Here is a 56,353-nt window from a genome sequence, read left to right as displayed (position 1 = left end):
GACCAGTACCGGATTTGTGCTGGGCTGGATCTTCTACCTGCCGATGGCCGTGCTTGGCGTGCCGCTGCTGGTATTCGTCAGCGTCGCGGCGATGAATCTGCTGTATCAGTTCTGGGTTCACACCCGGCACATTCCCAAGCTCGGCTGGTTCGAGTGGTTCTTCGTCACGCCATCCAATCATCGGGCCCACCATGCACAGAACGCTCTCTACATGGATCGCAACTACGGCGGGGTGTTCATTCTTTGGGATCGGTTGTTCGGTACGTTTCAGGAAGAGGACGACAACGAGCCGGTGATTTTCGGTGTGACCACGCCGCTGGCGAGCTGGAATCCGCTGTGGGCCAATGTGCAGTTCTATGTGCAGTTGTGGGACGACGCACGCCGCACCGAAAGCCTTTGGGACAAGCTGCGGATCTGGTTCATGCGCACTGGCTGGCGTCCGGCGGATGTGGCGGCGAAGTACCCGCTGACCAAACCCGACTTGAGCCGCTTCCGCAAGTACGAGGTGCCGCTCGACAGCCGTCGCCAGTGGTATGTGGCGCTGCAGTTCTGCGTCTATATCGCGCTGGGCAGTGACCTGATGGGGCGGGCGCAACATCTGTCGACCGCCGCGCTGCTACTGGGGTGGGGTGTAGTAGCGTGGGGTTTGTTCGTGCTGGGGGTGATGCTGGAGAATCGCCCGTGGGCGTTGCGGGTCGAGCTGCTGCGGCTGGGGTCGAATGTGCCGCTGGTGTGGCTGGCGCCGCTGCTCGGGCTATGGCCGGCCAGCCCGTTGGCCTGGGCTGGTCTGCTCGGTTACAGCCTGCTCAGTGGCATCGGGCTGTATGGCTGTCGCCAGCGTGTTACTCGGCTGGCGTCTTAGGCTCGGCGGGTTTTGACTGTTCTGCCTGAAGCAGTGCGGCTTTTGCGGCTTGTTCATCGGCGTAAACCTGCTTGGCCAGGCGCGCATTCTTGAAGCGGCGACGCAGCCACAGGCCGACACCCAACACCAGCAGCGCGCCGAGTACCCACAACTCGTACTTTTTGATGCTGCCGAGCATGCCTTCGAGCACCGCGCCGAAATGGTAAGCGGCGGCTGCCAGGGCAGTGGCCCAGATCGCTGCGCCGATGCCGTTGAGCAGCAGGTAGCGTCCCGGCGGATAACCCGACAGGCCGATCGCCACCGGCATCACCGTGCGCAGGCCGTAAACGAAGCGGAAGCTCAGAACCCAGATGTCCGGATGCTTGCGGATATGTTCCAGCGCGCGGTCGCCCATCATCTGCCAGCGCGGCTTGCGCGCGAGCAATTTACGCCCGTGCTTGCGCCCCAGGAAGTACCACAGCTGATCGCCGGCATAGCTGCCGAAGAACGCCACGACCACCACCAGGTTGATGTCCATGTATCCACGGAACGCGAGGAAGCCTGCGAGCACCAGAATGGTTTCGCCTTCGAAGAACGTGCCGAGAAACAGGGCAAAGTAGCCGAAGTCATGCAGAAATTGTTGGAGCATTGTCTGGGTGCTGGCGAAATGAACGCGCAGCCTAACCCTTCGGACACATTCAGGAAAGTGTCGAAATGTGTCTCGACGTGAACAATTCCTACGCTAACAATGGAATGCGGCTACATGTCACGGGGTACGCACAACTGTAATCTGTTCGTCATAATGGCCGTCTATAACTGTCACGCTCGCCCGTATGCGCGGGCTCAGGAGTCTGCCGTGAGCTTTACCCCTGCCAACCGTTTGTTCCCCGCTACCCGTTTGCGCCGCAACCGTCGCGATGATTTTTCGCGTCGGCTGGTACGGGAAAACGTGCTGACGGTCGATGACCTGATCCTGCCGGTGTTCGTGCTTGACGGTGAGAACCGTCGCGAAGCCGTGGCCTCGATGCCCGGTGTCGAGCGCCTGACCATCGATCTGCTGCTGGAAGAAGCGGCGAAATGGGTCGAACTGGGCATTCCGGCGCTGGCGCTGTTCCCGGTCACGCCTGTCGAACTGAAATCCCTCGATGCCGCCGAAGCCTGGAACCCTCAGGGCATTGCCCAGCGCGCCACTCGTGCGTTGCGTGAACGGTTTCCCGAGCTGGGAGTGATCACTGACGTCGCCCTCGATCCGTTCACCACCCATGGGCAGGACGGCATTCTCGACGAAGATGGCTACGTGCAGAACGACATCACGGTCGACGCACTGGTCAAGCAGGCGCTGTCCCACGCCGAAGCCGGCGCTCAGGTCGTGGCACCGTCAGACATGATGGACGGTCGGATTCAGGCGATCCGTGAAGCGCTGGAGATCGCCGGCCACGTCAATGTGCGGATCATGGCCTACTCGGCCAAGTACGCCAGCGCCTATTACGGGCCGTTCCGCGATGCCGTGGGTTCGGCAGCGAATCTGGGCAAGGCCAACAAAGCCTCGTATCAGATGGACCCGGCCAACAGCGATGAAGCGTTGCACGAAGTCGGCGCCGACTTGTCTGAAGGCGCGGACATGGTCATGGTCAAACCCGGCATGCCGTACCTGGACATTCTTTTCCGGGTAAAAGATGCCTTCAAAGTGCCGACCTTCGTCTATCAGGTTAGCGGCGAATACGCCATGCATATGGCGGCGATCCAGAATGGCTGGTTGAGCGAGGCGGTGATTCTCGAGTCACTGACCGCCTTTAAACGTGCCGGCGCTGATGGCATCCTGACTTACTTTGCTGTCCGCGCCGCTCAATTGTTACGAGAGCAGAAATAGCCCTCCCAGGAACATTCGATGAATACCGAAGGACTCACTGAAGTTGCCGTAAAAGAAGCTCAACCGGTGGTGGAGCAAATCACCGAAACCCCGCCGGAACTCGAGCCTGCGCCACCCGCGCCGGTCACCGAAGCCGTCGCGGCGGCGCCAGTGATTGCGATCCCGGGGCTGGATGACAGCAGCCTGTACATCCACCGCGAGCTTTCGCAACTGCAGTTCAACATCCGCGTGCTGGAGCAGGCGCTGGATGAGTCCTATCCGTTGCTGGAGCGGCTGAAGTTCCTGCTGATCTTCTCCAGCAACCTCGACGAATTTTTCGAAATCCGCGTCGCCGGCCTGAAAAAGCAGATCACCTTCGCCCGGGAACAGGCTGGTGCCGATGGTCTGCAACCGCACCAGGCGCTGGCGCGGATCAGCGAGCTGGTGCACGGTCACGTTGATCGCCAGTACGCGATCCTCAACGACATCCTCCTGCCGGAGCTGGAAAAGCATCAGGTGCGCTTCATCCGTCGCCGTCACTGGACGACCAAGATCAAGACTTGGGTGCGCCGCTACTTCCGCGACGAGATCGCGCCGATCATCACCCCGATCGGCCTCGACCCGACGCATCCATTCCCGTTGCTGGTAAACAAGAGCCTGAACTTCATCGTCGAACTGGAAGGTATCGACGCCTTCGGTCGCGATTCCGGTCTGGCGATCATTCCGGCACCGCGCCTGCTGCCTCGGATCATCAAGGTTCCGGAAGAAGTCGGCGGCCCGGGCGACAACTATGTGTTCCTGTCGTCGATGATCCACGCCCACGCCGATGACCTGTTCCAGGGCATGAAGGTCAAGGGCTGCTACCAGTTCCGCCTGACCCGAAACGCCGATCTGGCGCTCGACTCCGAAGACGTCGAAGACCTTGCGCGCGCCCTGCGTGGCGAGCTGTTCTCGCGGCGCTACGGCGATGCGGTGCGTCTGGAAGTCGCCGACACCTGCCCGAAACACCTCTCGGACTACTTGCTCAAGCAGTTCAACCTGAGCGAGACCGAGCTGTATCAGGTCAACGGCCCGGTCAACCTGACCCGACTGTTCAGCATCACCGGTCTGGACAGTCACCCGGAGCTGCAATACACGCCGTTCACCCCGCAGATCCCGAAACTGCTGCAGAACAGCGAGAACATTTTCAGTGTCGTCAGCAAGCAGGACATCCTGTTGCTGCACCCGTTCGAGTCGTTCACCCCGGTGGTCGACCTGCTGCGCCAGGCGGCGAAAGACCCGCATGTCTTGGCCGTGCGCCAGACCCTGTACCGCTCCGGCGCCAACTCGGAAATCGTCGATGCGCTGGTGGACGCCGCGCGCAACGGCAAGGAAGTGACGGCGGTCATCGAACTGCGCGCACGCTTCGACGAAGAGTCCAACCTGCAACTGGCCAGCCGTCTGCAAGCGGCCGGTGCGGTAGTGATTTACGGCGTGGTCGGCTTCAAGACCCACGCCAAGATGATGCTGATCCTGCGTCGCGAGGCCGGCGAGATCGTGCGTTACGCGCACCTCGGCACCGGTAACTACCACGCCGGCAACGCCCGTCTGTACACCGACTACAGCCTGCTGACCTCCGACGACGCCTTGTGCGAAGACGTTGGCAAGCTGTTCAGCCAGTTGATCGGCATGGGCAAGACGCTGCGCATGAAGAAGCTGCTGCATGCGCCGTTCACTTTGAAGAAGGGCATGCTCGACATGATTGCCCGGGAAACCCAGTTCGCCGTCGAAGGCAAACCGGCGCACATCATCGCCAAGTTCAACTCGCTGACCGATCCGAAGATCATCCGCGCGCTGTACAAGGCCAGCCAGTCCGGCGTGCGCATCGATCTGGTGGTGCGCGGGATGTGCTGCCTGCGTCCGGGCATTGCCGGGGTTTCGCACAATATCCATGTGCGCTCGATCATCGGTCGCTTCCTTGAACACACTCGAGTGTTCTACTTCCTCAACGGCGGCGAGGAGCAGATGTTCCTCTCCAGTGCCGACTGGATGGAGCGCAACCTCGACAAGCGCGTCGAGACTTGCTTCCCGGTGGAAGGCAAGAAGCTGCTGACCCGCGTGAAGAAAGAGCTGGAGCTGTACCTGACCGACAACACCCACAGCTGGAGCCTGCAGTCGGATGGTCGATACATCCGCAACACGCCAACCGGCAACCAGAACCCGCGCAGCGCGCAGGCGACGTTGCTGGAGCGGCTGGGCAGCCCGATTCTGCCGGTGAGCAGCTAAGCCTCGGTTTCAGGTGAAATAAAAAGGCGATCCCTCGGGATCGCCTTTTTTGTATGCCAAACACCGACCTGTGTAGGAGCTGCCGCAGGCTGCGATCTTTTGATCTTGCCGTTTAAAGAGCAAAAGATCGCAGCCTGCGGCAGCTCCTACAGGGGTTATCAGTGGACTGTCAGCACGATGCCCACCCGGGTCAGCCAGTCGGCTTCGAGACCAAAGTCAGCCTGAGTCAGCTGATTCTCATCCAGCCAGTGCTCCGGGAATTCCACGTCGAGCGTGTTGCCCTTGGCGTGCAGCGCCACTTGCGGCATCGCCTGGGTACCACGGATGTGGTGGAACAGGATCGCGAAGCGCAGCAGCACGCACAGGCGGATCAGCTTGTCGCCGTCGTCACCGAACTCGGCGAACTTGTCCTTGGGAATGTTGCGGCGGTGGCCACGCACCAGCAGGGCGAGCATTTGCTGGTCTTCGCGGGAGAATCCGGCGAGGTCCGAGTGCTCGATCAGGTAGGCGCCGTGCTTGTGATAGTGGTAGTGCGCGATGTCGAGGCCGACTTCGTGGACTTTCGCCGCCCAGCCGAGCAGTTCGCGCCAGATGCCGTCATCCAGCTCCCAGTCTGCAGCGACCTGATCAAAGGCGTGCAGCGCTTTGCGTTCAACCCGCGCCGCTTGTTCCAGGTCGACGTGATAGCGCTCCATCAACGAAGTCAGGGTGCGCTCGCGCACGTCTTCGTGGTGATGGCGGCCAAGCAGGTCGTAGAGCACGCCTTCACGCAGCGCGCCTTCGCAGTGATCCATGCGTTGCAGTTCGAGGGCGTCGAAGATCGCTTCGAGAATCGCCAGACCCGCGGGGAAGATCGCCCGGCGGTCAGGTTTGATGCCTTCGAAATCGATCTTGTCGACGTCACCCAGTTTGAACAGGCGACGCTTGAGCCAGGCCAGGCCTTCGGCATTCACTTCGCCGGTGCCATGCCCGCCGGCCTTCAGCGCCAGGCCGATGGCGCGGATGGTGCCCGAGGAGCCGATGGCTTCATCCCAGGTCAGGCGGTGCAGGGCGTGTTCGATGCTCATGATCTCCAGCCGCGCCGCCGTGTACGCCTGAGCGTAACGAGCCGGGGTGATCTTGCCGTCCTTGAAGTAGCGCTGGGTGAAGCTGACGCAGCCCATTTGCAGGCTTTCGCGCAGCAGCGGTTCAAACCGCTGCCCGATGATGAATTCGGTACTGCCACCGCCGATGTCGGCCACCAGGCGCTTGCCCGGGGTGTCGGCGAGGGTGTGTGACACGCCCAGATAAATCAGCCGCGCTTCTTCACGGCCGGAGATGACTTCCACCGGGTGACCGAGGATTTCTTCGGCGCGGTGGATGAATTCCAGGCGATTGCGTGCTTCGCGCAGGGCGTTGGTGCCGACGATCCGCACAGCGCCCAGCGGCATGCCGTTGATCAGTTGGGCAAAACGCTTGAGGCAATCGAGCCCGCGCTGCATCGATTCTTCATTGAGATGGCGCTCGTCGTCGATGCCGGCGGCAAGCTGCACTTTCTCTCCGAGGCGCTCCAGAATGCGGATTTCACCGTTCTGGGCCTTGGCCACGACCATGTGGAAGCTGTTGGAGCCCAGGTCGATTGCGGCGATCAGGGACAGATTCTTGGCTTTGGATTGCGGCATGGTCAGGGGGTCTCGGTCGATAACCCCGCCATCGTGCCACGATCAAACGCTGGCGCCAACGCGCATGGTTCAAACCGTTGATCCTGCGCATAAAAAGCTTGAGACCGCGGCGCGGCCATTCGCGAGCAGGCTCGCTCCCACAGGTTTTGCAGCGAACTCACCATAGTGGTCCGACAGAGTTCCCTGTGGGAGCGAGCCTGCTCGCGAAGGCGTCCGCCCCCTCACTACGGCTATTTCAGGCTGTCGCTTCCACCGTGCCAATGAAATTCGCCAGCTCCGCCGTCTGCGGGTTGGCAAACAACACCTTCGGATCCCCCACTTCATGCACCTTGCCATGGTGCATGAACACCAGTTTGTCGCCGACTTCCCGGGCGAAACGCATTTCGTGGGTGACCATGATCAGCGTCATGCCTTCTTTCGCCAGTTGGCGCACCACGGCCAGCACTTCATTGACCAGTTCCGGGTCCAGCGCCGAAGTGATTTCATCGCACAGCAACACTTTCGGCGACATCGCCAGTGCCCGGGCAATCGCCACGCGCTGTTGCTGCCCGCCAGACAACCGATCCGGAAACGCATCGAACTTCTCTCCCAGGCCGACGCGTTCGAGCATCTTGCGCGCCAGTTCGGCCGCCCTGGTCTTCGGTACTTTCTGCACCACTTGCGGCGCGAGCATCACGTTTTCGCCCACGGTCAGGTGCGGGAACAGGTTGAACTGCTGGAACACCATGCCGACTTTCTGCCGCAGGCTGCGCAGGTCGGCGCGGGCGGCGTCGAGGTACTCGCCGTCGACTTCGATTACCCCGTCATTGATCGACTCCAGGCCATTGAGGGTGCGCAGCAGGGTCGATTTGCCCGAGCCGCTGCGGCCGATGATCGCCACCACCTGGCCTTCCTCGACGCTCAGGTCGATGCCTTTGAGCACGTGGTGATCGCCGTAGTATTTATGCAGGGCGGAAATTCTAAGCAGAGGCATGCAGTCTCCTTTCCAGGTAGCGCGCACTGAGCGACAAGGGGTAGCAGAGCAGGAAGTAGCCGAGGGCGACGAGGCCGTAGACCATGAACGGTTCGAACGTGGCGTTGGCGAGCATGCCGCCGGTCTTGGTCAGCTCGGTGAAGCCGATGATCGAGGTCACCGCCGTGCCTTTGACCACTTGCACCGAGAAGCCCACGGTCGGCGCGACCGCGATGCGCAGCGCCTGCGGCAGGATCACGTAGCGCAGTTGCTCCAGCGGATTCAGCGCCAGGCTCGATGACGCTTCCCACTGACCGTGGGGGATCGCTTCGACGCAACCGCGCCAGATCTCCGCCAGATAGGCACTGGTAAACAGCGTCAGGGCAATCGCCGCGGCCATCCACGGAGAGATTTCGATCCCGGCCAGCGCCACGCCGAAGAACACCAGAAACAGCTGCATCAGCAGCGGTGTGCCCTGGAACAGTTCGATCCAGGTGCGGGCAATGTTGCTCGGCAACGGGTTTTTCGAGATGCGCATGACCAGAATCAGCAACCCGACGATCCCGCCACCAATGAACGCCACCAGCGACAGCGCCAGCGTCCACTGCAGGCCGGTGAGCAGGTTGCGCAGGATGTCCCAGAAGGTGAAGTCGCTCATCGGCTGCTCCTCGCGATATAGCGGCGGCCGACCCAGTTCAGCAACTGGCGGATCAGCAGCGCCATGCACAGGTAGATCAGCGTGGTCAGCGCGTAGGTTTCAAAGGCGCGGAAGTTGCGCGACTGAATGAAGTTGGCAGCGAAGCTCAGCTCCTCGGTGGCGATCTGCGAACACACCGCCGAGCCGAGCATGACGATGATGATCTGGCTGCTCAGTGCCGGCCAGACCTTGCCCAGCGCCGGCAGCAGGATCACATGGCGGAACGCTTCGAAACGGCTCATCGCCAGTGCGGCAGCGGCTTCCAGCTGCCCGCGCGGAATCGCCTGGATGCCCGCGCGGATGATCTCGGTCGAGTACGCGCCGAGGTTGATCACCATTGCCAGCACCGCCGCCTGCCACTCGGAAATCTGCACCCCGAGCGACGGCAGGCCGAAAAAGATGAAAAACAGCTGCACCAGAAATGGCGTGTTGCGGATCAACTCGACGTAGACGCCGAAGAGTGCCGAGAACGGGCGAATGTTCCACGCCCGTACCAACGCGCCAACGATGCCCACTCCGACTCCGAACAGCGCGCCAATCGCCGTCAGTTCCAGGGTGAACAGAGCGCCGCGCAGCAGCAGGTCGGTGTTTTGCACCACCGGCATGAAATCGAACTGATAAGCCATCAATTGTCTCCCGCGCGATCGATCAGAGATCGGCCGGCAGCGGCTCTTTGAGCCAGGTCTGCGAGTTTTTCTCCAGCGCGCCGTCGGCCTTGGCGGTGGCGAGAATCTCGTTGACCTTGCCCAGCAGCGCCGGCTCGTTCTTGTTCACGCCGACGTAGACCGGCGAATCCTTGAGCTTCACTTTCAGCGCCGGCACGCGTTTCGGGTTCTTCTCGCTGATCGCCACCATCACCACGTTGCCGCTGGCGATCAGATCGACCTGACCTGCCAGATAGGCGGCAATGGTCGAGTTGTTGTCTTCGAAGCGCTTGATGGTCACGCCTTCGGGAGCGACCTTGGTCAACTCGATGTCTTCGATGGCGCCACGGGTGACGCTGATGGTCTTGCCCTTGAGGTCGTCGAGGCTGCTGATCGCTGCGTCAGGCGGACCAAACACCGCGAGGTAGAACGGCGCATAGGCGTGGGAGAAGTCGATGACCTTTTCGCGCTCCGGGTTCTTGCCGAGGCTGGAAATCACCAGATCGACCTTGCCGGTGGTCAGGAACGGGATGCGGTTGGTGCTGTTGACCGGGGTCAGTTCGAGTTTGACCTTGAGCTGCTCGGCCAGCAGTTTGGCCGTGTCGATGTCCAGGCCACGGGGTTTCATGTCCGGGCCGACCGAGCCGAACGGCGGGAAGTCCTGAGGCACGGCGACTTTCAGTGTGCCGCGTTTGACCACGTCTTCCAGACCGTCGGCGTGGGCGGGCACCTGGCTCAGCATCAGGCTGGCAAACAGGGCGGTGAGGAGGGCGCTGTAACGCAGGCTCATGGCAAATCTCCGGATCGGCGGGAAGTGTTTTCTGCGATCGGACAGAGCATGCGCCGTGCCAACACCGCGCCAGATGCCGCGCAGGCCGCGGATTTGGCGTGTTCTTTCGGTCTTACTGGTCTGAACAGTCAGGATGTTTTTCGCACCTCGATAGCGCATTGCGTCAAGGCGTCGAACCCCGCTGGGGCACGACTTGCCGGATCCGGCGAATAGCTTTACAACTAGCCGCACCTTGGCCTGACTCATCTTAAAAACCATGAACTCGATCTCCCGCGCCGTACCCGAAGTGGCGCTGCAAGCGATCCGCAAACTGATCACCGAACAGGGGTTCGGTGCGGGCGATGCGTTGCCGTCGCAACGGGATCTGGCGGTGCAACTGGGGGTCAGTCGGGCGTCGTTGCGCGAGGCGCTGTCGTCGCTCAGTGCGCTGGGCGTGGTCAGCATCCAGCCGGGCAAAGGCGTGTTCGTGCTGGCACCGGTGGACATTGCGCAGGGTGACCATGCGCCGGGCTGGCCGTTTGCGGCGCAGGCCTCGCCGCTGGACATCTTTCAGTTGCGCTATGCGCTGGAGGGGTTTGCCGCCGGGCTGGCGGCGGTGACCTTGAGCACGATCGATCTGGATGCGCTGGAGGACAACGTTGCGGCAATGCGCGAGCAATTGAAGGCTGGGGACTTCGAGGCCGCAGCGAAACTCGACTTCGAATTCCACCGGCGCATCCTGTTGGCCAGCGGCAATCAGGCGATGCTGAGCATCCTCACCGCCAGCGCCGAGATCTTTCTGGAGAGCCAGAAGCTACCGTTCATCCGCGCCGAACGGGCGATGGAGACCTGGCAGGAACACCGCAAGATCCTTCGTGCCCTCGCGCGCCGGGCTTCCGCCGCCGCCCAGAAGGCCATGCAAGAGCACGTGCGCAACGCGGCGCTGCGCACCGGGATCGCCTTCATCGCCCCCGCCGCCGCGTGACTTGGGCTATACCCAGACTCATGGGGCGCCATAGCAAGACTCAATCAACTGCGGCTTCCTGAACAAGGGAAGGGCGGATATGATGGGCCACGTTTTTTTGCTTACAACCTGGAGAATTCCATGAGCAGCGATCTGATCAAACACGTTAGCGACGCCAGCTTCGAAGCCGACGTACTCAAGGCCGAAGGCGCTGTACTGGTCGACTACTGGGCTGAATGGTGCGGCCCTTGCAAAATGATCGCTCCGGTTCTGGACGAGATTGCCGAGACCTACAAAGGCAAACTGACCGTTGCCAAACTGAACATCGACGAAAACCAGGAAACCCCGGCCAAGCACGGCGTGCGTGGTATCCCGACGCTGATGCTGTTCAAGAACGGCAACGTTGAAGCGACCAAAGTCGGCGCCCTGTCGAAGTCGCAACTGGCTGCTTTCCTCGACGCCAACATCTAAGCGTCGCTGTAAATCGCCGAAAAAAAGCCTCGCAATTTGCGGGGCTTTTTGCCTATTCAGGGCTAGACGCTCCGAAACTCAGGTGGTACATTCGGCCCCGCACTGGTTTCTCCACTGCCCCCTGCTAGCCGTCGCCGACGCACTCCTTTTCGAACAAGTTCGCGATCCTGTCGCCTTCTCCGCGGCGCGGCCTCATTAAGCCAAAAGCTTAATTTCCCCCCTCCATAAATGATTACGTCATTCCTATATGAATCTGACTGAACTCAAGCAAAAGCCGATTACCGAACTGCTCGAATTGGCCGAACAGATGGGCATAGAAAATATGGCCCGTTCGCGCAAGCAGGACGTGATTTTCTCCCTGCTGAAAAAGCACGCGAAAAGCGGCGAGGAAATCTCCGGTGATGGCGTGCTGGAGATTCTCCAGGACGGCTTCGGCTTCCTGCGCTCCGCTGACGCTTCCTACCTCGCCGGCCCGGACGATATCTACGTCTCGCCGAGCCAGATCCGTCGTTTCAACTTGCGTACCGGTGACACCATCGTTGGCAAGATCCGCCCTCCAAAGGAAGGCGAGCGTTACTTCGCGCTGCTCAAGGTCGACACGATCAACTTCGATCGTCCCGAGAACGCGAAGAACAAGATTCTCTTCGAGAACCTGACCCCGCTGTTCCCGACCGTGCGCATGAAGATGGAAGCCGGTAACGGTTCCACCGAAGACTTGACCGGTCGTGTGATCGACCTGTGCGCCCCGATCGGCAAAGGCCAGCGTGGTCTGATCGTTGCACCGCCGAAGGCCGGTAAAACGATCATGCTGCAGAACATTGCCGCGAACATCGCGCGTAACAACCCTGAAGTTCACCTGATCGTGCTGTTGATCGACGAACGTCCGGAAGAAGTGACCGAAATGCAGCGTACCGTGCGCGGCGAAGTGGTTGCCTCGACCTTCGACGAACCGCCGACCCGTCACGTGCAGGTTGCCGAAATGGTGATCGAGAAGGCCAAGCGCCTGGTCGAACACAAGAAGGACGTGGTGATCCTGCTCGACTCCATCACCCGTCTGGCCCGTGCCTACAACACCGTGATCCCGAGCTCCGGCAAGGTGCTGACCGGTGGTGTCGATGCTCACGCCCTGGAGAAACCGAAACGTTTCTTCGGTGCTGCGCGCAACATCGAAGAAGGCGGCTCGCTGACCATTATCGCCACCGCGCTGGTTGAAACCGGCTCGAAGATGGACGAAGTGATCTACGAAGAGTTCAAGGGTACCGGCAACATGGAACTGCCTCTGGATCGCAAGATCGCCGAGAAGCGTGTGTTCCCGGCCATCAACATCAACCGCTCCGGCACCCGCCGCGAAGAGTTGCTGACTGCCGATGACGAACTGCAGCGCATGTGGATTCTGCGCAAGCTGCTGCACCCGATGGACGAAGTGGCTGCCATCGAGTTCCTGGTCGACAAGCTGAAAACGACCAAGACCAACGACGAGTTCTTCCTGTCGATGAAACGCAAGTAACATCGCCGCTGAACCGATAAAAATGGCGTCCCGCGCGGGGCGCCATTTTTTTGCCTGAATTTTGCCCGGATTATGGGAGGTTCCCGATCTGGTAAGGTCTGTGATCGGGCACTACAACCAGCAGCGCTCGCGAGCCTCTCGACTCGGGCTCGCGCTGTATAAAAACCACCACCTGATTGGCATTAAAGATTTTATGAGCACACTCGCTTATCGAAGGGATATCGACGGCCTGCGCGCAGTCGCAGTGATCGCCGTGGTGCTGTTCCACTTTGGCGTTCCGGGGTTTACCGGCGGTTTTGTCGGCGTGGACGTGTTCTTCGTGATTTCCGGCTACCTCATCACCTCGATCATCTGGAACCAGCGTCAAGCCGGGCGTTTCAGTTTCGTCGAGTTCTGGGCACGGCGTGCGCGGCGGATTCTGCCGGCGCTGTTCGCGATGATCATTGCGGTGCTGGCGGTGGGCTGGTTCCTGCTGGCGCCCAAGGACTACGAAGAGCTGGGGCGCTCGGTGCGCTATCAGGTGACGTTCGTCTCGAACATTCTGTTCATGCGCCAGGACGGTTACTTCGACGTCGCCTCTGACTTGAAACCGCTGCTCCATACCTGGTCACTGGCGGTGGAAGAGCAGTTCTACATCTTCTTCCCGCTGCTGCTGACGTTGCTCTCGAGCCGGTTGAAACACTGGCGGCTGGCGCTGTTCGCTGTGCTGCTGGTGTCGTTCGGGCTGAGTGTGTGGGCGATCAATCATCATCCGGAGAAAGCTTTCTTCCTGCTGCCGATGCGTGCCTGGGAGTTGCTGGCCGGGGCGATGCTGGCGATTGCGCCGAAACACGCCTGGCGTTTGAAACCGCTGGCCGCCCAGGCCTTGAGCCTGCTGGGCATGGGGTTGATCCTGCTGGCGGTGTTCGTCTACGACAAGTCGACGCCGTTCCCGGGTGCCACAGCGTTATTGCCGGTACTGGGCGTGGTGCTGCTGATTCTGGCCAACGGTCATCGCGAAACGCTGGTTGGTCAATTGTTGAGCAGTCGGGTGATGGTCGGCCTCGGCCTGATTTCCTATTCCTGGTACTTGTGGCACTGGCCGGTGTTCGTGTTTTCCAGCTACGCCAGCGTCGATGAGCCGGGCGCGCTCGACACGGCCGGGTTGATCCTGCTGACCCTGGTGCTGGGTTATCTGTCATGGAAGTTCGTCGAAACGCCGTTCCGTGAACGGCGTTTGCTCGCCGGCCGTCGGCAGATTCTGTTGGCCGGTTTCTGCGGCATCCTGGTGCTCGGTCTGGCCGGGCAATCGCTGCGCTGGACCGATGGCCTGCCATGGCGCCTGTCCGAGCAGGCCCTGCAATACGCCAAGGGCCGCGAGTGGCGGCCTGAGCTGATGGCGTGTCTGGCGGATGACAAGACCCCGGACGACAAGCTGTTCTGCCATTACGGCATGACGGACCTGCCGAGCCGCGCCATGGTCTGGGGCGACAGTCACGCCACGGCGCTGATCCCGGTGTTCGATGACGGCGCCAAGGCCTACGGCGTGAGCGTGATCCTGGCCAGTTCTCCCGGCTGCATTCCGGTCGATGGGCTGGAACATGACGGTGTCTGTACGCGTTTCAACCAGCGTGTCGAGCAGGGGCTGAAGGCGCAATCGGTCAGCGATGTGGTGCTGGTTGCGCGTTGGAGCCTGTACCTGTACGGCGATGCCAAAGGTGATCTGGGCCATGTGCTGAGAACCACCGATGGCCGCTATGATCGTGCCGACGCCGAGCGGCGCCTGGCCGAAGGTCTGCGGGCCCGAGTGGCGCAATTGCGTGCCGGCGGGCATCGCGTATGGCTGGTGAAAGAGGCGCCGCTGCAGGCGTTCAGTCCGCCCTATCGGCTGACACGTCTGGCGATGCTTGATCGTCCGGTCGATGACGTCGGGCTGGACGTCGAAGCGCACCACAAACGCCAGGTGTTCATCAGTCAGCTGTTTGCGCAACTTGCGCAGGAGGATCCGGCCGTGCGCGTGGTCGATCCGGCGCCACGGCTGTGCGATGACAAAGGCTTGTGCCACGCTGAACTCGGCGGCTATTCGCTGTACACCGACGACAATCACTTGTCCGAAGTCGGCGCACGCTTCGTTGCGCCGATCCTCGAGCCGCTGTTTATGAGCCTGCAAGCCCGGGAAAACCGGGGGAAAGCGCAGACCAATGCAGCCAAGTAAGCAGCGACAGGCTGCCACAGGGCTGCATAGCAGGTAGGATGTACGCCTATTTTGAGGGTGCCATCGTCAATGAAATTCAAGGATCTTCGGGATTTCGTGCAGCAGCTTGAGCAGCGCGGAGAGTTGAAACGCATCCAGATTCCCGTCTCGCCGGTGCTGGAAATGACCGAGGTGTGCGATCGCACGCTGCGGGCCAAGGGCCCGGCGCTGCTGTTCGAGAAGCCGACCGGCTATGACATTCCGGTGCTCGGCAACCTGTTCGGCACCCCCGAGCGGGTGGCCATGGGCATGGGCGCCGAGTCGGTCAGCGAGTTGCGCGAGATCGGCAAGCTGCTGGCCTTCCTCAAGGAGCCGGAGCCGCCGAAGGGCTTGAAAGACGCGTGGTCGAAACTGCCGATCTTCCGCAAGATCATTTCGATGGCACCGAAAGTCGTCAAAGACGCGGTGTGCCAGGAAGTGGTTATCGAAGGTGACGACGTCGACCTGGCGATGCTGCCGGTGCAGACCTGCTGGCCCGGCGACGTCGGTCCGCTGATCACTTGGGGCCTGACTGTCACTAAAGGCCCGAACAAGGAGCGCCAGAACCTCGGTATTTACCGTCAGCAAGTGATCGGCCGCAACAAGGTGATCATGCGCTGGCTCAGCCACCGTGGCGGTGCGCTGGACTTCCGCGAGTGGTGCGAAAAGCATCCGGGCCAGCCGTTCCCGGTGTCGGTCGCGCTGGGCGCCGACCCGGCGACCATCCTCGGCGCCGTGACGCCGGTGCCGGACAGCCTTTCCGAATACGCTTTCGCCGGCCTGCTGCGCGGTAACCGCACCGAGCTGGTCAAGTGCCGCGGCAACGACCTGCAAGTGCCGGCCACTGCCGAAATCATCCTCGAAGGCGTGATCCATCCGGGCGAAATGGCCGATGAAGGCCCGTACGGCGACCACACCGGTTACTACAACGAAGTCGACAGCTTCCCGGTGTTCACGGTCGAGCGCATCACCCACCGGATCAAACCGATCTACCACAGCACCTACACCGGCCGTCCGCCGGATGAACCGGCGATCCTTGGCGTGGCGCTGAATGAAGTATTCGTGCCGATCCTGCAGAAGCAGTTCCCGGAAATCACCGACTTCTACCTGCCGCCGGAAGGCTGCTCGTACCGCATGGCCGTGGTGACGATGAAGAAGTCGTATCCGGGGCATGCCAAGCGCGTGATGCTCGGTGTCTGGTCGTTTTTGCGACAGTTCATGTACACCAAGTTCGTTATCGTCACTGACGACGATATCAATGCCCGCGACTGGAACGACGTGATCTGGGCCATCACCACGCGCATGGACCCCAAGCGCGACACGGTGATGATCGACAACACGCCGATCGACTACCTCGACTTCGCCTCGCCGGTCTCGGGCTTGGGCTCGAAAATGGGCCTGGATGCCACCCACAAGTGGCCGGGCGAAACCACTCGCGAGTGGGGCCGTGTGATCGTCAAGGACGACGCCGTCACCCAGCGGATCGATGCCATCTGGAATCAGTTAGGAATAGATTGATGCGTGTAACCCTGCAGCCCTCCGGAGCGGTGCTTGAGATACGGCCCGGCGAGCGGATTCTCGATGGTGCGCGGCGCCTGGGCTACGACTGCCCGCAAAGCTGCCGCAACGGCAATTGCCACGTGTGTGCGGCGCTGCTGGTGGAAGGCCGGGTCGAGCAGGCCGGCAAGGTGCAGGACCACGGCGAGTTCTACACTTGCATAGCCGAGCCGCTGGAAGACTGCGTCCTGCTGTGGGATGGCGTGCTCGCGCTGGGAGAACTGCCGGTGCGCAGCCTGTCGTGTCAGGTCATCGAATGCCGGGACGTCGGCGGCGACACCTGGCGCGTGCGCCTGCGTGCGCCGGCCGGCAAGCCACCGCGTTATCACGCCGGGCAGTACCTGATGATCGAGCGCGAGAACGGTGAAAAGTCAGCGTTCTCCATGGCCTCGGCACCGCACGGCGGACGGGATCTGGAAATCCACGTGCTGGCCCGTGAGGCCAGTGCGCTGAGCCTGATCGAGCAACTGCAGCGCAACCCGCTGGTGCGCGTCGAACTGCCGTTCGGCGACACCCACCTCGCCGAATTGCCTGACGGGCCGCTGGTGCTGATCGCCGCCGGCACCGGCATGGGCCAGATTCACAGCCTGATCGAACACTGCCGCGCCAACGGCTTCAAACACCCGGTGCATCTGTACTGGGGCGTGCGTCGCCCGGACGATTTCTACGACATCGAGCATTGGGACGAATGGCTGAAGCTGCCCAATCTGTTCCTGCACAAAGTGGTCAGCGACCAGTGCGGTTGGGAAGGGCGCTGCGGGATGTTGCACCAGGCCGTGTGCGAGGACTTCGCCGATCTGAAGGCCCTGCACGTCTACGCCAGCGGCTCGCCGGCGATGGTCTACGGCACGCTGGATGCACTGGTGGAAGCCGGGATGGATGCGCACCAGATGCGCGCCGACGTATTTGCCTACGCGCCGCGATCTTGAGCCCCGTCCCTAGAAACGTACGCCGCTAGTCACCATCGCCGCATTGGCGCCGAGAAACACCAGCTCGGCGGCCAATGGGCCGTAGTGAGTCCCGACGGACGGAATGATCACTGGCGCAACGCCATAGCGGTTCAACGGGATCTTGTCCTTGTAGTCACCGCGATAACCCTGCAACAGCCCACCGGTGACTTTCAGATACACCGGATACTCACTGCTGTCATAGCGCTTGCCGGCATAGGCGTAGTTCGAGCGCTGGCGGAACGAGTTACGGAAAGTTGCCCCGCCAAAGACCCAGCCTGAAGCCTGATTGCGTTCGATGCCGATCAAGTCCTGATGATTATTGTGTTCGGGGTCAGGCGAATAATGTCGGGTGTAGACGCTGGTCTGGGCATACCAGAAACCCTTGTCCTGCCCATCGTCCGCGGCCAATGCATGGCCGGTCTGAGTCATCAGCAATACGGTCAGAAGTCTTCGGATGTTCATTGTGCAGCCTCGGTTAAACGGGATGGCTTGCGCCAGAGGAAGGCCGTTATACGTAGGCGTTCAGCGACGGAGAAGAAAGAAAGTCCGACATTTTAGTAGGTAGTTTCCCGCGCCTTCATGAACGAAACCTGAACAAGTGAAGGCTTATGCATATTTCATTCGGGTATTTAAGATATCGCCGCAAGGGTATTAGGCTATATAAAACCGGATAACCGGGCAGATGATCCCGCATTATCGTTGTCAGGCGGGTCATACATCCTTTAGCACTTTTCGTTTTACAGTTACTGCTATATGTTCTATCAAGCGAATTGTGCTTACATCTTGTAATACTTGCGGGGCCGAACACTTCCGTCATGACAGCCATTGAATCTGCTTTTGTGAATCTGGCTTACCCTCCGCGGCTCGATCTGGGGCCGCAGCTGACCCACGAACAACTTCTCGTCTCGATGCAATCGACCATGGCGCGCCACAAGGGTGGACCGGTGTGGCTGTTCGCTTACGGCTCGCTGATCTGGCGCCCGGAGTGCACGGCGGTGGAGCGGGTGCGCGGGCGAGTCCACGGTTACCATCGCGGCTTGTACCTGTGGTCGCATGAGCATCGTGGAACGCCGGAAATGCCCGGGCTGGTGTTCGGTCTGGATCGTGGCGGTTCGTGCAGCGGCTTCGCCTATCGGCTGCCGGAAGAGAATCTCGACGCTGCGCTGTACGCGCTGTGGAAACGCGAGATGCCGTTCCCGTCCTATCGCCCGCACTGGCTGAACTGCCGGCTCGAAGATGGCAGTCAGGTTCAGGCGTTGGGGTTTGTTCTGGAGCGACACCTGCCCAGCTATGCCGGCAACTTGCCGGATCATGTGCTGAGTCAGGTGTTCGAAAGCGCTTGCGGGCGCTACGGCACCACTCGCGATTATGTCGAGCAGACCGCCCACGCCCTGCGCAGCCACGCCATGCCGGATCGAAATCTGGAGGCGCGGCTCAAGCGCTGTCAGGCAAAAGCCGATCAGGCGACGGCTTCGCGGCTCTGACTGGCGACTTGCTTGTGCCATAGCGTCGGGGCCAGGAAGGCCATCGACAGCAGGCAAGCGCCCACCAGCAGGACAAAACCACCGTCCCAGCCGAAGTGGTCAACGGTATAGCCCATCGCCGCACTCGCCGCGACCGAACCGCCCAGATAGCCGAACAGACCGGTGAAGCCTGCTGCCGTCCCGGCGGCTTTCTTCGGTGCCAGCTCCAGCGCCTGCAGACCGATCAGCATCACCGGGCCGTAGATCAGAAAACCGATCGAGAACAGCGCGATCATGTCCACGGTCGGGTTGCCGGCCGGGTTCAGCCAGTACACCAGCGTCGCGACGGTCACGAGTGCCATGAACACCATGCCGGTGAGGCCACGGTTGCCACGGAAGATCTTGTCCGACATCCAGCCGCACAGCAGCGTGCCCGGAATGCCCGCCCACTCGTAGAAGAAATAAGCCCACGAAGTCTTGTCGACGTCGAAGTGCTTGGCTTCTTTGAGGTAGGTCGGCGCCCAGTCCAGTACGCCGTAGCGCAGCAGGTAGACGAAGACGTTGGCCATGGCGATGTACCAGAGCATTTTGTTGCGCAGCACGTATTTGACGAAGATTTCCTTGGCGCTGAATTCGTCTTCGTGGCTGGCGTCATAGCCTTCCGGGTAATCGTTCTTGTACTTCTCGATCGGCGGCAGGCCGACCGATTGCGGGGTGTCGCGCATGGTGATGAAGGCAAACACCGCCACGCCCAGCGCTACCGCTGCCGGGACGTAGAACGCCGCGTGCCAGTCATTGAACAGGCCCATGCCGATCAGGAACAGCGGGCCGATCAGACCGCCGCCGACGTTATGCGCCACGTTCCACACCGAGACCACGCCGCCCCGTTCCTTCTGCGACCACCAGTGCACCATGGTGCGCCCGCTCGGCGGCCAGCCCATGCCCTGGGCCCAGCCGTTGATGAACAGCAGGATGAACATCATGGTCACGCTGGACGTCGCCCACGGCGCGAAACCGAAAATGAACATCACTCCAGCCGACACCAGCAAGCCGAACGGCAGGAAGTAGCGCGGATTGGAACGGTCGGACACCAGGCCCATCAGGAACTTGGATAGACCGTAGGCGATGGCAATGGCCGACATCGCCAGACCCAGATCGCCACGGCTGTAGCCTTCGTCGATCAGGTACGGCATGGCCAGGGAGAAGTTTTTGCGCAGCAGGTAGTAACCCGCGTAGCCAAAGAAGATACCGGCGAAGATCTGCCAGCGCAGGCGTCGGTAAGTGCTGTCTATTTTTTCTTCAGGCAATGGAGCCTGATGTGCGGCAGGACGAAAGAAAGCAAACATTCAAGAGCTCCAGATTTCTTGTTTTGACTGCGGATGCGAATGTTACAGTTTCGTTACCGAAAATAGCACCGGTTCGCATCGGCAAAACAGCGGAAAATGTTGGAAGTCGCATGTTCTTTTACGAACCTGTCGCTCAGCTGTAAAAACAGGACGTTTTCACCACTTATCAACAGGGTGTGGCATAGACTCGCGGCCCGTTCAGCCAATTGATCAGCAGAGATAGGAAATGGCCCTGAAGGTTCGCATGTTGGTGCCGAGGTTCTTGGTGGCGGCGGGGCTCGCCGTTGTGCTGCTGACATTGATCGTCACCGATCATCCTTCCCATTCCGGCCTGCGCAACGCTACAGTGCTGATCATCCGGCATGCGGAAAAACCGGATACAGGATCGGTGCTCAATGCCCGAGGCGAGCAACGCGCGGCCGCCTACGTCGACTATTTCAATCCGCTGAAACTCGACGGCCAGACACTCACGCCCCAGCGTTTGATCGCTGCCGGCGACACCCCGGAGAGTTCGCGCTCGCGCCTGACCCTGACCCCGCTGGCCCAACGTCTGAACCTCGCGATCGAGCAGCCCTACGTCAATGGCGATCTGCATCAATTGGTCAAACTGTTGCGCAAGAGCAATCAGGCGCAAACGGTGCTGATCGCCTGGCACCACGGCCACATCAATAAACTGCTCAAGGCCTTTGGTGGCGATCCCACAGCGCTGATGGGGCAGGAAAGATGGCCGGATGAAGTCTTCGACTGGCTGATCGTTTTGCGCTTCGATGACAAGGGACGGCTGATTCCGTCCCGCAGCCTGAAGGTGCAGGAACATCTGTTGCCGGGCGACGCGGCAGCGACCAGCGGCGGCTAAACATCCGTCAGAAAATGTACCTGAAGCCCGTTGCGCAGGGCGTTCGCCTGTTTTCTTGTCAGGATCAGGAAATATCCTGCATTCAATAGCGAAGCTGCGCCATTCAGTTAACAGGCAGTGCTCCGTAACCTTTCTGTTGTTGCCGGACAGGCATCTCAATCGGGAAGGGGCGAGATCATGCGGTGGTTCTTTGCTGGGCTTTTATTGACGATCTTCAGTCTTGCGCTGGCAGCGGAAGGGTTACTCATACCGGAAAACATTCCCAAGCCGATTTACCCGAAGCTGTTGCGCAGGGCCGGGGTCGAAGGCGAGGTCAGGGTCAGTTTTGTCGTCAAGGCGGATGGTTCGGTCAGCGCGATCAACATTGTGCAAAGTGATCACCCTGATCTGGCTGAGGCAGTCAAAGACGCAATAACACAGTGGCGCTTCAAGCCCTGGACGACTGAAGACGGGCGCCCTGCAGAACAGCCCGTGGTGGCACCGATGCTCTTTCGACTGGGCCGGGACGAGCCGATCCACCTCAATCAGTGGCTGAAGTCAGTGAAGTGTCATGTCATCAATGGCAGTTTCAGAAACATGCCTGAGTACGCCTGGGTCGACGCGGACGTGTTTCATTACACCCGCGCTTACCTTTCGAACGCGATCCAGAAGAGTCAGTTGGCCGATGATCAACGTCTGGCAATCATCGCCAGGATGAATCGGCGCGTACCGATGATCGTCAGAGGCTGCCGCGAGGCTCCCATGCGTAGATACATGAGCTTTCTGCCGGGAGAGGTTCGTGAGTTGCTTTGATAACCAGCGCCGCTGAGATTGAAGCTGTGTTGCTGCCTGGCGCGAATCGGGCCGGCTCCAAGGGGCGCCGGCCGGGAAAAACTCAGCGCACCTGCACCACCACCTTGCCCACCGCCTTGCGCTGCCCCAGATCGTTGATTGCCTGCGCCGCGTTGCTCAGCGGGTACACCTGCGACACCAGCGGTTTCAGCTTGCCTTCGGCGAACCAGCCGAACAGTTGCTGGAAGTTCGCTGCGTTGTCCTGTGGCTGGCGCTGGGCGAAGGAGCCCCAGAACACGCCGAGCACGGCTGCACCTTTGAGCAGCGCGAGGTTGACCGGCAGTTCGGGGATGCGTCCGCTGGCGAAGCCGACCACCAGCAGGCGGCCGTTCCAGGCGATGGCGCGAATGGCCTGGTCAAACAGGTCGCCGCCGACCGGGTCGTAGATCACGTCGGCGCCCTGGCCGTCGGTGAGGCGTTTGATTTCGTCCTTGAGGCTGGTTGCGCTGTAGTTGATCAGTTCATCGGCACCGGCGGCCTTGGCCACGGCGAGTTTTTCCGCGCTGCTGGCGGCGGCAATGACCCGGGCGCCCATGGCTTTGCCGATCTCCACTGCCGCCAGGCCGACGCCACCGGAAGCGCCGAGCACCAGCAGGGTCTCGCCCGGTTGCAGGTTCGCCCGTTGCTTGAGGGCGTGCATCGAAGTCCCGTAGGTCATGCTGAATGCGGCGGCGGTGTTGAAATCCATCGACGGCGGGATTGGCAACACGTTGTAGCCCGGCACCGCGACCTGTTCGGCGAAACTGCCCCAGCCGGTCAGGGCCATGACCCGGTCGCCGACGTTCAGATGGCTGACCTTTTCACCGACGGCGCTGACCACGCCGGCCGCTTCGCCCCCGGGGGAAAACGGGAAGGGCGGCTTGAATTGATACTTGCCCTCGATGATCAGTGTGTCCGGGAAGTTGACCCCGGCGGCGTGCACCTCCAGCAGGATTTCGTTCTTCTTCGCGACAGGACTGGCGACGTCTTCCAGCACCAGCGATTCGGCAGGGCCGAAGGCTTTGCACAGCACGGCTTTCATCAGGGCTATTCCTTTGGGAGTGATGGCCGATAAGTGTAGGTATGTCAGTCAACGGGTCAACGAGCATGCCCGGCCCTGATAGTCAGCCATAAGCTTGTGCTTGCGCGGCGGGTCGTTATGCTAGGCCGCAAACCGGATAAGGAGCGAATTGTGAAAGCGTGGATCATGTTGTTGCTGGCCCTGTCTCTGCCTGTGGCAGCGCTGGCCGAAGAAGCCAAAGAAGGCGAGGCGCCGAAAGTCAACTACATCACCCTGAGCCCGCCGTTTGTGGGCAATTACGGGCTGGACGGCACGCCGAAGCTGAAAGTCTACAAGGCCGACGTGGCGCTGCGTGTGACCGGTGAAGAGGCGACCAAACTGGTCAAGGCCAATGAACCGCTGATTCGCAATCAACTGGTGGCGCTGTTCACTCAGCAGACCACCGAGGCGATGGGCAGCATCGAAGGCAAGGAAAAGCTGCGTCAGGAAGCCCTGAAGCAGACCCAGCAGGTGATGAATGACGAGACCGGCAAGCCGGTGGTTGAAGATCTGTTGTTCAACAACCTGATCATTCAGTAACCACACTGACCGCTGTTCAGGACGCCAGGCTTTTGCGAAAGCGTGCCAGCGCAATGAGGAAGAACAGCAGGCCGATGGCCGTCAGCGCCAGCAAGTCCGGCCAGACCACGCTCAGCCCGGCGTCGCGAAACAGAATCGCGGCGCTGAGGCTGACAAAGTGCGTGGACGGCGAGCCCTGCATCACCCACTGCAACCATTGCGGCATGCTGTCCAGCGGTGTGCTGCCGCCCGACAGCAGCAACATCGGGATGATCACTGGAATCGCCAGCAGGCCGAACTGCGGCGTCGAACGCGCCAGCGTCGCCAGAAAGATGCCCAGCGCGGTGCTGGCAAACAGATAAACCGCCGTCACCAGTAAAAACAGGCTCATCGAACCGGCCAATGGCACGCCCAGCAGGCCTTTGACCACCACTTCCAGCGACAACCAGGTGCACAGCACCACCACCAGCAGGTTGCTCCAGATTTTCGCCAGCATGATTTCCAGCGCCGTCAGCGGCAGCACCAGCAAGTGGTCGAGCGTGCCGTGTTCGCGTTCGCGCAGCAGCGCCGTGCCGGTGAGGATGATCGCCAGAATGGTGATGTTGTTGACGATCTGAATCACCGCCAGAAACCAGCCACCTTCCAGATTGGTGTTGAACAGGGCGCGAGTAGTCAGTAGCACCGGCGCCTTGGTCGCTGCTTCACCCTGATCTGCATAGTCGAGTAACTCGCGTTGAAAGATCCGGCCAATGTAGCCAGCGCCCATGAACGCCTGGCTCATGGCCGTGGCGTCGACATTGACCTGAATCGCCGGTTGCCGCGCCGCCAGCAGATCGGTTTGAAAGCCCGCCGGGATGTTGATGACGAAGGTGTATTGACCGCTGTCCATCACCTGGTCCAGCTGAGGGTAAGGCAACAGCAGCGGCGTCTGGAACTCTGGCGGCTGCAGGGCTTGGGCCAACTGGCGCGAGAGGGCGCTGTGGTCTTCGTCGACGATGGCCACGCTGGCGTTGTGTACGCCAATCACCGAACCCGCAGCGGGCATGTAGATCGCCACGGTAAAGGCGTAGAACAAAAACAGCAGCAACACGCTGTCATGCCGCAGGCTGGTCAGTTCCTTGAGGCCCAGGCGCAGGATATGTGCGAGCTTGTGCATCAGGCCTCCTGCTTTTTCAGCATGATCAGGCTCAGCCCGGTGAATCCGACAAAGAACCCGAACAGCGCCAGGCACTGCGGCCATAGCTGACGCACGTCCAGCGCTTTGGTGAAAGTGCCCACCGCGATGTCGAGGAAGTGCCCCGCGGGAAACAGCATGCCCATCACCGCAGCCGCACCCTCCAGTGACGAGCGCGGCACGATCAACCCGGAGAACTGGATGGTCGGCAAGCTGGTGATGATCATGGTGCCGAGGATCGCGGCGATTTGTGTGCGGGTGAACGCCGAAATCAGCAGGCCCATGCTGGTAGTCGCCAGCACGTACAGCAGGCCGCCGAATGCCAGCGTCAGCAGGCTGCCCTTGAACGGCACGCCGAACAGCCAGCGATTCATCGCCACCAGCAGCGCGAGGTTGACCAGACTGACCAGCAGGTACGGCGCCTGCTTGCCCAGCAGAAACTCCAAGCGGGTCAGGGGCGTGGCGTAGAAATTGGTGATCGAGCCCAATTCCTTTTCGCGCACGATGCCCAACGCCGTCAGCATCGCTGGAATGAAGGCGAGGATCAGCGCCATGACCCCGGGGCCGATGGCGTTGACGCTGACCACGTCCTGGTTGTAGCGAAAACGGGTTTCCAGACTGGCCGCTGTCGGGCGGGCCAGCGCAGGGCTGCTTTGCTCGGCCAGTTGTTGAAGATTGGCCAGGTGCACGGCTTCAACATAGTTGCGGCTGGTTTCGGCGCGAAACGGCATGCCGCCATCCAGCCACGCCGCCACAGCGGGTTGGCGCCCGGCGTACAAATCGCGGCCGAATCCGGGCGGGATCTCCAGTGCCAGTTTGATTTCCGAGCGTTGCAGGCGCCGGTGCAGCTCCTGTGGGTCATGAATGGCCGGCTGCTCGTCGAAGTAGCGGGAGCCGCGAAATGCCTCAAGATAAGCCCGGCTCTGCGGCGTCTGGTCCTGGTCGTACACGGCGAACGCGAGGTTTTCCACGTCCAGGGAAATCCCGTAGCCGAAAATCACCATCATGAAAATCGCCCCCGCCAGTGCGAACGCCATGCGCACCTTGTCGCGCAGCAGTTCCTTGCCTTCGCGACGGGCCACCGCCAGCAGGCGACCGAGGCTGAAACCGTGACGCGGCACCGGGGTTGTCGCTGCGCTCGGCGGCGCCATTTGTGGCTCGGTTACAGGCGCCGATGCCTGAGCGCCCTGAGCCTGTTCCAGGCAAGTGACGAAGGCCGCTTCCAGCGTCTCTCCAGCGAACTGGCGTTGCAGTGCCGCCGGGGTATCGCACGCGAGAACCTTGCCGGCGTGCATCAGTGAGATGCGGTCGCAGCGCTGAGCTTCGTTCATGAAATGCGTGGAGAGGAAGATCGTCACGCCTTGTTCACGGGACAACTCGATCAACAGTCGCCAGAAGTCATCGCGGGCTGCGGGATCGACACCGGAGGTCGGCTCATCGAGGATCAGCACTTCCGGGCGGTGCAGAACTGCCACCGCCAGCGACAGACGCTGACGCAGCCCCAATGGCAACGCCCCGGAAGGCTGGTCGGCGACCGCGAGCAGATTGAAGCGCTGAATCAATGCCTCGATGCGCTGTGCGCCCTCGGTTTTGGGCAGGTCGAACAGCCGCGCGTGCAGTTCGAGGTTTTGTCGCACACTGAGTTCGCCATACAGCGAAAAGCTCTGCGACATGAACCCGACCCGCTTGCGCGTGGCCAGATCCTTGGCGTTCACCGGGTTGCCGAGCAGCGTTGCACTGCCTTCACTGGCCGGCATCAGCCCGGTCAGGACTTTCATGGTGGTGGTCTTGCCGCAGCCGTTGGAGCCAAGAAAACCGAAAATCTCGCCACGGCCAATGGCAAAACTGACGTGATCCACAGCGGTGAAATCGCCGAAGCGCAGCGTCAGGTCGTGGGCTTGGATGGCGATGTCATTGCTGTTGCCGGTGCGCGGTGGAATCACCAACGGTTGAGCGTCGTGCTGGCTGTCACCCTGGAAATGGGTAAAGGCGTCATCGAGTTTGCCGCTGGGGGTGACGGCCGCCAGCTCGCGGCTCAAGCCGGTGGCGATCAACTGGCCGGCGTCGAGCATCAGGCAATGCTCGAACTGCTCGGCTTCTTCCATATACGCCGTGGCGACCAGCAGCGTCAGTTGCGGGCGCTGGCTGCGCACGTCGTCGACCAGCTCCCAGAAACGCCGGCGCGAGAGCGGGTCGACGCCAGTGGTCGGCTCATCGAGGATCAACAGGTCGGGCTCATGGATCAGCGCGCAGCACAGCCCGAGTTTCTGCTTCATGCCGCCGGACAACTTGCCGGCGGGGCGCTCGGCGAATTTCAGCAGATCCGTGGCGAGCAACAGGCTGTGCATGCGCTGCTCGCTTTCAACCCTGGACAGGCCGAACAGCGTCGAGAAGAACTGGATGTTCTCGCGGATCGACAGTTCGGGGTACAAGTTGCCGCCCAGCCCCTGCGGCATGAAGGCGATGCGTGCATAGAGTGTGTCCCGATGCCGGCGATCCTGGATCGCGCCTCCGAGCACTTCCAGTTGTCCTTGTTGCAGGGTTTTCACGCCGGCGATCAACCCCAACAGGCTGGACTTGCCCGCGCCATCGGGGCCGATCAACCCGCAGCGGGTTCCGGCGGGCAGGCTGAAGGCGATCTCGTTCAGCGCTTGCTGTTTGCCGTAGCGGTGGGCGATACCGTTCGCTTGAACCGCAAGGCTGCTCATTGCAGATTGGCCGGCCATTCGACGGGTGCGATCCGCACATAGCCGGCGCCGGGCATGCCGGGCTTGGCCTGTGGCACGGCGCTGGGCTGGGTCAGGCGCAACTTGACGCGGAACACCAGTTTTTGTCGCTCGTCGCGGGTCTCGACTTCTTTGGGGGTGAATTGCGATTTGGCCGCGACGAAACTGATTTTTGCCGGCAGCGGTTTATCGGGCAAGGCATCGAGCAGCACGCGCGCCTCATCGCCCACGGCCAGGCGCCCGGACACCGCGGCTGACAGATAGAGGTTCATGTACTGGTCGTTGGGATCGATCAGCAACAAGACCCGGCCGCCGGCACCCAGCACTTCGCCGGGTTCGGCCATGCGCAGCTGGATCACGCCATCAATCGGCGCGCGCAGAAGGCTGTCGTCGATTTCGCTGGTCAGCTGCGCCACCTGCGCCTGCGCTGCGCCGATTGTTGCGCTGACGGCAGATACCTGGGCGCGGGCTGCGGTCACCGCAGCGTTGCCGGTGCCAATGCGCGACTGCAATTGATCGATGATCTGCGCGCTGACGTAACCGTGCTTGAACAGTGACTGCGAGCGGCCGAGCTCTTGCTGGGCCAGCAGTAGCTCACTCTGACGCAACTGCACATTGGCCTGAGCGGCGTTGAGATTCTCCCGGGCGCGCAGGACTTCGGCTTCGGCCTGATTGCGCTGGGCTTCGAGGGTGCGGGTGTCCATGCGCGCCAGCAGTTGTCCTTTGCTGACCTTGTCGCCTTCATCCACCAGCACCTCGGCCAGGCGCCCGGGAGTCTTGCTGGCGATCTGCACCTCGGTGGCTTCCAGGCGCCCGTTGCCCATCGACAGCCCCTCGACCAGCCGGCTGCTGATCGACATCCAGTAACCGATACCGCCGGCGGCGGCAAGCAGTACCAAAAGCGAACCGGCGTATAGAAGTGAAGAACGGCTGTGCGTCGACATGGGGGCATCCTGCGGCTGTGGCGTCCAGTCTGACTGTTCAAGCGTTCCGCGCGCTTGATGTCAGTCAAATGAGCGCCAAGCCTAGCCCTTTTTTCGGGTAAAAAACCGTGACCGGAGAGTTCTCAACGCAATCCGAGCACGACGGCCCACTGTTCGGCGGTCACCGGCATGACCGAAAGACGGCTGCCTTTTTGCACCAGCGGCATCTCGGCCAGTGCGGTCTGCTGCTTCAGATAATCCAGTTTCAGCACCCGGGCAAAGGTCTCGACGTGTGCAACATCGATGGCACTCCAGGCGTTTTTCTCGGGCGTGGCTTTCGGGTCGAAGTAATGGCTTTCGGGGTCCAGTGCGGTGGGATCCGGGTACGCTGCCTGAATAATCCTGCCGATTCCGGCAATCCCCGGTTCCGGGCAACTGGAGTGGTAGAAAAAGAACTCATCCCCGACCGCCATCGCCCGCAGGAAATTGCGCGCCTGATAGTTGCGAACCCCGTCCCAGCGCGCTTTTCCGAGTGTCTCCAGGCCTTTGATCGAGAGTTCGTCCGGCTCGGATTTCATCAGCCAATAGGCCATGTCTTTTGCTCCTCAAGCGGTGATTGGACAGGTTGTCGGGCAATTTTATGACAAACCGACGGTCGGTTGACGTCAGCATTTGCGCCCGGGTTCACGTTGTCGCAAAATGCCGGCCTTTAAAGCTTGACGCTGCTGCACGGCCTACGAACGGAAACCGCTGCTGTCATCGTGATGATGTGCCTTGAGGGGGGCAATCGATGAAACGCAAACCGGATTTGCTATGGACTTTGGTTATTTTGTTCGGCCTGGGCGTCGTGACCACCGGTTATGCGCAAAGTCTGTGGACCAGCAAGACCGATGCGCCGATTGAAGTCGCGCAACAGGTCCAACAGTCGACCGCGTTCAAGCGCTGAAACAGCCTTCCCGACGCCGCTGACCTGCGCGGCGTCTACCCTGCGAAATACCACGCCTTATCGGTGACCGTGCCCTGCAACGGTACATCCCAGCTGGCCTGCGCCAGGCGTTCGACCTTCTGACATTCATGGGCCAGCCCCAGCAACGTCGGCTTGCGCCAGGTTTTGCGCCGGGCCAGGTAGGCCAGACTGCGGTCGTAGAATCCGCCGCCCATCCCCAGCCGTCCGCCGACATCGTCAAACCCAACCAGTGGCAGCAACACCAGATCCAGGGTCCAGATCCTGCGTTGCTGAGCCAGATTGGCTCGCGGTTCGAGAATGCGAAAGCGATTGGGCTTGAGCTTGTCGCCCGGGCGAATCCGCTGGAACACCATCTTGGTTCGCGGCCAGGCACTGAGCACTGGCAGGTAGGTGGCCTTGCCGCGCCGCTGGGCTTCGCGCAGCAGCAGGCGCGGGTCGATTTCACCGTCGGTGGGCAGGTACAGGGAAATGTGTCTGGCCCGGCGAAAGTGCGGGTCTTGCGCCAGTTGGCGGAACAGGCCTTTGGCGGCCTGGCGTTGTTCGCTCGGGGTCAATGCGCGGCGCGCCTTGCGCAGCAGACGGCGGAGTTGCGGGCGGGGCAGCAGCGCGGGTTCGGTCATGGTTCGGCTTCGGCAGGTGAGGGCGGAAACGCACGCATAAAAAATCCGATGCCGGCAAAAACCGGCATCGGATTCGAATCAGGCTCCCCGGATGAACCGCTGTCAACTTAGCCCTTGAACCCGAAAGTTCAAGGTGGAGGATGCAGTAGACTTTAAGGCTTTCCGTCTGGCGGACATGCACACCAGCCCAACGTGCAACCTCCAGGGTAGTGCAAATCGGCTCAGGGACATCGTCAACTGGCAAGCACCCCAGGGAGTGCCGCGAGTATACCTCAAGCGGCCCGGCGAATCAGCCCTTGGTGACGTCCGGATCGGTCGCCAGCACCAGATCGACACGATCGAGCAAGTCGCGCACCTGTTCACGGGTCGAGCCACTGGCCTGGATGTCCGGGCGCTCTTCTTTGTGCAAGAGGTCGTGGGTGATGTTCAGCGCGGCCATCACGGCGATACGGTCGGCGCCGATGACTTTGCCGCTGCTGCGGATCTCGCGCATCTTGCCGTCCAGGTAGCGGGCGGCGCTGACCAGATTGCTGCGTTCTTCCTGGGGGCAGATGATCGAATATTCTTTGTCGAGGATCTGCACGGTAACGCTATTGCTTGAACTCATGAGTCTTGCTCCAGGGCCTTGAGGCGCGAAATCATCGATTCGACCTTACGCCGGGCGATTTCGTTTTTTTCAATGAGGTGAGCGCGTTCCTCGCGCCAGGTCTTTTCCTGAGCTAGTAAGAGTGCGTTTTGACTCTTAAGTTGCTCCACTCGACTAATCAGCAGTTCGAGTCTGGCCATCAGCGCTTGCAGGTCGGTGTCTTCCATTGTGTCCACTGAGTCGGAGTCTGTCTGATGGGATAGCTGGCGGACAGCCTTTAATAGTCTTGGCGAGTCTGTCGATGTAGGATACAAGGCCTTCATTCTAGACATAGCGCCGTCTGGCGCCTAGCTGCCCATGACCATTGCGAATTCCCCGTACCAAGCCTTTGCCACCCTGCTGACTGCCAGCGGCCACAACGTCTCGCCTGCCGAACTGCATGGCCTGCTGCTCGGCCGCAGCTGCGCCGGCGCCGGCTTCGATAACGAAGGCTGGTTGATCGACGCCGCCGAACTGCTCGAAGGCGATATCCAGGACAACGTCCGCAACGCCCTGATCGGCCTGCAAGAAATGGTCAAGGGTGAGTTGACCGGCAGCGACGTGACCGTCGTCCTGCTGCTGCCGACCGATGACGCGCCGCTGGCCGACCGCGCTGCTGCACTGGGCCAATGGTGCCAAGGCTTCCTCAGCGGTTTCGGCCTGAACTGCCGCGACAGCAGCATGCTCAGCACCGAAGCTACCGAAGTGCTGCAGGATCTGGCGGCGATTTCCCAGGTGCAAGATGCCCTGGAAGAGTCCGACGACGGCGAAAACGATTACATGGAAGTCATGGAATACCTGCGCGTCGCGCCGCTGCTGCTGTTCTCGGAAACCAGGAAAGCCGACGTACCGCCAGCCGCCAAGCCGTCGCTGCATTAATCGCGTGCCAGGGAAAGCCATCTGCCCATGACCCATATCCCCAAAGCGGAATACAGCCGTCGCCGCAAGGCCCTGATGGCGCAGATGGAACCCAACAGCATCGCGATCCTGCCCGCCGCCGCGGTGGCGATCCGCAACCGCGACGTCGAGCATGTCTATCGTCAGGACAGCGACTTTCAGTACCTCAGTGGATTCCCCGAACCGCAGGCGGTCATCGTCCTGATGCCCGGCCGCGAGCATGGCGAGTACGTGCTGTTCTGCCGTGAACGCAACGCCGAGCGTGAGTTGTGGGACGGCCTGCGCGCCGGGCAGGAAGGCGCGATCCGTGATTACGGCGCCGACGACGCGTTCCCGATTACCGACATCGACGACATCCTGCCGGGCCTGATCGAAGGCCGCGACCGGGTGTATTCGGCGATGGGCAGCAACCCGGAGTTCGACCGGCACCTGATGGACTGGATCAACGTGATCCGCTCCAAGGCGCACCTCGGCGCCCAGCCACCGAACGAATTCGTTGCCCTGGATCACCTGCTGCACGACATGCGCCTGTATAAATCGGCGGCAGAAGTGAAGGTGATGCGCGAAGCAGCGCGGATTTCCGCTCAGGCGCATATCCGGGCGATGCAGGCCAGCCGGCCGGGACTGTACGAGTACAGCCTGGAAGCCGAGCTCGATTACGAGTTTCGCAAGGGCGGGGCGAAGATGCCGGCTTACGGCTCGATTGTCGCCGCCGGACGCAACAGCTGCATCCTGCATTACCAGCAGAATGACGCGCTGCTCAAGGACGGCGATCTGGTATTGATCGACGCCGGTTGCGAAATCGACTGCTACGCCAGCGACATCACTCGCACCTGGCCGGTCAACGGCAAGTTCTCGCCAGAGCAAAAAGCGATTTACGAGTTGGTGCTGGCCTCGCAGGAAGCCGCATTCGCTGAAATCGCCCCGAACAAAAACTGGAATCAGGCGCACGAAGCCACGGTTCGGGTGATTACCACGGGCCTGGTAAAACTTGGATTGCTGCAAGGCGAGGTCGACGAATTGATCGCGACCGAAGCTTACAAAGCGTTTTACATGCACCGTGCCGGGCACTGGCTGGGCATGGATGTACACGACGTCGGCGAATACAAGGTCGGCGGCGAATGGCGGGTGCTGGAGGTCGGCATGGCGCTGACCGTGGAGCCGGGCATCTACATCGCCCCGGACAACCAGAACGTAGCAAAGAAATGGCGCGGCATTGGCGTGCGCATCGAGGATGACGTGGTAGTGACCAAAACCGGTTGTGAAATATTGACCAGCGGCGTACCGAAAACCGTCGCCGAGATCGAAGCGCTGATGGCGCAAGCACGGACCCACGCGGCATGAGTCGAGTCAATCTGGCAATCATCGGCGGCGGCCTGGTCGGCGCCAGTCTGGCGCTGGCCTTGCAGGCCGGGGCCAAGGCGCGCGGCTGGAAAATCGTCCTGATCGAACCGTTCGCCCCCGGCGACAGCTGGCAGCCGAGCTACGACGCCCGTTCATCGGCGCTGTCCTTCGGTTCGCGGCAGATCTACCAGCGGCTGGGTGTGTGGCAGGAGATATCCCGCCGCGCCGAGCCGATCAAACAGATTCACGTCTCCGATCGGGGTCGCTTCTCCACTGCCCGTCTGTCGGCGATGGAAGAGGGCGTGCCGGCCTTGGGTTACGTGGTGGAAAACGCCTGGCTCGGCCAGTGCCTGTGGCAGCACCTCGATAAAGACGTGATCAGCTGGCGTTGCCCGGCGGAAGTCACGCGCATGGAGCCGCTGGCTGACGGCTATCGCCTGACGCTCAACGATGAAACCACGCTCGAATGTGATCTGGCGGTGCTGGCCGATGGTGGCCGCTCTGGTCTGCGCGAGCAGTTGGGCATCAACGTGCGCAAGCGTCCGTACAACCAGAGCGCGCTGATCGCCAACATCACCCCGAGCGAAGCTCACAACGGCATGGCCTTCGAGCGCTTCACCGACGAAGGGCCGATGGCCTTGCTGCCGCTGCCGGACAACCGTTGCGCACTGGTCTGGACCCGCCTGGGCATGGACGCGCAGCGTTTGGCCGATTTGAGCGAGCGCGATTTCCTCAGCGAACTGCAGGGCGTGTTCGGCTACCGCCTCGGCACCCTGAAACAGGTTGGCGCGCGGCATCTGTATCCGTTGTCGCTGGTCGAGGCCGAAGAGCAGGTGCGCTCGCATCTGGCCGTACTCGGCAATGCCGCGCACAGCCTGCACCCGATTGCCGGGCAGGGGTTCAACCTGTCCCTGCGTGATGCCGATGCCTTGGCCGCCGCACTGCTCGCCAGCGACCAGCCGCTGGGCGACTTCGCCACGTTGCAGGCCTATCGCGAGCGCCAGCGGCTGGATCAGGACCTTACAGTAGGCTTCTCCGATCAGGTCACCCGCCTGTTCGGCAGCACCCAGCCGCTGGTGTCGCTGGGGCGCAACATTGGCTTGCTCGGTCTCGATCTGCTGCCACCGGCCAAGCGCTGGTTTACCCGTCAGGCCATGGGGCTGGGGACGCGGCCGGATGCTTGAGCGGCGGATCGTCACTTTCACTTTCAGCAGCGCGCCGCCCACTGGCGCGCTCGCTAAAACCCTTTACGGGCGGCGCATGCCGCCAGCGAGACAGGCTTAAAGCATGGAAATGCGCGCAGATCTGCTGATTGTCGGAGCCGGAATGGTCGGCAGCGCCCTCGCGTTGGCGCTGCAGGACAGTGGCCTGGAAGTGTTGCTGCTCGACGGCAGCCCGCTGAGCGTCAAACCGTTCGATGCCGCCGCGCCGTTCGAGCCGCGAGTGAGCGCCTTGTCGGCGGCCAGCCAGCGGATTCTCGAACGCCTTGGCGTGTGGGACGGCATCGCCAAACGCCGCAGCAGCCCGTACACCGACATGCATGTGTGGGACGGCAGCGGCACCGGGCAGATTCATTTCTCGGCGAGCAGTGTGCACGCCGATGTGCTGGGGCATATTGTCGAAAACCGCGTGGTGCAGGATGCCTTGCTCGATCGTTTGCACGACTGCGATCTGGGCATGCTGGCCAACGCACGGCTGGAGCAGATGCGTCGCTCCGGTGATGACTGGCTGCTGACCCTGGCCGATGGTCGCCAGTTGCGTGCGCCGCTGGTGATTGCGGCGGACGGCGCCCATTCGGCGGTGCGCCGGCTGACCGGCGTTGCCACCCGCGAGTGGGATTACCTGCACCACGCCATTGTCACCAGCGTGCGCAGCAGCAAGCCGCACCGGATGACCGCGTGGCAGCGTTTCACCGATCACGGGCCGCTGGCGTTTCTGCCGCTGGAGCGTGACGGGCAGCAAGACTGGTGCTCGATCGTCTGGTCGACCACGCCGAGTGAAGCCGAACGCCTGATGGCGCTGGATGAAGCCGCGTTCTGCCGTGAGCTGGAGCGTGCGTTCGAAGGTTGCCTGGGCGAGGTGATCAGCGCTGACCCACGGTTGTGCGTGCCGCTGCGTCAACGTCACGCCAAGCGCTACGTCGCCGAAGGGCTGGCGCTGATTGGCGATGCGGCGCACACCATTCACCCGTTGGCCGGGCAGGGCGTCAACCTGGGTTTCCTTGATGCGGCGGTGCTGGCTGAAGTGCTGCTGCAAGCTGCGGAACGCGGCGAGCGCCTGGCGGATGTGAAAGTGCTGAGTCGTTACGAGCGTCGGCGCATGCCGCACAACCTCGCGCTGATGGCGGCGATGGAGGGCTTCGAACGCTTGTTCCAGGCCGATCCGCTGCCGGTGCGCTGGTTGCGCAATGCCGGGTTGAAGCTGGTGGAGCAGATGCCCGAGGCCAAGGCTCTCTTTGTTCGTGAAGCACTGGGCCTCACAGGCGACCTCCCCGCGCTCGCCAAACCCTGAGTCGATAACGCTCTCTGTAGGAGCTGCCGAAGGCTGCGATCTTTTGATCTTGTTTTAAGATCAAAAGATCGCAGCCTCGTTTCACTCGGCAGCTCCTACAGGGGGTGTGTTGCCCTGTGCAACATCTGGTAACTCCTTGGAAAAGAGTTCGATTGAGGTGGTAAATGTGAGTCCTTATCATTTGGCCCACATTTTCCGACCGAGAGATCACTCCCATGTTGGCACCCAAGCGTCTTCTGACTGCACTGGCCCTGACCCTGATCGGCAGCACTACCGCCCAGGCCGCCGACGAGGTGGTGGTCTACTCCTCGCGTATCGATGAGCTGATCAAACCGGTGTTCGACGCCTACACCGCGAAAACCGGGGTGAAGATCAAGTTCATCACCGACAAGGAAGCGCCGCTGATGCAGCGGATCAAGGCCGAAGGTGCAAACGCCAGCGCCGACCTGCTGCTCACCGTCGATGCCGGCAACCTCTGGCAAGCCGAACAGATGGGCATCCTGCAGCCGTTCACCTCGAAGACCATCGACGCCAATATTCCCGCGCAATACCGTTCGTCCACCCATGCCTGGACCGGCCTGAGCCTGCGCGCGCGGACCATCGCTTACTCCACCGAGCGCGTTAAGCCGGGCGAACTGACCACCTACGAAGCGCTAGCCGACAAGAATTGGGAAGGACGCCTGTGCCTGCGCACGGCGAAGAAGGTCTACAACCAGTCGCTGACCGCGACCATGATCGAAGTGCACGGCGCCGAGAAAACCGAGAAGATCCTCAAAGGCTGGGTCAACAACCTGTCCACCGATGTGTTCTCCGACGACGTCGCGGTGCTGGAAGCGATCAACGCCGGGCAGTGCGACGTCGGCATCGTCAACACCTACTACTATGGTCGCCTGCACAAGCAGAAACCGGACCTGCCGGTAAAACTGTTCTGGCCGAATCAGGCCGATCGCGGCGTGCATGTCAACCTGTCCGGTATCGGCCTGACCCAACATGCACCGCACCCGGAGGCAGCCAAGGCGCTGGTCGCATGGATGACCACACCTGAAGCGCAGAAAATCTTCGCCGACGTGAACCAGGAATTCCCGGCCAACCCGGCGGTGGCACCTTCGGAAGAAGTGGCAGCGTGGGGCAAGTTCGTCGCTGACACCTTGCCGGTGGAAGTGGCGGGCAAGCGACAGGCTGAAGCGATCCGCATGATGGATCGTGCGGGCTGGAACTAAAACCTGGTTATATCCTGTGGCGAGGGGATTTATCCCCGATGGGGTGCGAAGCACCCCCAATGCCCTTAATCAAAGCGTACTGATACACCGCGGGCGTAGTTTTTACGAATGCTGCGCATCCGATCGGGGATAAATCCCCTCGCCACAATTGGGCTGGCATTACTCTTGCGCCGACCCACGATTTATTAGAGAACCCCCTTGGCCCACCCCGCCCAACGCCGCTGGTACCCCATCGTCCTCGCCATTGCCGCGCTGGTGCTGCTGCCCCTGAGTGTCCTGCTGCTGTCGTGGCAGACCATTGATCAGCAAATCTGGTCGCACCTGTGGCAAACCCAGATGCCGCGCCTGCTGGGCAATACCCTGACGCTGGTGCTGGGCGTTGGCGTCGGCGTGACGCTGCTCGGCGTCAGTCTGGCATGGCTCACCAGCCTCTGCGAATTCCCCGGGCGGCGCTGGCTCGACTGGGCGCTGATGCTGCCGTTCGCCATTCCGGCCTACGTGCTGGCGTTCGTCTTCGTCGGCCTGCTGGACTTCGCCGGCCCGGTGCAAACCCTGTTGCGTGAGTGGTTCGGCAGCGGCCTGCGCCTGCCGCGTGTGCGCTCCACCGGCGGGGTGATTGTGGTGCTGGTGCTGGTGTTTTATCCCTACGTTTATCTGTTGGCGCGCACCGCGTTTCTGGCGCAGGGCAAAGGCCTGATGGAAGCGGCGCGGGTCCTCGGGCAATCGCCCTGGCAGGCGTTCTGGCGGGTGGCGCTGCCGATGGCGCGTCCGGCGATTGGCGCCGGTGTGGCACTGGCGCTAATGGAGACGCTGGCGGATTTCGGCGCGGTGTCTGTGTTCAACTTCGACACCTTCACCACCGCGATCTACAAGACCTGGTACGGCTTCTTCAGTTTGCCGAGCGCGGCGCAACTGGCGAGCCTGTTGCTACTGGTGGTGATGCTGGTGCTTTACGGCGAGCGGCGTGCGCGTGGCGCCAACCGGGCGAGCAACGAACGGCCGCGGGTCAAGGCGCTGTATCACTTGCAGGGACTCAAGGCGTTCGCGGCGACCGGCTGGTGCGCTCTGGTCTTTGCCTGTGCGTTCGTGATTCCAGTCCTGCAACTCATTGTGTGGTTCTGGCAGCGCGGGCGCTTTGATCTCGATGAGCGCTACGCCGGACTGATCCTGCACACCTTGTACCTGGGTGGCATGGCAGCCTTGATCACCGTCAGCGTCGCGCTGCTGCTGGCTTTTGCCCGACGACTGGCGCCGACCCGGGCGATCCGTTCCGGAGTCAGTCTGGCCAATCTCGGTTATGCGTTGCCGGGTTCGGTGCTGGCGGTGTCGATCATGCTGGCGTTCAGTTATCTCGATCGCGAACTGGTGATTCCGCTGTCGGGCTGGCTCGGTGGCGCCGGCAAGCCGCTGCTGCTGGGCAGTCTGGCGGCGTTGCTGATGGCCTATCTGGTGCGTTTCATCGCCGTGGCGTACGGGCCGCTGGAAAACAGTCTGGCGCGTATACGGCCTTCATTGCCCGAAGCAGCACGTAGTCTGGGGGTCAGTGGGCCGCGACTGTTTTTCAAAGTGTATCTTCCGCTGTTGCTGCCCGGCACGTTGAGCGCGGCGTTGCTGGTGTTCGTCGATGTGCTCAAGGAAATGCCCGCGACCCTGCTGATGCGCCCGTTTGGCTGGGACACGCTGGCGGTGCGGATCTTCGAAATGACCAGCGAGGGCGAGTGGGCACGGGCGTCGCTGCCGGCGCTGACCTTGGTGTTGGTCGGCCTGTTACCGGTCATTGGCCTGATCCGCCGCTCGGCGCACCGAAACACTTAGTAGTGAGTCCTGAATCATGCGGCTACAATGCGCGGCATTCGGTGCGGTTCGTCTGACAGACCCGTTCGCTGAAATCGGCTGAAAGCCTTCTATTTCGCGGCTTTCATCCCGTACAGCGGCTGTCCGCACCTTCGCCACGCCCGGAAGGAGAAACCCATGGGACAGCGTACGCCTCTGTATGACCTGCATCTCGCCCTCGGCGCGAAGATGGTCGATTTTGGCGGTTGGGACATGCCACTGCATTACGGCTCGCAGGTCGAGGAACACCATGAGGTGCGCCGCGATTGCGGGGTGTTCGATGTTTCCCACATGACCGTGATCGATGTCGCCGGTGTCCAGGCCAAGGCCTGGCTGCAGCATTTGCTGGCCAATGACGTCGAGCGCCTGCATCGCCCCGGCCGCGCGCTTTACAGCACGATGCTCAACGAGCGTGGCGGCATCGTCGACGACATGATCGTCTATCGCCTCGAAGACCGTTATCGTCTGGTATTCAACGCCTCCACTCGCGACCAGGATCTGGCGTGGATGCAGGCGCAGGTCGCCGGTTACGACGTGCAATTGCATGAGCGTCAGGATCTGGCGATGCTCGCCATTCAAGGCCCGCAGGCCCGGCAGAAAATTGCCGAACTGGTGACCCAGTCCCGCGCCGAACTGATCAAACATCTCAAACCGTTCGAAGCTCACGTCGATGGCGACTGGTTCATCGCCCGCACCGGATATACCGGTGAGGATGGCCTGGAAATCGCCTTGCCGGCCGAGCAAGCGCCGGGATTTTTCAACGATCTGGTCGGTGCCGGCATTTCGCCGATCGGCCTCGGCGCCCGCGACACGCTACGGGTCGAGGCAGGGATGAACCTCTACGGCCAGGACATTCATCAGGATGTCTCGCCGCTGGCGTCCAATATGGCCTGGAGCATCGCCTGGGAACCGGCCTCGCGGCAGTTCATCGGTCGTGCTGCGCTGGAAGCGGAAAAAGCCGCCGGCGTTGCGCACAAACTGGTGGGGCTGGTGCTTGAGGAACGCGGTGTTTTACGCGCCCATCAGGTGGTTCGTATCGCCGATGTTGGCGAAGGAGAGATCACCAGTGGTAGTTTCTCTCCTACGCTGAGCAAATCGATTGCCCTGGCGCGTGTACCGATGGCCACCGCCGACCGCGCCGAAGTGGAAATCCGTGGCAAGTGGTATCCGGTACGAGTGGTCAAACCGACCTTCGTGCGCCATGGCAAAACCTTGATCTAACCTTTTCCGGCGGGCCTGACCGCTGACAATTTTTTGAGGACACCAAGCATGAGCAATATCCCCGCCGAACTGCGTTTTGCCGAAAGTCATGAGTGGGCGCGTCTGGAAGCCGACGGCACCGTTACCGTGGGCATCAGCGATCACGCGCAGGAAGCACTGGGCGATGTGGTGTTCGTCGAGTTGACTGAAGTGGGCAAGGTGTTTGCTGCTGAGGATCAAGCTGGCGTGGTTGAGTCGGTGAAAGCGGCCTCCGATATCTACTCGCCGATTGCCGGCGAAGTCATCGCCGTCAACGAAGAGCTGAGCGGCTCTCCGGAATTGCTGAACTCCGATCCGTACGGGGCGTGGATCTTCAAGCTCAAGCCAGCCAACGCTGCTGATCTGGACAAGCTGCTGGACGCCGCCGGCTACAAGGCTGCAATCGGCGAATAATCCTCGCTCTGTAGGAGCTGCCGCAGGCTGCGATCTTTTGATTTTGTTTTTGAAGCAAGATCAAAAGATCGCAGCCTGCGGCAGCTCCTGCAGGCATGGCGGTTCAGGGCTTCAATACGGCTTTGACTGCCGCCACTGAACGCTCGACGTCGTCCTTGGTCATGCTGGTGAACATCGGCAACGACACAATCAATCGTCCGACCCGTTCGGCCACCGGCAACATCCCTTCCTTGAAACCGCGCTCGCGGTACAGACTCAACAAGTGAATCGGCGGGTAGTGATAGCCGATGCCGATGCCTTTGGCCTGCATCTGTTCCATGAACGTGGCCCGCGCCGGCAAGCCGTCCTTGCGCTCCGGCAGCACCAGCTGGAACAGATGCCAGTTGCTGTGGGTGAAATCCGCTGGCGGCAATTGCGCGCCATAGGTCGCTTCGAAGTCATCGCCAAAGCATTTGAAGTAGTGACGGGCCAGTTCCTGACGATGGGCGGTCAGCGCCTCGATATGGGCGAATTGGCCCAGACCGATGGTCGCGGCGACGTCGGTCATGTTGAACTTGCCGCCGAGCACATCAACGTCGAGACCGTCGAAGCCGTTGCGGGTCACGCCTTGCAGGCGATATTTCTCCGCCAGCCGCGCTTCTTCCGCAGTGTTCAGCACCAGACAGCCGCCTTCGGAGCAGGTCACGTTCTTGTTGGCCTGGAAACTGAACGACACGAAGTCGCCAGTGGCGCCGATGCGCTGGCCATTCCAGCTCGAACCCAACGCCTGCGCGGCGTCTTCGACAATCCGCAGATTGTGTTTGCGCGCGATGGCATATAGCCGATCCATGTCCACCGGCAGGCCGGCGAGGTACACCGGAATCAGCGCTTTGGTGCGCGGGGTGATCGCTGCTTCGAGCTTGTCCAGATCAATGTTGCGGGTCACCGGGTCGATGTCGGCGAACACCGGCGTGGCGCCGACTTCGAGGATCACGTTGGCGGTGGCGACCCAGGAAATCGGCGTGGTGATCACTTCGTCACCCGGGCCGATGCCGGCGATGCGCAGGGCGATTTCCATGGTGCAGGTGCCGGAGTTGAACGTGCGCACCGGGCGCCCGCCGAAGTATTCCGACAGCTGTGCTTCAAAGGCCTGTACCTTCGGCCCGCTGGTGATCCAGCCGGAGCGCAGCACGTCGCCGACGGCGGCAATCGTGGCTTCATCGATGACAGGTTTGGAAAACGGCAGGAACGGCAGTTGGCTCATGAGGGTTCGATCATCCGCAAGTTGGACGCCTGATGCAGGCGCTACAGCATGCCCCGGAACACCCGGCGCCGCCAAGCCGTGCGCGTCGGGATCGGCTGCTATGCTGGTTTGACCGTGTTGCATTGACGCCGAGCGCCAGCCAAGAGAGAGCCTGTCATGTCCCAGTTGCCATCCTTGAGCCAGTTACGCGACCCCGAAGCCTTCCTGCGCCGCCATTTGGGGCCCGATGCCGCCGAACAACAGGCGATGCTCGATAGCCTGGGCCTCGGCAGCCGGGTCGAACTGATCGAGCAGACGGTGCCGCCGGGCATTCGGTTGAACCGGGCGCTGGATTTGCCGCCGGCCCTTGATGAGCAGGCGGCGCTGGCCAAGCTGCGCGGTTATGCCGAGCAGAATCAGGTGTGGACCAGTCTGATCGGCATGGGCTACTACGGCACGCTGACGCCGACCGTCATTCTGCGTAACGTGCTGGAAAATCCTGGTTGGTACACCGCGTACACTCCGTATCAACCGGAGATTGCCCAAGGCCGTCTTGAGGCGCTGCTGAATTTCCAGCAACTGACCATCGACCTCACCGGGCTGGAACTGGCCAACGCCTCGTTGCTCGACGAAGCTACCGCTGCGGCGGAAGCCATGGCCCTGGCTAAACGCGTGGCGAAGTCGAAGAGCAATCTGTTCTTCGTCGACGAAAACTGTCATCCACAGACCATTTCCGTGGTGCAGACCCGCGCCGAAGGCTTCGGCTTTGAGCTGATCATCGACGCTGTGGATAACCTCGGCCAGCATCAGGTATTCGGCGCATTGCTGCAGTATCCCGACACCCACGGCGAGATTCGTGATTTGCGTCCGGTCATCGATCAACTGCACGCGCAGCAGGCGCTGGCCTGCGTGGCCACGGATCTGCTGAGCCTGTTGCTGCTGACGCCACCGGGTGAACTGGGCGCTGACGTGGTGTTCGGATCATCCCAGCGCTTTGGCGTGCCGATGGGCTACGGTGGCCCGCACGCGGCTTTTTTTGCCAGCCGTGAGGCGAACAAACGGGCGATTCCGGGGCGGATCATCGGCGTGTCGAAAGACGCCCGCGGCAACGTTGCATTGCGCATGGCCCTGCAAACCCGCGAACAACACATTCGCCGCGAGAAGGCCAATTCGAACATCTGCACCGCGCAGGTGCTGCTGGCCAACATCGCCAGTTGCTACGCGGTGTATCACGGGCCGCAAGGCTTGAAACGGATAGCGCAGAGGGTGCATCGGCTGACCTGCATTCTGGCGGCAGGCCTTGAACGCCATGGTATTACGCGAGTCAACGGGCAGTTTTTCGACACCCTCACGCTGGAGGTCGGCGGCGCGCAGAGCGCAATCATCGACAGCGCCAGGGCTGCGCAGATCAACCTGCGGATTCTCGGCCGTGGTCGAGTCGGGTTGAGCCTCGACGAGACGTGCGATGAAAGCACGGTGGCCAAACTGTTCGACGTGCTGCTCGGTGCCGATCATGGTTTAAACGTCGAGCAACTCGATGCAGAAACGTTGGTTTCAGGCATCCCCGACAGCCTCCAGCGCAAGACGCCTTACTTGCGCCATCCGGTGTTCAACGCACATCACAGCGAAACCGAGATGCTGCGCTACCTCAAGCAACTGGAGAACAAGGATCTGGCGCTCAACCAGTCGATGATCCCGTTGGGTTCCTGCACCATGAAGCTCAACGCCACCAGTGAGATGATCCCGATCACCTGGCCGCAGTTCGCCAATCTGCACCCGTTCGCGCCTCGGGAGCAGGCAGTCGGATACACCTTGATGATCGAAGAACTGCAGCGCTGGCTGTGCGCGATCACCGGGTTCGATGCGATCTGCATGCAGCCCAACTCCGGGGCTCAGGGCGAGTACGCCGGGCTGCTGGCGATTCGCAAATATCACGAGAGCCGGCAGCAGGGCGCACGGGATATTTGCCTGATCCCGTCCTCGGCCCACGGCACCAACCCGGCCTCGGCGCAGATGGCCGGGATGCGCGTGGTGATCGTCGAATGCGACGAGGCCGGCAACGTCGATCTGGACGACCTGAAAACCAGGGCGGCCGAGGCGGGGGACAAGTTGTCGTGCCTGATGGCGACCTATCCGTCGACCCATGGCGTGTACGAGGAAGGCATCAGCGAGATCTGCGAAGTTATCCACCAGCACGGCGGGCAGGTGTATATGGACGGCGCCAATCTCAATGCGCAGGTCGGGCTGGCGCGGCCGGCGGACATCGGCGCCGATGTGTCGCACATGAACCTGCACAAGACGTTCTGCATTCCCCACGGCGGAGGCGGGCCGGGCATGGGGCCGATCGGCATACGCGCGCACCTGGCGCCGTTCGTCGCCAGTCATCCGGTCGTGCCGATTGACGGCCCGCTGCCGCAGAATGGCGCGGTCAGTGCGGCGCCGTGGGGCAGTGCGAGTATTTTGCCGATCAGTTGGATGTACATCGCAATGATGGGGCCGCAATTGGCGGATGCCAGCGAAGTGGCAATCCTCGCGGCGAACTATCTTGCGCAGCATTTATCCGGCGCATTTCCGGTGCTGTATACCGGGCGCAACGGGCGGGTGGCCCATGAATGCATTCTCGATCTGCGGCCGTTGAAGGCGCAGACCGGGATCAGCGAAGAAGACATCGCCAAGCGCCTGATGGACTACGGCTTCCACGCGCCGACCATGTCTTTTCCGGTGCCGGGGACGTTGATGGTCGAGCCGACCGAGAGCGAATCCAAGGCCGAACTGGACCGGTTTATCGGCGCCATGCTGAGCATCCGTGCAGAAATCACCGAAGTGCAGAACGGCAACTGGCCGGCGGAAGACAACCCGCTCAAGCGTGCCCCGCATACCTTGGCCGATGTCACCGGAGTCTGGGAGCGGCCTTACAGCATCGAGCAGGGCATCACCCCGGATGCACACACCAAGGCGCACAAGTATTGGCCGGCGGTGAATCGGGTGGATAACGTTTATGGCGATCGCAATCTGTTTTGCGCCTGCGTCCCGGTGGACGATTACCGCTGATTTCCAGGTTGTACAACCGTCCAAATGTGGGAGCGAGCCTGCTCGCGAAGGCGTGGTGTCAGAAGACAAGCATGTATCTGACCCACTTTATTCGCGAGCAGGCTCGCTCCCACAGAGGTTGTGGTGAATTCGACATTACAGGCAAAAAAATGCCGCTCGATCGAGCGGCATTTTTGTTGGCGCCCGGCTTACTCGGAAGCCACTGCGTTCTTCGCCAGAATCGCATTCGCCAGTTCCATGTCCGTGGCCTGCAGGCCCGGATTGTCGGCGCGGACTTTCTGCATGGCTGCTTCCAGGTATGGCCCACGAATGCTGCCATCGCTGGCGACGAAACTGCCGGCGTCGTCCTGCGCGGCAACGATCAGCTTGTGATCCTTGAAGGTCAGGTAGGTCGAACCGGTGGTGGCGCCGGACGAAATGACGTTACGCCAAAAGCTGTCGGCCATCGCTGAACCAACGGGAAGGGACAGCAAGGCAAGGGTGGCGACAGCAAGTTTGAGACGCATGATTGAGTGACTCCTGGGGGTTAACTACGGCGTTGGATAACGATTCCCCGATCCGGTTCCGTAGCGGCCTATTTCTGCTCGCTCTGCGGTGTCACCCGCAGCACCTCTTCAAGGGTGGTCAGCCCTGCCGCGACCTTCTGCGCACCTGAAAGGCGCAGGCTGCGCATACCTTCCTTGAAGGCTTGTCGACGGATGGCGGTGAGATCGGTGTCCTGAGTGATGAGGGTTTTGAGGCTGTCGCTCAGTTGCATGATTTCGTAAACCCCGGCGCGGCCGCGATAACCGGTGTCGCGGCACTCCAGGCAGCCGATCGCCCGTTGCGCATTGCCCGGCAGCGGCGCCTGCCACGGGCGGGTCAGGGTCTGCCAGTCCTCCTCTTCCAGCGTCAGCGGCGCCTTGCAGTGCGGGCACAGGGTACGCACCAGACGCTGGGCCATGACCCCGAGCACCGTGGCCTTGATCAGATAGTGCGGCACGCCGAGTTCGAGTAACCGGCTGATGGCACTGGGGGCATCGTTGGTGTGCAGGGTCGACAGCACCAGGTGGCCAGTGAGCGCCGCCTGAATCGCCATTTCCGCGGTTTCCAGGTCGCGGATCTCGCCGATCATGATGATGTCCGGGTCTTGTCGCATCAGTGCGCGTACCCCGGCGGCGAAACTCAGGTCGATGTTGTGCTGCACCTGCATCTGATTGAACGCCGGCTCGACCATTTCGATCGGGTCTTCGATGGTGCAGAGGTTGATCTCCGGCGTCGCCAGTTTCTTCAGCGTGGTGTAGAGCGTGGTGGTCTTGCCCGAACCGGTCGGCCCGGTGACCAGAATGATGCCGTTGGGCTGGCGGGTCATGTCCTGCCAGCGGCGCAGGTCATCGGCAGAAAAGCCCAACTGATCGAAGTCCTTGAGCAGCACTTCCGGGTCAAAAATCCGCATGACCATTTTTTCACCAAACGCGGTGGGCAGCGTTGAAAGCCGCAACTCGACTTCGCCACCGTCCGGGGTCTTGGTCTTGACCCGGCCGTCCTGGGGTTTGCGCTTCTCGGCGACGTTCATCCGCCCGAGGCTTTTCAGGCGGCTGACGATCGCCATGGTCACCTGCGGCGGGAATTGATAGACGTTGTGCAACACGCCATCGATGCGAAAGCGCACGGTACCCTGTTCGCGGCGCGGTTCGATGTGGATATCGCTGGCGCGTTGCTGGAAGGCGTACTGGAACAGCCAGTCGACGATGTTGACGATGTGTGCGTCGTTGGCGTCCGGCTCCTGATCGCTGGCGCCGAGGTTGAGCAGTTGTTCGAAGTTGCCGAGGTTGCCGCTTTGCTGATCGGCATTGCTGGCGCCGCTGACCGATTTGGCGAGGCGGAAGAACTCGACGCTGAAGCGCTGGATGTCCACCGGGTTGGCGACCACCCGTTTGATCGGCAGCTTCAGCACGTGAGTCAGGTCGGCTTCCCAAGCGGTGACGTAGGGCTGGGCACTGGCCACGACCACGGCGTCGCGGTCGACCGCCACCGCAAGAATCCTGTGCCGCTGGGCAAAGGCGTAGGACATCAGCGGGGTGATCGCGGCGACGTTGATCTTCAACGGGTCGATACGCATGTACGGCTGGCCGGCCTGCTGCGCCAGCCACAAGGTCAGGCTTTCCAGATCCAGATGTTTACCCGGACGGCTGAGGTCATCCAGCTGCTGGCTGGCAATGAACTCCAGCGGGTGCTGCTGGCCGTGGGTCGCGTGGCGGCGCCGGGCGTTGAGCGCCTGCTCCGCCGAATCCTGGCTGATGAAGCCTTGGGCGACCAATTCACGCAACACATCGTTGAGATCCAGCCAGCGGTCCTGAGTGGCGAGTTGAACGGACATGCGGGCTCCTTTTGAACGACAGTTCGCAAAGGATAGTCGTGGCCCCGCAGACCGTTGGGCCACTACCCGACAAAGCCGTTGCCGGATTTTTCAGCCAACCGCTTGCGCGGGCGTATCCCACGTCGTGTCGGCGTTTTGCAGGTTGACCGAGCAGACGCTGATCAGGTTACGAAGTTTTTCCGCAATCACTTGGGCGCGATGCCAACTGAAACCGCCCATGACGATGTCGATCGACATCAAGTCGTCCATCCGCTGCACATTGACCTGTTCAGGCGTGAGGAACTGCAGCGCGAACAGGTTCAGCACCCGCACCAGCAGATCCGGCTCGGCTTCGGCGAGGATCTGATACTGCGCCAGGCAATGGTTGTTGTTGACGTTCCAGACATCGGCCCGGGTTGGTGCGGTATTCACGGCTTCGAGGTGCGGCATGGCGAGTCTCCAAAAAACACTGGAGAAATTTTTACATTCGGTGCCGGACATTTCTTGGCTAAGATCGATGTGATTGGCGAATGATCGACCGGTTTGATTCGCATGAATTCATATTTGAGGTTTTTCTATGCGCAGCGAGCTGGACAGCTACGACCGCAGGATTCTCGCCCTGCTGCAAGAGGACGCTTCCTTGTCCAGCGCTCAGATCGCCGAGCAGGTGGGCCTGTCGCAGTCACCGTGCTGGCGGCGTATTCAGCGAATGAAGGAGGAGGGGATCATTCGCGGTCAGGTGACCTTGCTTGATCGCAAGAAGATCGGCCTGAACACGCAGATCTTCGCCGAAATCAAGCTCAACGCCCACGGGCGGTCGAACTTCACCGAATTCACCGAGGCGATTCGCGGTTTTCCGGAGGTTCTGGAGTGCTACGTGCTGATGGGCGCGGTAGATTTTCTGTTGCGGATTGTCGCGGCGGACATCGAGGCGTATGAGCGGTTCTTTTTCGAGAAACTGTCGCTGGTGCCGGGGATTCAGGAAGTGAATTCGATTGTGGCGCTGTCGGAGATCAAGTCCACCACCAGCCTGCCGGTCATGCGCTGATGGCCTCTGTGGCGAGGGGATTTATCCCCGATGGGTCGCGAAGCGGCCCCGCTTTAGTCGAAAGCAGGGACTGCTGCGCAGTCCATCGGGGATGAATCCCCTCACCACACAGTCATCACATGCGCAGCAGCATTTTCCACGCACGATTCTGATAAACCGCAATCGCCTGCTGCTTACGCGCATCGAGCAGTTCGTCAGTGATGGTCGGTTCGTTGGCCAGTTGTGCCAGTTTGTTCAGTTCGCCGTACAGGCGATCCATTTCCGCGATCTCCAGTACGTTGCGCGCGTGGTGCAGCCAGACCTGGATGCGCTCGATGCGCGGCAGTTGTTCGGCCAGATCTTCCGGTTGCTGCTGATAGCGCTGCAATTGCAGGGAGGTGGCTTCTTCGCCCAGCAGGCGCGGCAGCCAGCTGTGCAATTGCGCGGCGCCCTGGCGGTTGCCGCGGGTGTTGCGCTCGGCGGTCCAGGCGCGGGCCAGCAGCCAGCGTGATGCGGTCAGCGAGAACAGGCCCCAGCGCGGGTCTTCCAGTTCTTCGAGGAATTGCTCCGGCGCCGCCTTGCGTACGTCTTCGTCTTCGATGCCGACCTGAACCAGCGGGCGCCAGTCTTCAAGCAATGCGTCCAGCGCCACGCGCAGGTCGTGAGTGGCCGAACGCGGTGCGGCCTGGCCGAGGCTGCTGAGCAGGGCGCGCATTTCGGCGAGGTTCTCGACCCAGTCCTGCAGCAGGCGCCAGTGGCCATTGAAGCGATATTGTTCGGCCAGACGCTGGCTGCTGCCGAGCAAGTGCCAGGCCAGTGCGGCGAAGGCGTCGTCGAGTGGGGTTTCCGGGGTCAGTTGCGGCGCCGGCAGGCTCAGCGAGTAGCTGTTGGCGTCGTACAGACGGTAGCCGCGCTCGGCCTTGCTGATGTCGCACGGCATCAGGGCCAGGGTTTCGGCCAGCTCGGCGGCCAGTTCCAGCAGTGCGGCCGGCTCGCCTTCGCGCAGTTCCAGTTCCAGCTCGCAGATTTCTTCTTTCTGTTTGCCGACCACCACATGACCGAGGTCCAGCGCAGCTTCGATGACCACTTTGGCCTTGCCGCGGCCCCAGGCGATTTCCGCACGCTCGCGGACGAAATCGGTGGTGAAGATCGGTTTCAGGGTTTTCTTGTCCAGCTTGGCCAGCGACTCGGGCCAGCATTCGCCGTCGAGTTTCTTCACGTCGAGCTTGGCTTTGGGCAACTTCCAGTCGTATTCATTACGCTCGGACAGACCGGCAACACTCTGGCCGCGGGTCTTGAGGGTCTGAATCACTTCGTCACCGTCCTTGCGCAGGCGCAGGGCAACTTTGGCCTGGGCCAGGTCGCGCTCGGGGGTGTCGAAGTACTGGTTCATCAACTCACGGCGTTCCCAGCCATTTTTGTTGCGTTTTTTCAGTAGCGGGTGCTCGCGCAGGGCGGCGAGGGTTTCGCGGCTGACGCGGAGTTTGATTTCGGTTTCTTTCTGCATGGCCGGAAAATCCAGGATCGGGAGCGCAGCCGGGGGAATGTGTGGCTGCCAAGGCCGTGCAGTGTACAGGACTCAAACTTCCTACGCCCTGCGGCGGTTTATTCCTGGCGCCGGATGGCTCTATGATGGACTTCAAATCGGAGTTGGAGTCAGCGATGCCTTTGCCGTCCATGCAAGACCAGTTCGCTGCACTGATCGCCGCACCGTCGGTCAGCTGCACCCAACCGGGCCTGGATCAGTCCAACCGGGCGGTGATCGATTTGCTCGCCGGCTGGCTGGGTGATCTGGGCTTCAGTTGCGACATCCAGCAGGTCAGCCCCGGCAAATTCAACCTGCTCGCCAGTTTCGGCAGTGGCCCCGGCGGCCTGGTCCTGGCCGGGCACAGCGATACCGTGCCTTATGACGATGCGCTGTGGCAGACCGATCCGCTGAAGCTCACCGAAGTTGACGGCCGCTGGGTCGGGCTGGGCAGTTGCGACATGAAGGGCTTTTTCGCGCTGATCATCGAGGCCGTGCAGCCGCTGCTCGATCAACCGTTCAAGCAACCGCTGCTGATTCTCGCCACCTGTGATGAAGAAAGTTCGATGTCCGGTGCCCGCGCCCTGGCCGAGGCCGGCAAGCCGCTGGGCCGTGCGGCGGTGATCGGTGAGCCGACCGGGCTCAAGCCGATTCGCATGCACAAGGGCATCATGATGGAGCGCATCGATATCCTCGGACAAAGCGGCCATTCGTCGGATCCGCGTTTGGGGCACAGTGCACTCGAAGCGATGCACGATGCCATCGGCGAGCTGCGCGGTTTGCGCCTGTTGTGGCAGCGTGAATTCAACAATCCGCAGTTCAGCGTGCCGCAACCGACGATGAACTTCGGTTGTATTCATGGCGGCGACAACCCGAATCGCATCTGTGGCCAGTGTTCGCTGGAGTTCGACCTGCGTCCGTTGCCGGGCATGGACCCGAAAGTGCTGCGTGCGGAGATCCTGCGCAAGCTCAATCCCGTGGCCGAGCGGCACCAGGTGAAGATCGATTACAAACCGTTGTTCCCGGAAGTACCGCCGTTCGAACAAGCCGAAGACGCCGAATTGGTACGCATCGCCGAAAAGCTCACCGGCCATCGTGCCGAAACAGTGGCGTTTGGCACCGAAGCGCCTTATCTTCAGCGCCTTGGCTGCGAAACCATCGTGCTCGGCCCCGGCGACATCGCCTGTGCCCACCAGCCCGGCGAATACCTCGAAATGTCACGTTTGCAGCCTACCGTGCATCTATTGCGGCAGTTGGTTGAACATTACTGCCTGAAGAATTGAACACATCCCTTGTAGGCGCTGCCGAAGGCTCGGGCCGCGTTCGGACGATCTTTTGATCTTGTCTCTTAAAAACAAAGTCAAAAGATCGCAGCCTGCGGCAGCTCCTACAGGGGAAGACGTTAAATTAGTGGGAATCCAACCCGTATTCATGAGGAGAACGCGCGTGTCGCCAAGCCTGTTCCGACGATAACCATCAGCCCGCTGTGCGTTTTCCGTTTCGCCCTTTTTTCCGGCTGCTATTTATTACAGGCCCAGGTTCATGCCCGAATACGTCAATTGGCTTCGTCACGCGTCCCCTTACATCAACGCTCACCGCGACTGCACGTTCGTCGTCATGCTACCCGGCGACGGTGTGGAGCATCCGAACTTCGGCAACATCGTCCACGACCTGGTGCTGTTGCACAGCCTCGGTGTGCGTCTGGTGCTGGTCCACGGTTCGCGTCCGCAGATTGAAACCCGCCTCGCCGCTCGCGGCCTGACCCCGCACTATCACCACGGCATGCGCATCACCGATGCGGCAACCCTGGAATGTGTGATCGATGCAGTCGGTCAGTTGCGCATCGCCATTGAAGCGCGGCTGTCGATGGACATGGCCTCGTCGCCGATGCAGGGCTCGCGTCTGCGGGTGGCCAGCGGCAACCTGGTCACGGCGCGGCCGATCGGCGTGCTCGAAGGCGTCGACTATCACCACACTGGCGAAGTGCGCCGCGTCGACCGTAAAGGCATTAATCGCCTGCTCGACGAGCGCTCGATCGTGCTGCTGTCGCCGCTGGGCTACTCGCCGACCGGGGAAATCTTCAACCTCGCCTGCGAAGACGTCGCCACCCGCGCCGCCATCGACCTCGGTGCCGACAAGCTGTTGCTGTTCGGCGCTGACCTCGGTCTGATCGACGAAAACGGCAAACTGGTACGCGAACTGCGGCCGCAACAGGTGCCTGCGCATCTGGCGCGTCTGGGCAACAACTATCAGGCCGAACTGCTGGATGCCGCCGCCGAGGCCTGCCGTGGCGGCGTGGCGCGCAGCCATATCGTCAGCTACGCCGAGGACGGTGCACTGCTGACCGAACTGTTCACCCGCGATGGTGGCGGTACGCTGGTGGCTCAGGAGCAATTCGAACTGGTGCGCGAGGCGGCGATTGAAGACGTCGGCGGTTTGCTTGACCTGATCAGTCCGCTGGAAGAGCAGGGGATTCTGGTGCGTCGCTCGCGCGAAGTGCTGGAGCGCGAGATCGAGCAGTTCAGTGTGGTTGAGCGTGAAGGGATGATCATTGCCTGTGCGGCGCTGTACCAGATTGCCGATTCGGACGCCGGTGAGCTGGCGTGCCTGGCGGTGAATCCGGAGTATCGCCATGGCGGTCGCGGCGATGAGTTGCTGGAGCGCATCGAGACCCGTGCCCGGGCGCAAGGGCTGAAAACCCTGTTCGTGCTCACTACCCGTACCGCGCACTGGTTCCGCGAGCGCGGGTTCGAGCCTAGCAGCGTCGAACGCCTGCCGGCGGCGCGGGCGTCGCTGTACAACTATCAGCGCAATTCGAAGATCTTCGAAAAGACCCTGTAATCCGAGTCCCCTGCAGGAGCTGCCGAAGGCTGCGATCTTTTGATCTTGATTCAGAAAACCAAAGTCAAAAGATCGCAGCCTTCGGCAGCTCCTACAGGGTTTTGTGTTTACTCAGCGATGAACTTCGCACTGACGTACGGCGAATAGTCCGGCAGCACCGTCTCGACCTTGCCCTGTTCCTTCAAAAACTTCGCCGTCTCACCAATCGCTTTCGCCGTGCCACCGTTCAGCAGTGCGGTGGATTGCTGCGCCTTGGCATCCGGGAAGGCCGAACCGGCCAGCAGCTCCGGCACGTCGGCCGCATTGGCACCCGTCAATTTGGCGATTTTCTGCACCGGCGCCGAGTCCGCTGTCCAGCTGTCCTTATGGCTGGCGTAATCGGCAAACGCATCTAGAGTGACCTTGGCAAACCTGGCCACCACCTCAGGATGCTTTTCGGCGTAGTCCTTGCGCGCGACCCAGACTTCGAAGGTCGGTGCGCCCCATTGGCCGACTTGTGCGGCATCGGTCAGGGTCTTGCCGGTCTTGCGGATTTCCCCCAGCGCCGGCGACCAGACAAACGCGCCATTTATATCTCCACGCTTCCACGCCGCTGCGATTTCTGCGGGCTGCAGGTTCACCACTTTGACTTTCGAGGTGTCCAGGCCCCAGTGCTTGAGTGCGCCGAGCAGGCTGTAGTGGGAAGTGGAAACGAAAGGCGTGGCGATGGTTTTGCCGACCAGGTCCTGCGGGGTATTGATCCCGCTGCCATTGCGCACCACCAGCGCCTCGGCGGCGTTGATCTGCGCTGAAACAATGAAGGCGACGATCGGCAGATTGCGCGATGCGGCCGCTGCAAAAGGACTGGAGCCAAGGTTGCCGATCTGTACGTCGCCTGATGCGATGGCTGTCACAACTTCCGGGCCGCTATTGAAGCGACGCCAGTTGATTTTCTCGCCGATGGTCTTCTCGTAGACGCCGTCGGCCTGAGGGACTTTGCTCGGGTCGATACCGGTTTGATAGCCAACGGTGAGGTTGGCGGCATGGGCGGAAAAAGAAATCAGCGCCGATACACAAACTGTAACAAATTGACTAGATAGTGCGCGTTTGGCCATCATGGCGTCGCCTTTTCGATAGGGTTTGACGAATCGGGGTTGCGCCAAAGCTAATCGATATAAAAAAAGGCTAACAAATACCATTTAGGAATGAGCTTAGTCGCCGATACGCTGTTTCCCGGCGGAGGTGGCACGATAATGGCCATATTTCGAAATGATATTAAAAAGAATGAATAAATTCTTTTTGGGTTTATCAGGAAATCTTTACTCTGCACGGACCAAATCACGGCGATTAGACCTTGGTCGTAGACACACAAGGTTACGATTGACTTGTCAGTCACGGTCTGGCGCTAATCGCGCATCTTAGGATCCAGGGCATCAGACCCCGGGCCAGGAACACAAGAATTAGAAACGAGAGGAGCTTTACATGAACAAGTCCACCTTGGCCCTGGCTGTGGCCGTAGGGGTTTTGGCGCAGCAGGCAGGCGCCGCCGGTTTCATCGAAGACAGCAAAGCTACTTTGGGGCTGCGTAACTTCTACATCAACACTGATAACCGTGACTCCGGCACCAAAGCGGCTGGCGCTCAGAACAAGAACGAAGAATGGGGCCAAGGCTTCGATCTGCGTTTCATCTCCGGTTACACCCAAGGCACCGTAGGCTTCGGTATCGATGCCATCGGCCTGTTGGGCGTGCGTCTGGATTCGGGCGGCGGCACCAACGGTGCAACCTCGACGTCCTACGGTGGCACAGTGTTCCCGAGCAAGTCCAATGGCGAAGCTGTTGATAACTTCTCGAGTCTGGGCCTGACCGCCAAGGCCAAAATCTCTCAGACCGAACTGAAGCTGGGCACGTTGCAGCCAAAGAACCCGGTCATCGTGACCAACGACGGTCGTCTGCTGCCACAAACCTGGCAGGGTGGCCAGATCACTTCCGGCGAGATTAAGGACCTGACTCTGGTCGCTGGTCAGATCGAAGCAGTGAAAGGGCGTAACTCCAGCAACAACGAGAACCTGTCTGTTGGCGGTGCGAACGCTCGCGTGGCCAACAGCAACAAGTTCTACTACGCCGGTGGTGACTACAAAATCACCAAGGACCTGACTGCCCAGTACTACTACGGCAACCTGGAAGACTTCTACAAGCAGCACTTCCTGGGTCTGGTTCACAACTGGGCAATCGGCCCAGGCGTACTGAAGTCTGACTTCCGCTACTTCCACAGCAGCGACGACGGCGCCAACGGCAACACCGCCGCCTACTTCGGCAACGGTAACTACGTCGGCAATGTCAGCGGTAAAGGTCCTATCGACAACAACCTGTACAGCGGCCTGTTCCTGTATACCGTTGAAGGTCACACTTTCGGTGGCGGCTATCAGGTTTCCAACGGCAGCTCCGACTTCCCTTGGCTGAACCAGGGCGACGGTTCGTCGAACTACACCATTACCGACATGCAGATCCAGAAGTTCGGTCGTGCTGGCGAGAAAACCTGGCAAGCACGCTACTCGTATGACTTCGCCAAAGTCGGCCTGCCAGGCCTGACCGCCGGCATGGTCTACCTGCGCGGCAGCGACATCGACACCGTGGGTTCCAACCGTCGTGAGAACGGTAACGGCAACTCCGAGTGGGAACGCGATCTGACCATCGGTTACGTTATTCCTGAAGGTCCGGCCAAGAACCTGGGCTTCATGTGGAAAAACGCTACCTGGCGCAACGACATCCCGGGTCAGCGCGACCAGGATGAAAACCGCCTGATCGTCAGCTACTCGATCCCGCTGCTGTAATAGCGCGCTCAAGCTACTGATGTAAAAAAGCCCCGTCCGGCATTGCGCCGGACGGGGCTTTTGCATTTTCGGGTCAGGCTCACCCCCGTAAGCCTGTCCCGACATTCCCTTCTTTTGCAGCTACTCAAGGCCTTCTCGAACCTTGGGGTCGATGTTCGTCGCGATGACGACGAGCGTCCAGTGAACGATGTTTAATATTCAATTAAATTCTAAATATCTAGTTATTTATTCTTTTTCATGATGGCAAATCACAAGCTACAGTTGAATTCTCCAACAACTCATCAGGAGCAGCACCATGAGCCTCAGACTCGGCGACATCGCCCCCGATTTCGAACAGGATTCCAGCGCCGGCAAGATTCGTTTTCACGAGTGGCTGGGCGATAGCTGGGGTGTGCTGTTCTCCCACCCGGCCGACTTCACCCCGGTGTGCACCACCGAGCTGGGCTTCACCGCCAAGCTCAAGGATGAGTTCAGCAAGCGCGGCGTCAAAGCCATTGCGCTGTCGGTCGACCCGGTGGACTCGCACCACAAGTGGATCGAAGACATCAACGAAACCCAGAACACAGTCGTCAACTTCCCGATCCTGGCCGATGCCGATCGCAAGGTGTCCGATCTCTATGATCTTATCCACCCGAACGCCAACGACACGCTGACCGTGCGTTCGCTGTTCGTGATCGATCCGAACAAGAAGATCCGCCTGACCATCACCTACCCGGCGAGCACCGGGCGCAACTTCCACGAGATCCTGCGGGTGATCGATTCGCTGCAACTTACCGACAACTACAAGGTGGCCACGCCGGCCAACTGGCAGGACGGTGAGGAGGTGGTGATCGTGCCGTCACTCAAGGACGAGGAAGAGATCAAGCAGCGCTTTCCGAAGGGCTACCGCGCGGTGAAACCATACCTGCGCCTGACGCCGCAGCCGAATAAGTGAATCCAGTGAGCTATTTGTTGTAGCTACCGGCGCTTTCGTCGGAACGCCGCCCGGAGCAGGCTCGCTCCCACATTTGAAATGCAGTCCCCTGTGGGAGCGAGCCTGCTCGCGAAGGCGTCAGTCCGGGCAGTACAGAATTCAGAACCACTAAGCAGGGGATTTCAGGCCGTTTTCACGGCCTGTTTTTTTGCCCGGAACAAAGCAAACCTCATATCTCTTAAACGCATAACCAAATGAATAAATATGATTTATGGATATATAAATCAGCTGGTAAGGTCACTCCATCGAAGCGAGATCGCAACCCGCGAATCGCCTGTAACGCGCAAGGAATCGTCTGAATGCTGGTCGTCTCACTCGGTGGCAGTCCCAGCCAGCGCTCCCGTTCCGGGGTGTTGCTGGAGCGCTCGCAACGCTGGTTGCAGGAGCAGGGGGTGGAAGTGGTGAGTTATCAGGTGCGGGACTTCCCGGCCGAAGACTTGCTCCACGCCCGCTTCGACAGCCCGAAGGTGCTCGACCTGCTGGCGCAGATTGAAAATGCTGACGGTCTGCTGATCGCCACGCCAGTGTACAAGGCGTCGTTTTCCGGCGCACTGAAGACCGTGCTCGATCTGCTCCCGGAACGCGCCCTGAACCACAAAATTGTGCTGCCGATGGCCACGGGCGGCAGCATCGCCCACATGCTGGTGGTCGATTACGCCCTCAAGCCCGTGCTGTCGGC

51 protein-coding genes and 1 other RNA gene (2 of these 52 cut by a window edge) are annotated in these 56,353 nt (G+C 61.1%); 29 read left to right on the top strand and 23 right to left on the bottom strand.

The features are described 5' to 3' along the window. Positions 1-862, top strand: the 3' portion of a protein-coding gene (locus AC193Q_RS19105; protein WP_121182572.1) for a sterol desaturase family protein. The gene continues 374 nt to the left of window position 1, outside the view; only the last 862 of its 1,236 coding nucleotides appear in the window; its start codon lies off the left edge, out of view; the stop codon is at positions 860-862. Here AC193Q_RS19105 and AC193Q_RS19100 read toward each other — a convergent pair. Next, positions 843-1,490 (bottom strand): DedA family protein, encoded by a 648-nt coding sequence (locus AC193Q_RS19100; protein ID WP_095668047.1) that lies wholly within the window; start codon positions 1,488-1,490, stop codon positions 843-845. The two genes, AC193Q_RS19105 and AC193Q_RS19100, sit on opposite strands and share 20 nt — an antisense overlap. A 207-nt stretch (positions 1,491-1,697) precedes the next feature. Between AC193Q_RS19100 and hemB the strand changes: the two genes are divergently transcribed. Further along, entirely contained in the window at positions 1,698-2,711 is a 1,014-nt protein-coding gene (gene hemB / locus AC193Q_RS19095) for a porphobilinogen synthase (RefSeq protein WP_047297234.1), read from the top strand. 18 nt (positions 2,712-2,729) lie between these two features. Beyond that, on the top strand, positions 2,730-4,955 hold the full coding sequence (gene ppk1 / locus AC193Q_RS19090; protein WP_041072035.1) for a polyphosphate kinase 1: 2,226 nt from the start codon (positions 2,730-2,732) through the stop codon (positions 4,953-4,955). Between the two features lie 158 nt (positions 4,956-5,113). Here ppk1 and ppx read toward each other — a convergent pair whose 3' ends face one another. The 5 genes from ppx to AC193Q_RS19065 form a co-directional block, all read right to left on the bottom strand. Beyond that, the gene (ppx, locus tag AC193Q_RS19085) at positions 5,114-6,616 is read right to left on the bottom strand and encodes an exopolyphosphatase (RefSeq protein WP_182402948.1); all 1,503 of its coding nucleotides are present in this window, start codon (positions 6,614-6,616) and stop codon (positions 5,114-5,116) included. Positions 6,617-6,851: 235 nt separating this feature from the next. Beyond that, complete coding sequence (locus AC193Q_RS19080) at positions 6,852-7,589, bottom strand: amino acid ABC transporter ATP-binding protein (RefSeq protein WP_483878697.1); 738 nt, start codon at positions 7,587-7,589, stop codon at positions 6,852-6,854. Beyond that, complete coding sequence (locus AC193Q_RS19075; protein WP_041072041.1) at positions 7,576-8,226, bottom strand: amino acid ABC transporter permease; 651 nt, start codon at positions 8,224-8,226, stop codon at positions 7,576-7,578. Before AC193Q_RS19075 ends, AC193Q_RS19080 begins: the two co-directional genes overlap by 14 nt. Continuing rightward, positions 8,223-8,891 (bottom strand): amino acid ABC transporter permease, encoded by a 669-nt coding sequence (locus AC193Q_RS19070; RefSeq protein WP_047297230.1) that lies wholly within the window; start codon positions 8,889-8,891, stop codon positions 8,223-8,225. The genes AC193Q_RS19075 and AC193Q_RS19070 overlap by 4 nt, the downstream gene beginning before the upstream one ends. A gap of 22 nt (positions 8,892-8,913) precedes the next feature. Then, positions 8,914-9,699: a transporter substrate-binding domain-containing protein gene (locus AC193Q_RS19065; RefSeq protein WP_121182570.1), complete on the bottom strand. Its 786-nt coding sequence runs from the start codon at positions 9,697-9,699 to the stop codon at positions 8,914-8,916. A gap of 256 nt (positions 9,700-9,955) precedes the next feature. Between AC193Q_RS19065 and AC193Q_RS19060 the strand changes: the two genes are divergently transcribed. The 6 genes from AC193Q_RS19060 (at position 9,956) to AC193Q_RS19035 (ending at position 17,318) form a co-directional block, all read left to right on the top strand. Continuing rightward, positions 9,956-10,663: a FadR/GntR family transcriptional regulator gene (locus AC193Q_RS19060; protein ID WP_315438095.1), complete on the top strand. Its 708-nt coding sequence runs from the start codon at positions 9,956-9,958 to the stop codon at positions 10,661-10,663. A 120-nt stretch (positions 10,664-10,783) separates the two neighbouring features. Further along, complete coding sequence (trxA, locus tag AC193Q_RS19055; protein WP_003206727.1) at positions 10,784-11,113, top strand: thioredoxin TrxA; 330 nt, start codon at positions 10,784-10,786, stop codon at positions 11,111-11,113. Between the two features lie 247 nt (positions 11,114-11,360). Beyond that, positions 11,361-12,620: a transcription termination factor Rho gene (gene rho, locus AC193Q_RS19050; protein ID WP_003229334.1), complete on the top strand. Its 1,260-nt coding sequence runs from the start codon at positions 11,361-11,363 to the stop codon at positions 12,618-12,620. A gap of 193 nt (positions 12,621-12,813) precedes the next feature. Next, a complete protein-coding gene (locus tag AC193Q_RS19045; protein ID WP_483878696.1) occupies positions 12,814-14,814 on the top strand; it encodes an acyltransferase family protein in 2,001 nt (666 codons plus the stop codon). Positions 14,815-14,883: 69 nt separating this feature from the next. Beyond that, on the top strand, positions 14,884-16,350 hold the full coding sequence (gene ubiD, locus AC193Q_RS19040) for a 4-hydroxy-3-polyprenylbenzoate decarboxylase (protein ID WP_007968427.1): 1,467 nt from the start codon (positions 14,884-14,886) through the stop codon (positions 16,348-16,350). Continuing rightward, positions 16,350-17,318 carry a CDP-6-deoxy-delta-3,4-glucoseen reductase gene (locus AC193Q_RS19035; RefSeq protein WP_047297226.1) on the top strand — a complete coding sequence of 323 codons (969 nt, stop codon included), beginning with the start codon at positions 16,350-16,352 and terminating at the stop codon, positions 17,316-17,318. Before ubiD ends, AC193Q_RS19035 begins: the two co-directional genes overlap by 1 nt. A gap of 9 nt (positions 17,319-17,327) precedes the next feature. Here the strand turns inward: AC193Q_RS19035 and AC193Q_RS19030 are convergent, their stop codons facing one another. Then, a complete protein-coding gene (locus AC193Q_RS19030) occupies positions 17,328-17,801 on the bottom strand; it encodes a sn-glycerol-3-phosphate transporter (protein ID WP_476284773.1) in 474 nt (157 codons plus the stop codon). 353 nt (positions 17,802-18,154) lie between these two features. Between AC193Q_RS19030 and AC193Q_RS19025 the strand changes: the two genes are divergently transcribed. Next, positions 18,155-18,823, top strand: a complete 669-nt coding sequence (locus AC193Q_RS19025) for a gamma-glutamylcyclotransferase (RefSeq protein ID WP_041072057.1) — start codon at positions 18,155-18,157, stop codon at positions 18,821-18,823. Here the strand turns inward: AC193Q_RS19025 and glpT are convergent. Beyond that, a complete protein-coding gene (gene glpT / locus AC193Q_RS19020; RefSeq protein WP_003229323.1) occupies positions 18,799-20,148 on the bottom strand; it encodes a glycerol-3-phosphate transporter in 1,350 nt (449 codons plus the stop codon). The genes AC193Q_RS19025 and glpT overlap by 25 nt on opposite strands. 226 nt (positions 20,149-20,374) lie before the next feature. Between glpT and AC193Q_RS19015 the strand changes: the two genes are divergently transcribed. After that, positions 20,375-21,004 (top strand): hypothetical protein, encoded by a 630-nt coding sequence (locus AC193Q_RS19015; protein WP_041072059.1) that lies wholly within the window; start codon positions 20,375-20,377, stop codon positions 21,002-21,004. Positions 21,005-21,181: 177 nt separating this feature from the next. Beyond that, a complete protein-coding gene (locus AC193Q_RS19010) occupies positions 21,182-21,796 on the top strand; it encodes an energy transducer TonB (protein WP_483878695.1) in 615 nt (204 codons plus the stop codon). Between the two features lie 82 nt (positions 21,797-21,878). Here the strand turns inward: AC193Q_RS19010 and AC193Q_RS19005 are convergent, their stop codons facing one another. Continuing rightward, positions 21,879-22,856, bottom strand: coding sequence for an NADPH:quinone oxidoreductase family protein (locus AC193Q_RS19005; RefSeq protein WP_047297223.1), 978 nt, complete (start codon positions 22,854-22,856; stop codon positions 21,879-21,881). 150 nt (positions 22,857-23,006) lie between these two features. Between AC193Q_RS19005 and AC193Q_RS19000 the strand changes: the two genes are divergently transcribed. Next, a complete protein-coding gene (locus AC193Q_RS19000; protein WP_027610485.1) occupies positions 23,007-23,414 on the top strand; it encodes a flagellar basal body-associated protein FliL in 408 nt (135 codons plus the stop codon). A gap of 16 nt (positions 23,415-23,430) precedes the next feature. On the opposite strand, the gene AC193Q_RS18995 is transcribed toward AC193Q_RS19000, so the two are convergent. From AC193Q_RS18995 to AC193Q_RS18980, 4 genes are all read right to left on the bottom strand, one after another. After that, positions 23,431-24,549, bottom strand: coding sequence for an ABC transporter permease (locus AC193Q_RS18995; protein WP_483878694.1), 1,119 nt, complete (start codon positions 24,547-24,549; stop codon positions 23,431-23,433). Then, positions 24,549-27,275, bottom strand: a complete 2,727-nt coding sequence (gene rbbA, locus AC193Q_RS18990) for a ribosome-associated ATPase/putative transporter RbbA (RefSeq protein WP_483878693.1) — start codon at positions 27,273-27,275, stop codon at positions 24,549-24,551. Before rbbA ends, AC193Q_RS18995 begins: the two co-directional genes overlap by 1 nt. After that, the gene (locus tag AC193Q_RS18985) at positions 27,272-28,237 is read right to left on the bottom strand and encodes an HlyD family secretion protein (RefSeq protein ID WP_483878692.1); all 966 of its coding nucleotides are present in this window, start codon (positions 28,235-28,237) and stop codon (positions 27,272-27,274) included. The genes rbbA and AC193Q_RS18985 overlap by 4 nt, the downstream gene beginning before the upstream one ends. 122 nt (positions 28,238-28,359) lie before the next feature. Beyond that, positions 28,360-28,809 (bottom strand): EVE domain-containing protein, encoded by a 450-nt coding sequence (locus AC193Q_RS18980; RefSeq protein WP_047297220.1) that lies wholly within the window; start codon positions 28,807-28,809, stop codon positions 28,360-28,362. Positions 28,810-29,006: 197 nt separating this feature from the next. Here AC193Q_RS18980 and AC193Q_RS18975 point away from each other — a divergent pair, with 197 nt between their 5' ends. Further along, positions 29,007-29,162 carry a hypothetical protein gene (locus AC193Q_RS18975; protein WP_086792358.1) on the top strand — a complete coding sequence of 52 codons (156 nt, stop codon included), beginning with the start codon at positions 29,007-29,009 and terminating at the stop codon, positions 29,160-29,162. A gap of 35 nt (positions 29,163-29,197) precedes the next feature. Here the strand turns inward: AC193Q_RS18975 and AC193Q_RS18970 are convergent, their stop codons facing one another. The 4 genes from AC193Q_RS18970 to AC193Q_RS18955 all read right to left on the bottom strand — a co-directional run bounded on the left by AC193Q_RS18970 (position 29,198) and on the right by AC193Q_RS18955 (position 30,616). Continuing rightward, complete coding sequence (locus AC193Q_RS18970; RefSeq protein WP_131670663.1) at positions 29,198-29,803, bottom strand: 5-formyltetrahydrofolate cyclo-ligase; 606 nt, start codon at positions 29,801-29,803, stop codon at positions 29,198-29,200. Between the two features lie 80 nt (positions 29,804-29,883). Then, positions 29,884-30,062: non-coding RNA, 6S RNA (gene ssrS, locus AC193Q_RS18965), on the bottom strand. 30 nt (positions 30,063-30,092) lie between these two features. Then, a complete protein-coding gene (locus AC193Q_RS18960) occupies positions 30,093-30,410 on the bottom strand; it encodes a cell division protein ZapA (protein ID WP_008055229.1) in 318 nt (105 codons plus the stop codon). Next, a complete protein-coding gene (locus tag AC193Q_RS18955; RefSeq protein ID WP_025112001.1) occupies positions 30,407-30,616 on the bottom strand; it encodes a TIGR02449 family protein in 210 nt (69 codons plus the stop codon). Before AC193Q_RS18955 ends, AC193Q_RS18960 begins: the two co-directional genes overlap by 4 nt. A gap of 130 nt (positions 30,617-30,746) precedes the next feature. Between AC193Q_RS18955 and AC193Q_RS18950 the strand changes: the two genes are divergently transcribed. From AC193Q_RS18950 to gcvH, 8 genes are all read left to right on the top strand, one after another. Further along, positions 30,747-31,307, top strand: coding sequence for a YecA/YgfB family protein (locus tag AC193Q_RS18950; RefSeq protein WP_121182553.1), 561 nt, complete (start codon positions 30,747-30,749; stop codon positions 31,305-31,307). A gap of 27 nt (positions 31,308-31,334) precedes the next feature. Next, a complete protein-coding gene (gene pepP / locus AC193Q_RS18945) occupies positions 31,335-32,669 on the top strand; it encodes a Xaa-Pro aminopeptidase (protein ID WP_041072078.1) in 1,335 nt (444 codons plus the stop codon). Then, positions 32,666-33,853, top strand: a complete 1,188-nt coding sequence (gene ubiH, locus AC193Q_RS18940) for a 2-octaprenyl-6-methoxyphenyl hydroxylase (RefSeq protein ID WP_121182551.1) — start codon at positions 32,666-32,668, stop codon at positions 33,851-33,853. Before pepP ends, ubiH begins: the two co-directional genes overlap by 4 nt. Before the next feature lie 109 nt (positions 33,854-33,962). Then, positions 33,963-35,180, top strand: a complete 1,218-nt coding sequence (locus AC193Q_RS18935) for a 2-octaprenyl-3-methyl-6-methoxy-1,4-benzoquinol hydroxylase (RefSeq protein ID WP_183082866.1) — start codon at positions 33,963-33,965, stop codon at positions 35,178-35,180. A 215-nt stretch (positions 35,181-35,395) separates the two neighbouring features. Then, positions 35,396-36,400 carry an extracellular solute-binding protein gene (locus AC193Q_RS18930; protein ID WP_121182546.1) on the top strand — a complete coding sequence of 335 codons (1,005 nt, stop codon included), beginning with the start codon at positions 35,396-35,398 and terminating at the stop codon, positions 36,398-36,400. A 198-nt stretch (positions 36,401-36,598) separates the two neighbouring features. Continuing rightward, on the top strand, positions 36,599-38,215 hold the full coding sequence (locus AC193Q_RS18925; protein WP_121182544.1) for an ABC transporter permease: 1,617 nt from the start codon (positions 36,599-36,601) through the stop codon (positions 38,213-38,215). 156 nt (positions 38,216-38,371) lie between these two features. Beyond that, positions 38,372-39,454 carry a glycine cleavage system aminomethyltransferase GcvT gene (gene gcvT, locus AC193Q_RS18920; protein WP_047297212.1) on the top strand — a complete coding sequence of 361 codons (1,083 nt, stop codon included), beginning with the start codon at positions 38,372-38,374 and terminating at the stop codon, positions 39,452-39,454. Positions 39,455-39,502: 48 nt separating this feature from the next. Then, positions 39,503-39,886, top strand: a complete 384-nt coding sequence (gcvH, locus tag AC193Q_RS18915; RefSeq protein WP_041072090.1) for a glycine cleavage system protein GcvH — start codon at positions 39,503-39,505, stop codon at positions 39,884-39,886. Positions 39,887-39,989: 103 nt separating this feature from the next. Here the strand turns inward: gcvH and AC193Q_RS18910 are convergent, their stop codons facing one another. Further along, the gene (locus AC193Q_RS18910) at positions 39,990-41,129 is read right to left on the bottom strand and encodes a DegT/DnrJ/EryC1/StrS family aminotransferase (protein ID WP_047297211.1); all 1,140 of its coding nucleotides are present in this window, start codon (positions 41,127-41,129) and stop codon (positions 39,990-39,992) included. Between the two features lie 156 nt (positions 41,130-41,285). Here AC193Q_RS18910 and gcvP point away from each other — a divergent pair, with 156 nt between their 5' ends. Beyond that, on the top strand, positions 41,286-44,159 hold the full coding sequence (gcvP, locus tag AC193Q_RS18905; protein ID WP_483878691.1) for an aminomethyl-transferring glycine dehydrogenase: 2,874 nt from the start codon (positions 41,286-41,288) through the stop codon (positions 44,157-44,159). 188 nt (positions 44,160-44,347) lie between these two features. Here gcvP and AC193Q_RS18900 read toward each other — a convergent pair whose 3' ends face one another. The 3 genes from AC193Q_RS18900 to AC193Q_RS18890 form a co-directional block, all read right to left on the bottom strand. Continuing rightward, positions 44,348-44,668: a DUF2388 domain-containing protein gene (locus AC193Q_RS18900; protein ID WP_198759827.1), complete on the bottom strand. Its 321-nt coding sequence runs from the start codon at positions 44,666-44,668 to the stop codon at positions 44,348-44,350. 65 nt (positions 44,669-44,733) lie between these two features. Beyond that, entirely contained in the window at positions 44,734-46,518 is a 1,785-nt protein-coding gene (gene tfpB / locus AC193Q_RS18895) for a type IV pilus assembly ATPase TfpB (protein WP_047297209.1), read from the bottom strand. A 90-nt stretch (positions 46,519-46,608) separates the two neighbouring features. Continuing rightward, the gene (locus AC193Q_RS18890) at positions 46,609-46,947 is read right to left on the bottom strand and encodes a hypothetical protein (protein ID WP_483878690.1); all 339 of its coding nucleotides are present in this window, start codon (positions 46,945-46,947) and stop codon (positions 46,609-46,611) included. 127 nt (positions 46,948-47,074) lie between these two features. On the opposite strand from AC193Q_RS18890, the gene AC193Q_RS18885 reads away from it, so the two are divergent. Next, a complete protein-coding gene (locus AC193Q_RS18885) occupies positions 47,075-47,545 on the top strand; it encodes an Lrp/AsnC family transcriptional regulator (protein ID WP_483878689.1) in 471 nt (156 codons plus the stop codon). Between the two features lie 115 nt (positions 47,546-47,660). Here AC193Q_RS18885 and AC193Q_RS18880 read toward each other — a convergent pair whose 3' ends face one another. Beyond that, positions 47,661-49,031 carry a CYTH domain-containing protein gene (locus AC193Q_RS18880; protein ID WP_121182537.1) on the bottom strand — a complete coding sequence of 457 codons (1,371 nt, stop codon included), beginning with the start codon at positions 49,029-49,031 and terminating at the stop codon, positions 47,661-47,663. A gap of 155 nt (positions 49,032-49,186) precedes the next feature. On the opposite strand from AC193Q_RS18880, the gene argE reads away from it, so the two are divergent. Next, positions 49,187-50,332, top strand: a complete 1,146-nt coding sequence (gene argE, locus AC193Q_RS18875; protein ID WP_047297501.1) for an acetylornithine deacetylase — start codon at positions 49,187-49,189, stop codon at positions 50,330-50,332. 259 nt (positions 50,333-50,591) lie between these two features. Next, on the top strand, positions 50,592-51,890 hold the full coding sequence (gene argA, locus AC193Q_RS18870) for an amino-acid N-acetyltransferase (protein WP_007967974.1): 1,299 nt from the start codon (positions 50,592-50,594) through the stop codon (positions 51,888-51,890). Positions 51,891-51,997: 107 nt separating this feature from the next. Here argA and tauA read toward each other — a convergent pair whose 3' ends face one another. Then, entirely contained in the window at positions 51,998-52,987 is a 990-nt protein-coding gene (tauA, locus tag AC193Q_RS18865) for a taurine ABC transporter substrate-binding protein (protein ID WP_121182535.1), read from the bottom strand. A 364-nt stretch (positions 52,988-53,351) separates the two neighbouring features. On the opposite strand from tauA, the gene AC193Q_RS18860 reads away from it, so the two are divergent. From AC193Q_RS18860 to ssuE, 3 genes are all read left to right on the top strand, one after another. After that, positions 53,352-54,701, top strand: a complete 1,350-nt coding sequence (locus tag AC193Q_RS18860; RefSeq protein WP_047297205.1) for an OprD family porin — start codon at positions 53,352-53,354, stop codon at positions 54,699-54,701. Positions 54,702-54,996: 295 nt separating this feature from the next. After that, positions 54,997-55,635 carry a peroxiredoxin gene (locus AC193Q_RS18855; RefSeq protein WP_007913831.1) on the top strand — a complete coding sequence of 213 codons (639 nt, stop codon included), beginning with the start codon at positions 54,997-54,999 and terminating at the stop codon, positions 55,633-55,635. A gap of 338 nt (positions 55,636-55,973) precedes the next feature. Further along, positions 55,974-56,353 carry the 5' portion of an NADPH-dependent FMN reductase gene (gene ssuE, locus AC193Q_RS18850; RefSeq protein ID WP_041072109.1) on the top strand. 214 nt of this gene lie beyond the right edge of the window, so only the first 380 of its 594 coding nucleotides appear in the window; it begins with the start codon at positions 55,974-55,976; its stop codon lies beyond the right edge, outside the window.

Source organism: Pseudomonas sp. F2, from assembly GCF_057174385.1.
The sequence above is the reverse complement of the archived record's forward strand: the minus strand, read 5'-3'. Positions and strand labels throughout refer to the sequence as shown.

Excerpts from the sequence above, each read along its gene's own strand:
- AC193Q_RS19080 (WP_483878697.1), bottom strand. The coding sequence starts at position 7,589 with ATGCCTCTGCTTAGAATTTCCGCCCTGCATAAATACTACGGCGATCAC.
- AC193Q_RS18985 (WP_483878692.1), bottom strand. The coding sequence starts at position 28,237 with ATGTCGACGCACAGCCGTTCTTCACTTCTATACGCCGGTTCGCTTTTG.
- gcvH (WP_041072090.1), top strand. The coding sequence starts at position 39,503 with ATGAGCAATATCCCCGCCGAACTGCGTTTTGCCGAAAGTCATGAGTGG.
- AC193Q_RS19070 (WP_047297230.1), bottom strand. The coding sequence starts at position 8,891 with ATGGCTTATCAGTTCGATTTCATGCCGGTGGTGCAAAACACCGACCTG.
- tauA (WP_121182535.1), bottom strand. The coding sequence starts at position 52,987 with ATGATGGCCAAACGCGCACTATCTAGTCAATTTGTTACAGTTTGTGTA.
- tfpB (WP_047297209.1), bottom strand. The coding sequence starts at position 46,518 with ATGTCCGTTCAACTCGCCACTCAGGACCGCTGGCTGGATCTCAACGAT.
- AC193Q_RS18855 (WP_007913831.1), top strand. The coding sequence starts at position 54,997 with ATGAGCCTCAGACTCGGCGACATCGCCCCCGATTTCGAACAGGATTCC.
- argE (WP_047297501.1), top strand. The coding sequence starts at position 49,187 with ATGCCTTTGCCGTCCATGCAAGACCAGTTCGCTGCACTGATCGCCGCA.
- ppk1 (WP_041072035.1), top strand. The coding sequence starts at position 2,730 with ATGAATACCGAAGGACTCACTGAAGTTGCCGTAAAAGAAGCTCAACCG.
- argA (WP_007967974.1), top strand. The coding sequence starts at position 50,592 with ATGCCCGAATACGTCAATTGGCTTCGTCACGCGTCCCCTTACATCAAC.
- glpT (WP_003229323.1), bottom strand. The coding sequence starts at position 20,148 with ATGTTTGCTTTCTTTCGTCCTGCCGCACATCAGGCTCCATTGCCTGAA.
- AC193Q_RS19060 (WP_315438095.1), top strand. The coding sequence starts at position 9,956 with ATGAACTCGATCTCCCGCGCCGTACCCGAAGTGGCGCTGCAAGCGATC.
- AC193Q_RS18975 (WP_086792358.1), top strand. The coding sequence starts at position 29,007 with ATGAAACGCAAACCGGATTTGCTATGGACTTTGGTTATTTTGTTCGGC.
- ubiH (WP_121182551.1), top strand. The coding sequence starts at position 32,666 with ATGAGTCGAGTCAATCTGGCAATCATCGGCGGCGGCCTGGTCGGCGCC.
- trxA (WP_003206727.1), top strand. The coding sequence starts at position 10,784 with ATGAGCAGCGATCTGATCAAACACGTTAGCGACGCCAGCTTCGAAGCC.
- AC193Q_RS19025 (WP_041072057.1), top strand. The coding sequence starts at position 18,155 with ATGACAGCCATTGAATCTGCTTTTGTGAATCTGGCTTACCCTCCGCGG.
- AC193Q_RS18860 (WP_047297205.1), top strand. The coding sequence starts at position 53,352 with ATGAACAAGTCCACCTTGGCCCTGGCTGTGGCCGTAGGGGTTTTGGCG.
- AC193Q_RS18995 (WP_483878694.1), bottom strand. The coding sequence starts at position 24,549 with ATGCACAAGCTCGCACATATCCTGCGCCTGGGCCTCAAGGAACTGACC.
- AC193Q_RS19100 (WP_095668047.1), bottom strand. The coding sequence starts at position 1,490 with ATGCTCCAACAATTTCTGCATGACTTCGGCTACTTTGCCCTGTTTCTC.
- AC193Q_RS19030 (WP_476284773.1), bottom strand. The coding sequence starts at position 17,801 with ATGAACATCCGAAGACTTCTGACCGTATTGCTGATGACTCAGACCGGC.
- AC193Q_RS19015 (WP_041072059.1), top strand. The coding sequence starts at position 20,375 with ATGGCCCTGAAGGTTCGCATGTTGGTGCCGAGGTTCTTGGTGGCGGCG.
- AC193Q_RS18885 (WP_483878689.1), top strand. The coding sequence starts at position 47,075 with ATGCGCAGCGAGCTGGACAGCTACGACCGCAGGATTCTCGCCCTGCTG.
- ppx (WP_182402948.1), bottom strand. The coding sequence starts at position 6,616 with ATGCCGCAATCCAAAGCCAAGAATCTGTCCCTGATCGCCGCAATCGAC.
- AC193Q_RS18890 (WP_483878690.1), bottom strand. The coding sequence starts at position 46,947 with ATGCCGCACCTCGAAGCCGTGAATACCGCACCAACCCGGGCCGATGTC.
- AC193Q_RS19005 (WP_047297223.1), bottom strand. The coding sequence starts at position 22,856 with ATGAAAGCCGTGCTGTGCAAAGCCTTCGGCCCTGCCGAATCGCTGGTG.
- AC193Q_RS19010 (WP_483878695.1), top strand. The coding sequence starts at position 21,182 with ATGCGGTGGTTCTTTGCTGGGCTTTTATTGACGATCTTCAGTCTTGCG.
- AC193Q_RS19075 (WP_041072041.1), bottom strand. The coding sequence starts at position 8,226 with ATGAGCGACTTCACCTTCTGGGACATCCTGCGCAACCTGCTCACCGGC.
- AC193Q_RS18970 (WP_131670663.1), bottom strand. The coding sequence starts at position 29,803 with ATGACCGAACCCGCGCTGCTGCCCCGCCCGCAACTCCGCCGTCTGCTG.
- AC193Q_RS18960 (WP_008055229.1), bottom strand. The coding sequence starts at position 30,410 with ATGAGTTCAAGCAATAGCGTTACCGTGCAGATCCTCGACAAAGAATAT.
- AC193Q_RS18880 (WP_121182537.1), bottom strand. The coding sequence starts at position 49,031 with ATGCAGAAAGAAACCGAAATCAAACTCCGCGTCAGCCGCGAAACCCTC.
- rho (WP_003229334.1), top strand. The coding sequence starts at position 11,361 with ATGAATCTGACTGAACTCAAGCAAAAGCCGATTACCGAACTGCTCGAA.
- AC193Q_RS18910 (WP_047297211.1), bottom strand. The coding sequence starts at position 41,129 with ATGAGCCAACTGCCGTTCCTGCCGTTTTCCAAACCTGTCATCGATGAA.
- AC193Q_RS18980 (WP_047297220.1), bottom strand. The coding sequence starts at position 28,809 with ATGGCCTATTGGCTGATGAAATCCGAGCCGGACGAACTCTCGATCAAA.
- AC193Q_RS18950 (WP_121182553.1), top strand. The coding sequence starts at position 30,747 with ATGACCATTGCGAATTCCCCGTACCAAGCCTTTGCCACCCTGCTGACT.
- AC193Q_RS18955 (WP_025112001.1), bottom strand. The coding sequence starts at position 30,616 with ATGGAAGACACCGACCTGCAAGCGCTGATGGCCAGACTCGAACTGCTG.
- gcvP (WP_483878691.1), top strand. The coding sequence starts at position 41,286 with ATGTCCCAGTTGCCATCCTTGAGCCAGTTACGCGACCCCGAAGCCTTC.
- AC193Q_RS19045 (WP_483878696.1), top strand. The coding sequence starts at position 12,814 with ATGAGCACACTCGCTTATCGAAGGGATATCGACGGCCTGCGCGCAGTC.
- AC193Q_RS19035 (WP_047297226.1), top strand. The coding sequence starts at position 16,350 with ATGCGTGTAACCCTGCAGCCCTCCGGAGCGGTGCTTGAGATACGGCCC.
- ubiD (WP_007968427.1), top strand. The coding sequence starts at position 14,884 with ATGAAATTCAAGGATCTTCGGGATTTCGTGCAGCAGCTTGAGCAGCGC.
- AC193Q_RS18935 (WP_183082866.1), top strand. The coding sequence starts at position 33,963 with ATGCGCGCAGATCTGCTGATTGTCGGAGCCGGAATGGTCGGCAGCGCC.
- rbbA (WP_483878693.1), bottom strand. The coding sequence starts at position 27,275 with ATGAGCAGCCTTGCGGTTCAAGCGAACGGTATCGCCCACCGCTACGGC.
- AC193Q_RS19065 (WP_121182570.1), bottom strand. The coding sequence starts at position 9,699 with ATGAGCCTGCGTTACAGCGCCCTCCTCACCGCCCTGTTTGCCAGCCTG.
- pepP (WP_041072078.1), top strand. The coding sequence starts at position 31,335 with ATGACCCATATCCCCAAAGCGGAATACAGCCGTCGCCGCAAGGCCCTG.
- AC193Q_RS18930 (WP_121182546.1), top strand. The coding sequence starts at position 35,396 with ATGTTGGCACCCAAGCGTCTTCTGACTGCACTGGCCCTGACCCTGATC.
- gcvT (WP_047297212.1), top strand. The coding sequence starts at position 38,372 with ATGGGACAGCGTACGCCTCTGTATGACCTGCATCTCGCCCTCGGCGCG.